Source organism: Kitasatospora sp. NPDC048194 (assembly GCF_043202455.1).
GTDB lineage: Bacteria > Actinomycetota > Actinomycetes > Streptomycetales > Streptomycetaceae > Kitasatospora.
Genome location: NZ_JBIDAK010000043.1, coordinates 1 through 54,047, shown reverse-complemented (window position 1 = coordinate 54,047; position 54,047 = coordinate 1). Strand labels below are relative to the sequence as shown.

General features: G+C 75.4%; 50 protein-coding genes. 24 read left to right on the top strand and 26 right to left on the bottom strand.

The annotated features are described in order from the left end of the window. Window positions 1-389: 389 nt before the first annotated feature. The 4 genes from ACGF07_RS32585 (at window position 390) to ACGF07_RS32570 (ending at window position 3,332) form a co-directional block, all read left to right on the top strand. Complete coding sequence (locus ACGF07_RS32585) at window positions 390-914, top strand: hypothetical protein (RefSeq protein WP_392904748.1); 525 nt, start codon at window positions 390-392, stop codon at window positions 912-914. Window positions 915-1,056: 142 nt separating this feature from the next. Next, window positions 1,057-1,833, top strand: a complete 777-nt coding sequence (locus tag ACGF07_RS32580; protein ID WP_392904746.1) for a LamB/YcsF family protein — start codon at window positions 1,057-1,059, stop codon at window positions 1,831-1,833. Continuing rightward, a complete protein-coding gene (gene pxpB, locus ACGF07_RS32575; RefSeq protein ID WP_392904743.1) occupies window positions 1,830-2,456 on the top strand; it encodes a 5-oxoprolinase subunit PxpB in 627 nt (208 codons plus the stop codon). Before ACGF07_RS32580 ends, pxpB begins: the two co-directional genes overlap by 4 nt. A gap of 12 nt (window positions 2,457-2,468) precedes the next feature. Continuing rightward, a complete protein-coding gene (locus ACGF07_RS32570) occupies window positions 2,469-3,332 on the top strand; it encodes a biotin-dependent carboxyltransferase family protein (RefSeq protein WP_392904740.1) in 864 nt (287 codons plus the stop codon). A 178-nt stretch (window positions 3,333-3,510) separates the two neighbouring features. Here the strand turns inward: ACGF07_RS32570 and ACGF07_RS32565 are convergent, their stop codons facing one another. Further along, window positions 3,511-4,281, bottom strand: coding sequence for an alpha/beta fold hydrolase (locus ACGF07_RS32565; RefSeq protein ID WP_392904737.1), 771 nt, complete (start codon window positions 4,279-4,281; stop codon window positions 3,511-3,513). Window positions 4,282-4,408: 127 nt separating this feature from the next. Here ACGF07_RS32565 and ACGF07_RS32560 point away from each other — a divergent pair, with 127 nt between their 5' ends. Together ACGF07_RS32560 and ACGF07_RS32555 are read left to right on the top strand one after the other, a co-directional pair. Continuing rightward, the gene (locus tag ACGF07_RS32560) at window positions 4,409-4,960 is read left to right on the top strand and encodes a PadR family transcriptional regulator (protein WP_350749356.1); all 552 of its coding nucleotides are present in this window, start codon (window positions 4,409-4,411) and stop codon (window positions 4,958-4,960) included. A 76-nt stretch (window positions 4,961-5,036) separates the two neighbouring features. Next, window positions 5,037-5,750, top strand: coding sequence for a class I SAM-dependent methyltransferase (locus ACGF07_RS32555; protein WP_392904735.1), 714 nt, complete (start codon window positions 5,037-5,039; stop codon window positions 5,748-5,750). Between the two features lie 236 nt (window positions 5,751-5,986). On the opposite strand, the gene ACGF07_RS32550 is transcribed toward ACGF07_RS32555, so the two are convergent. Beyond that, window positions 5,987-7,486, bottom strand: a complete 1,500-nt coding sequence (locus ACGF07_RS32550) for a HEAT repeat domain-containing protein (RefSeq protein ID WP_350749539.1) — start codon at window positions 7,484-7,486, stop codon at window positions 5,987-5,989. 288 nt (window positions 7,487-7,774) lie between these two features. Here ACGF07_RS32550 and ACGF07_RS32545 point away from each other — a divergent pair, with 288 nt between their 5' ends. Next, window positions 7,775-8,329: a PAS domain-containing protein gene (locus tag ACGF07_RS32545; protein WP_392904732.1), complete on the top strand. Its 555-nt coding sequence runs from the start codon at window positions 7,775-7,777 to the stop codon at window positions 8,327-8,329. A 170-nt stretch (window positions 8,330-8,499) separates the two neighbouring features. Here ACGF07_RS32545 and ACGF07_RS32540 read toward each other — a convergent pair whose 3' ends face one another. Continuing rightward, on the bottom strand, window positions 8,500-9,981 hold the full coding sequence (locus ACGF07_RS32540) for a hypothetical protein (RefSeq protein ID WP_392904729.1): 1,482 nt from the start codon (window positions 9,979-9,981) through the stop codon (window positions 8,500-8,502). A gap of 468 nt (window positions 9,982-10,449) precedes the next feature. Here ACGF07_RS32540 and ACGF07_RS32535 point away from each other — a divergent pair, with 468 nt between their 5' ends. Then, window positions 10,450-11,685, top strand: coding sequence for a phosphotransferase (locus ACGF07_RS32535; protein WP_392904726.1), 1,236 nt, complete (start codon window positions 10,450-10,452; stop codon window positions 11,683-11,685). 164 nt (window positions 11,686-11,849) lie between these two features. Here the strand turns inward: ACGF07_RS32535 and ACGF07_RS32530 are convergent, their stop codons facing one another. From ACGF07_RS32530 to ACGF07_RS32510, 5 genes are all read right to left on the bottom strand, one after another. Further along, window positions 11,850-12,014 (bottom strand): hypothetical protein, encoded by a 165-nt coding sequence (locus ACGF07_RS32530; RefSeq protein WP_392904724.1) that lies wholly within the window; start codon window positions 12,012-12,014, stop codon window positions 11,850-11,852. Beyond that, window positions 11,975-13,303 (bottom strand): acyl-CoA dehydrogenase family protein, encoded by a 1,329-nt coding sequence (locus tag ACGF07_RS32525; RefSeq protein WP_392904721.1) that lies wholly within the window; start codon window positions 13,301-13,303, stop codon window positions 11,975-11,977. Before ACGF07_RS32525 ends, ACGF07_RS32530 begins: the two co-directional genes overlap by 40 nt. A 169-nt stretch (window positions 13,304-13,472) precedes the next feature. Beyond that, window positions 13,473-13,556, bottom strand: a complete 84-nt coding sequence (locus ACGF07_RS32520) for a putative leader peptide (protein ID WP_350526312.1) — start codon at window positions 13,554-13,556, stop codon at window positions 13,473-13,475. A 64-nt stretch (window positions 13,557-13,620) separates the two neighbouring features. After that, complete coding sequence (locus ACGF07_RS32515) at window positions 13,621-14,115, bottom strand: hypothetical protein (RefSeq protein WP_350748909.1); 495 nt, start codon at window positions 14,113-14,115, stop codon at window positions 13,621-13,623. 758 nt (window positions 14,116-14,873) lie between these two features. Continuing rightward, on the bottom strand, window positions 14,874-15,131 hold the full coding sequence (locus tag ACGF07_RS32510) for a DUF397 domain-containing protein (RefSeq protein ID WP_350748915.1): 258 nt from the start codon (window positions 15,129-15,131) through the stop codon (window positions 14,874-14,876). A 416-nt stretch (window positions 15,132-15,547) separates the two neighbouring features. On the opposite strand from ACGF07_RS32510, the gene ACGF07_RS32505 reads away from it, so the two are divergent. After that, entirely contained in the window at window positions 15,548-16,087 is a 540-nt protein-coding gene (locus ACGF07_RS32505; protein WP_392904719.1) for a PTS-dependent dihydroxyacetone kinase phosphotransferase subunit DhaM, read from the top strand. 25 nt (window positions 16,088-16,112) lie between these two features. Here ACGF07_RS32505 and ACGF07_RS32500 read toward each other — a convergent pair whose 3' ends face one another. After that, window positions 16,113-16,601: an NUDIX domain-containing protein gene (locus tag ACGF07_RS32500; protein WP_392904716.1), complete on the bottom strand. Its 489-nt coding sequence runs from the start codon at window positions 16,599-16,601 to the stop codon at window positions 16,113-16,115. 277 nt (window positions 16,602-16,878) lie between these two features. After that, the gene (locus ACGF07_RS32495; RefSeq protein WP_350748900.1) at window positions 16,879-17,151 is read right to left on the bottom strand and encodes a hypothetical protein; all 273 of its coding nucleotides are present in this window, start codon (window positions 17,149-17,151) and stop codon (window positions 16,879-16,881) included. A gap of 588 nt (window positions 17,152-17,739) precedes the next feature. Here ACGF07_RS32495 and ACGF07_RS32490 point away from each other — a divergent pair. After that, entirely contained in the window at window positions 17,740-18,771 is a 1,032-nt protein-coding gene (locus ACGF07_RS32490) for a polysaccharide deacetylase family protein (RefSeq protein WP_350748897.1), read from the top strand. A 448-nt stretch (window positions 18,772-19,219) separates the two neighbouring features. Here ACGF07_RS32490 and ACGF07_RS32485 read toward each other — a convergent pair whose 3' ends face one another. Then, the gene (locus tag ACGF07_RS32485) at window positions 19,220-19,990 is read right to left on the bottom strand and encodes a glutamate racemase (RefSeq protein ID WP_392904713.1); all 771 of its coding nucleotides are present in this window, start codon (window positions 19,988-19,990) and stop codon (window positions 19,220-19,222) included. 57 nt (window positions 19,991-20,047) lie between these two features. Between ACGF07_RS32485 and ACGF07_RS32480 the strand changes: the two genes are divergently transcribed. Beyond that, window positions 20,048-21,196 (top strand): glycosyltransferase, encoded by a 1,149-nt coding sequence (locus tag ACGF07_RS32480; protein ID WP_392904711.1) that lies wholly within the window; start codon window positions 20,048-20,050, stop codon window positions 21,194-21,196. A 136-nt stretch (window positions 21,197-21,332) separates the two neighbouring features. Next, window positions 21,333-22,166 carry an SAM-dependent methyltransferase gene (locus tag ACGF07_RS32475; protein WP_392904708.1) on the top strand — a complete coding sequence of 278 codons (834 nt, stop codon included), beginning with the start codon at window positions 21,333-21,335 and terminating at the stop codon, window positions 22,164-22,166. An 18-nt stretch (window positions 22,167-22,184) separates the two neighbouring features. Here ACGF07_RS32475 and ACGF07_RS32470 read toward each other — a convergent pair whose 3' ends face one another. The 3 genes from ACGF07_RS32470 to ACGF07_RS32460 form a co-directional block, all read right to left on the bottom strand. After that, window positions 22,185-23,060: an alpha/beta fold hydrolase gene (locus ACGF07_RS32470; protein ID WP_392904706.1), complete on the bottom strand. Its 876-nt coding sequence runs from the start codon at window positions 23,058-23,060 to the stop codon at window positions 22,185-22,187. A gap of 103 nt (window positions 23,061-23,163) precedes the next feature. Beyond that, complete coding sequence (locus ACGF07_RS32465) at window positions 23,164-23,838, bottom strand: thiol:disulfide interchange protein DsbA/DsbL (RefSeq protein ID WP_392904703.1); 675 nt, start codon at window positions 23,836-23,838, stop codon at window positions 23,164-23,166. A gap of 103 nt (window positions 23,839-23,941) precedes the next feature. Next, window positions 23,942-25,144, bottom strand: coding sequence for a glycosyltransferase family 4 protein (locus ACGF07_RS32460; RefSeq protein ID WP_392904700.1), 1,203 nt, complete (start codon window positions 25,142-25,144; stop codon window positions 23,942-23,944). A gap of 482 nt (window positions 25,145-25,626) precedes the next feature. Here ACGF07_RS32460 and mscL point away from each other — a divergent pair, with 482 nt between their 5' ends. From mscL to ACGF07_RS32440, 4 genes are all read left to right on the top strand, one after another. Continuing rightward, window positions 25,627-26,076, top strand: coding sequence for a large conductance mechanosensitive channel protein MscL (mscL, locus tag ACGF07_RS32455; RefSeq protein ID WP_350748348.1), 450 nt, complete (start codon window positions 25,627-25,629; stop codon window positions 26,074-26,076). 341 nt (window positions 26,077-26,417) lie between these two features. Then, on the top strand, window positions 26,418-27,209 hold the full coding sequence (locus ACGF07_RS32450; RefSeq protein ID WP_392904697.1) for a DUF6643 family protein: 792 nt from the start codon (window positions 26,418-26,420) through the stop codon (window positions 27,207-27,209). Between the two features lie 356 nt (window positions 27,210-27,565). Next, the gene (locus ACGF07_RS32445) at window positions 27,566-28,444 is read left to right on the top strand and encodes an MOSC N-terminal beta barrel domain-containing protein (protein ID WP_350749946.1); all 879 of its coding nucleotides are present in this window, start codon (window positions 27,566-27,568) and stop codon (window positions 28,442-28,444) included. 318 nt (window positions 28,445-28,762) lie between these two features. Further along, window positions 28,763-31,249 (top strand): right-handed parallel beta-helix repeat-containing protein, encoded by a 2,487-nt coding sequence (locus ACGF07_RS32440; RefSeq protein ID WP_392904694.1) that lies wholly within the window; start codon window positions 28,763-28,765, stop codon window positions 31,247-31,249. A gap of 140 nt (window positions 31,250-31,389) precedes the next feature. On the opposite strand, the gene ACGF07_RS32435 is transcribed toward ACGF07_RS32440, so the two are convergent. Together ACGF07_RS32435 and ACGF07_RS32430 are read right to left on the bottom strand one after the other, a co-directional pair. Continuing rightward, entirely contained in the window at window positions 31,390-32,520 is a 1,131-nt protein-coding gene (locus ACGF07_RS32435) for a PLP-dependent cysteine synthase family protein (RefSeq protein WP_350749150.1), read from the bottom strand. A 165-nt stretch (window positions 32,521-32,685) separates the two neighbouring features. Then, on the bottom strand, window positions 32,686-33,960 hold the full coding sequence (locus ACGF07_RS32430; protein ID WP_392904691.1) for an ROK family protein: 1,275 nt from the start codon (window positions 33,958-33,960) through the stop codon (window positions 32,686-32,688). Window positions 33,961-33,977: 17 nt separating this feature from the next. Here ACGF07_RS32430 and ACGF07_RS32425 point away from each other — a divergent pair, with 17 nt between their 5' ends. Further along, window positions 33,978-35,243 carry an MFS transporter gene (locus ACGF07_RS32425; RefSeq protein ID WP_392904688.1) on the top strand — a complete coding sequence of 422 codons (1,266 nt, stop codon included), beginning with the start codon at window positions 33,978-33,980 and terminating at the stop codon, window positions 35,241-35,243. 126 nt (window positions 35,244-35,369) lie between these two features. Then, on the top strand, window positions 35,370-35,948 hold the full coding sequence (locus ACGF07_RS32420; RefSeq protein WP_392904686.1) for a HutD family protein: 579 nt from the start codon (window positions 35,370-35,372) through the stop codon (window positions 35,946-35,948). A gap of 77 nt (window positions 35,949-36,025) precedes the next feature. Here the strand turns inward: ACGF07_RS32420 and ACGF07_RS32415 are convergent, their stop codons facing one another. Further along, a complete protein-coding gene (locus tag ACGF07_RS32415; protein WP_392904685.1) occupies window positions 36,026-36,985 on the bottom strand; it encodes an esterase/lipase family protein in 960 nt (319 codons plus the stop codon). Between the two features lie 114 nt (window positions 36,986-37,099). Here ACGF07_RS32415 and ACGF07_RS32410 point away from each other — a divergent pair, with 114 nt between their 5' ends. Further along, window positions 37,100-38,419, top strand: coding sequence for a PucR family transcriptional regulator (locus ACGF07_RS32410; protein ID WP_392904683.1), 1,320 nt, complete (start codon window positions 37,100-37,102; stop codon window positions 38,417-38,419). Between the two features lie 120 nt (window positions 38,420-38,539). Here ACGF07_RS32410 and ACGF07_RS32405 read toward each other — a convergent pair whose 3' ends face one another. Continuing rightward, window positions 38,540-39,307, bottom strand: a complete 768-nt coding sequence (locus ACGF07_RS32405) for an acyltransferase (RefSeq protein ID WP_392904681.1) — start codon at window positions 39,305-39,307, stop codon at window positions 38,540-38,542. Between the two features lie 151 nt (window positions 39,308-39,458). Here ACGF07_RS32405 and ACGF07_RS32400 point away from each other — a divergent pair, with 151 nt between their 5' ends. Beyond that, entirely contained in the window at window positions 39,459-40,313 is an 855-nt protein-coding gene (locus ACGF07_RS32400; RefSeq protein WP_392904678.1) for a maleylpyruvate isomerase family mycothiol-dependent enzyme, read from the top strand. A 135-nt stretch (window positions 40,314-40,448) separates the two neighbouring features. Here ACGF07_RS32400 and ACGF07_RS32395 read toward each other — a convergent pair whose 3' ends face one another. Beyond that, entirely contained in the window at window positions 40,449-41,222 is a 774-nt protein-coding gene (locus ACGF07_RS32395) for an enoyl-CoA hydratase family protein (protein ID WP_392904675.1), read from the bottom strand. Between the two features lie 223 nt (window positions 41,223-41,445). On the opposite strand from ACGF07_RS32395, the gene ACGF07_RS32390 reads away from it, so the two are divergent. Together ACGF07_RS32390 and ACGF07_RS32385 are read left to right on the top strand one after the other, a co-directional pair. Next, window positions 41,446-42,243 (top strand): ATP-grasp domain-containing protein, encoded by a 798-nt coding sequence (locus ACGF07_RS32390; protein WP_392904673.1) that lies wholly within the window; start codon window positions 41,446-41,448, stop codon window positions 42,241-42,243. 132 nt (window positions 42,244-42,375) lie between these two features. Further along, window positions 42,376-42,780, top strand: a complete 405-nt coding sequence (locus ACGF07_RS32385; RefSeq protein WP_392904670.1) for a RidA family protein — start codon at window positions 42,376-42,378, stop codon at window positions 42,778-42,780. A 115-nt stretch (window positions 42,781-42,895) separates the two neighbouring features. On the opposite strand, the gene ACGF07_RS32380 is transcribed toward ACGF07_RS32385, so the two are convergent. Both ACGF07_RS32380 and ACGF07_RS32375 read right to left on the bottom strand, forming a co-directional pair. Next, window positions 42,896-44,278, bottom strand: a complete 1,383-nt coding sequence (locus ACGF07_RS32380; RefSeq protein ID WP_392904667.1) for an MFS transporter — start codon at window positions 44,276-44,278, stop codon at window positions 42,896-42,898. A 97-nt stretch (window positions 44,279-44,375) separates the two neighbouring features. Beyond that, window positions 44,376-45,566, bottom strand: a complete 1,191-nt coding sequence (locus tag ACGF07_RS32375; protein WP_392904665.1) for a geranylgeranyl reductase family protein — start codon at window positions 45,564-45,566, stop codon at window positions 44,376-44,378. Between the two features lie 300 nt (window positions 45,567-45,866). Here ACGF07_RS32375 and ACGF07_RS32370 point away from each other — a divergent pair, with 300 nt between their 5' ends. Continuing rightward, window positions 45,867-47,231 carry a dipeptidase gene (locus ACGF07_RS32370; RefSeq protein WP_392904663.1) on the top strand — a complete coding sequence of 455 codons (1,365 nt, stop codon included), beginning with the start codon at window positions 45,867-45,869 and terminating at the stop codon, window positions 47,229-47,231. On the opposite strand, the gene ACGF07_RS32365 is transcribed toward ACGF07_RS32370, so the two are convergent. Together ACGF07_RS32365 and ACGF07_RS32360 are read right to left on the bottom strand one after the other, a co-directional pair. Beyond that, a complete protein-coding gene (locus ACGF07_RS32365; RefSeq protein WP_392904661.1) occupies window positions 47,182-48,045 on the bottom strand; it encodes a DUF4184 family protein in 864 nt (287 codons plus the stop codon). The genes ACGF07_RS32370 and ACGF07_RS32365 overlap by 50 nt on opposite strands. Window positions 48,046-48,251: 206 nt before the next feature. Next, complete coding sequence (locus ACGF07_RS32360) at window positions 48,252-49,319, bottom strand: NUDIX domain-containing protein (RefSeq protein ID WP_392904659.1); 1,068 nt, start codon at window positions 49,317-49,319, stop codon at window positions 48,252-48,254. Window positions 49,320-49,791: 472 nt separating this feature from the next. Between ACGF07_RS32360 and ACGF07_RS32355 the strand changes: the two genes are divergently transcribed. Then, window positions 49,792-50,706 carry a PfkB family carbohydrate kinase gene (locus ACGF07_RS32355; protein ID WP_392904657.1) on the top strand — a complete coding sequence of 305 codons (915 nt, stop codon included), beginning with the start codon at window positions 49,792-49,794 and terminating at the stop codon, window positions 50,704-50,706. A gap of 133 nt (window positions 50,707-50,839) precedes the next feature. Here the strand turns inward: ACGF07_RS32355 and ACGF07_RS32350 are convergent, their stop codons facing one another. From ACGF07_RS32350 to ACGF07_RS32340, 3 genes are all read right to left on the bottom strand, one after another. Continuing rightward, window positions 50,840-51,736: a C40 family peptidase gene (locus ACGF07_RS32350; protein ID WP_350749113.1), complete on the bottom strand. Its 897-nt coding sequence runs from the start codon at window positions 51,734-51,736 to the stop codon at window positions 50,840-50,842. Window positions 51,737-52,062: 326 nt separating this feature from the next. Then, entirely contained in the window at window positions 52,063-53,487 is a 1,425-nt protein-coding gene (locus ACGF07_RS32345) for an acyl-CoA synthetase (RefSeq protein ID WP_392904654.1), read from the bottom strand. Between the two features lie 278 nt (window positions 53,488-53,765). Next, on the bottom strand, window positions 53,766-54,047 hold a 282-nt coding region (locus ACGF07_RS32340; protein ID WP_392904651.1), incomplete at its 5' end, for an electron transfer flavoprotein subunit alpha/FixB family protein.

Sequence of the window (54,047 nt, the reverse complement as noted above, 5' to 3'; positions counted from 1 at the left end):
CGCGATCTGGCACAACCGGACCACAGACCAGCCCGCGACCCGCTCACTGATCGCCTACGACCACTGACCGACTTCGGAACTACTCGTCTAGCCGGCACCCACCGACCCGGCGCCGCACCGCGGCCCGGGTGCCCGCCGGCGCACGGCCACCTGGATGCCCGCCGGCGCCCGGGCGGCGGTGGGCCGGGCCGGGCAGCGGCGGGCCGATGCCCGGCAACGGCGCGTCGCGGGCCGGGCGGCGGTGTGCCGAGGCCGGTCGAGAGGCGAGTTGAACACGTTCAAATAAGGGGTCTAGAGTCGGTTCCGCGCAGACGGGACAAGGCCCGCCTGCCCCTTCGGCACGCCTCGCCCGGCTTCCGTGCGGCGTGCCCGCCTCGGAGGTGTGCGAGATGGACGACGACCCCGCGGTCATCCTGCGGCGGGTCCGGCGGTGGCTCCGGTTCTTCCTGGTCTGCCTGGTGCTGAGCGGCCTCACCGCCTTCCCGCTGGAGACCGAGACCGGCTGGCTGGTCGACGTCGCCTCCGGCCCGGCCGCCCCGCTGGCCGACCACTTCCCGGCCGCGCTCGCCTGGTTCGAAAGGGTCCACCGGGGCGTCGCCGAGACCGACGAGCGCTACCCGTTCCTGGCGTACGGCACCGACTGGCTGGCCTTCGCCCACCTGGTGATCGCCGCCGCCTTCTGGGGTCCGCTCAAGGATCCGGTCCGCAACATCTGGGTGATCCGCTGGGCAGTGCTCGCCTGCGGCGCCGTGATCCCGCTGGCGCTGGTCTGCGGACCGCTGCGGGGGATCCCGGTGGTGTGGCGGTTCGTCGACATGTCGTTCGGAGTCTTCGGCGTCATCCCGCTGCTGATCGTGCTGCGGGCGCTGCGTCCGATGGAACGTTCCTTCCAGCAGCGCCTGGCCGCCGACTGAGTCGAGTGACCTCGGCGTCGTTCCGGGGCGCGTGGGCGGCGGTCGCGCGCCGGTGGGCCCTCCGGGGGCCCGGGTCACGGACAACGGGCGTCCTCCGCAGGCCCTACCATCTGGCTCAACAGCTGCTGGGAGGCGGACGGGCGTGGCCGATGCGGTGATCGATCTGAATGCGGACCTCGGAGAGGGGTTCGGGCGCTGGAGCCTGACCGACGACGAGGCCCTGCTGTCCGTGGTGACCAGCGCCAACGTCGCGTGCGGCTTCCACGCCGGCGACCCGTCCACGATGCGCCGGGTCTGCGCGCTCGCCGCCGAGCGCGGCGTCCGGATCGGCGCCCAGGTCTCCTACCGCGACCTGGCCGGCTTCGGCCGCCGTGCGATGGACGTCCCGCCGGACGAGCTCGCCGACGAGATCGCCTACCAGATCGGCGCCCTCCAGGTCTTCGCCCGCGCCGCCGGCTCCCGGGTCTCCTACGTCAAGCCGCACGGCGCCCTCTACAACCGGGTGGTCGCCGACTCCGAGCAGGCCGAGGCCGTGGTGGCCGGGGTGCTGCGGGCCGGCGCCGTCTGCGACGGGCCGCTGCCCGTCCTCGGACTGCCCGGCTCCCGGCTGCTGGACGTCGCCGAGGGCGTCGGCCTGCCGGTGGTCACCGAGGCCTTCGCCGACCGCGCCTACACCTGGGCCGGCACCCTCGTCCCGCGCCGCGAGCCCGACGCCGTCGTGGACGACCCCGAGTCGGTGATCACCCGCGCCGTCGGCATCGCCCGGGACGGCACCGTCGAGGCCGTCGGCGGCGAGCGGATCGGCGTCGAGGCCCGCTCGCTGTGCGTCCACGGCGACACCCCCGGTGCCGCCCAACTCGCCTGGCGGATCCGCGGCGCCCTCGCCTCCGCCGGAGTACGGGTCGAGGCCTTCACATGACGCTCCCGGTGATCCGGCGGGTCGGCGACCGGGCCCTGCTCGTCGAACTCCCGGGGACGGCCGAGGTCGCCGCACTGTACGGGTGGCTGCGCGAGCGGCAGGCGGCCGGCGAGCTCGGTGAGGTCGCGGAGGTGGTGCCCGCCGCACGCACCGTGCTGCTCGACGGCGTCGCGGACGTCCCGGCGGTGGCGGCGCTGCTGCGCACCGCCCGGCCGCGGGCGGCCACGGCGGCGAACGGGCCGCTGGTGGAGGTGCCGACCGTGTACGACGGCGCCGACCTGGCCGAGGTCGCCGCCCGCTGGGGAGTCTCCGAGGAAGCGGCGGTACGGATCCACACCGAACCGGAGTACGTGGTCGCCTTCTGCGGCTTCGCCCCCGGCTTCGGCTACCTCACCGGACTGCCCGCCAGGTACGCGGTGCCGCGCCGGGACACCCCGCGCAGTTCCGTCCCGGCCGGCTCGGTGGCCCTCGCGGGCCCGTACACCGGCGTCTACCCGAGCGCCTCGCCCGGCGGCTGGCAGCTGATCGGACGCACCCCACTGGCGCTCTGGGACCCGGGCCGCGAGCCCGCCGCGCTGCTGGCGCCCGGGGTCCGGGTCCGGTTCACGACGGAACGTGCTTAGGGACGGGCGGAGTTGAGCGAGCTGCAGGTGGTACGGCCGGGACCGCTGACCACCGTCCAGGACCTCGGGCGACGCGGCGTCGCGCACCTCGGGGTGCCCCGGGCCGGCGCACTGGACGAGCCCGCGCTGCGGGCGGCGAACCGGCTGGTCGGCAACGGACCGGAGGCCGCCGGGCTGGAGACCACCCTGGGCGGGGTCGCGCTGCGCGCCCTCGGGCCGGTGGTGGTCGCCGTCACGGGCGCGCCCGCACCGGTCAGGGTGGACGGGCGGGCCGCCGCCTGGGGCGCGCCGGTCGCGGTGCCGGCCGGGGCGGTGGTCGAGGTGGGCGCGGCGACCGCCGGGGTGCGCACGTACCTGGCGGTGGCGGGCGGGATCGCCGTCCCGCCGGTGCTGGGCAGCCGCTCGGCCGACCTGCTCTCCGGCCTCGGGCCCGCACCGCTGGCCGCGGGCGACCGGCTCCCGGTCGGCGCGCCACCGCCCTACCGGGACCGGGCCGAGCTGGTGCCGCTGCCCGCTCCCCCGGCCGAACTGGTGCTGCGGCTGCGCCTCGGGCCGCGCGCGGACTGGTTCGCGCCCGAGGCGGCGGGGCGGCTGGCCCGGGACGGCTACCGGGTCTCCCCGGCCAGCAACCGGATCGGGCTGCGCACCGAGGGGCCGGCCGTCGAGCGCGCTCGGGAGGGCGAACTGCCCAGCGAGGGGATGGTGCTGGGCGCCGTGCAGATCCCGCCGGACGGGCAGCCGGTGGTGTTCCTGGCCGACCATCCGACCACCGGCGGCTACCCGGTGATCGGCGTCGTGCCGGAGGCCGACCTGGCGGCGGCCGCCCAGGCTAGACCGGGGACGCCGGTGCGGTTCACGGTGCTGCGGGAGCGCTGAGCCCGGGGCCGGGGGCGGGCAGGGGCCGGGGGCCGGCTTCTGCCGCACCCGGCCCGGCGTCCGGGCCGCGCCGCCGTCTCGCGGTCCGGCTCCACCACCGTCCACGAGCTAGCTCGAAGCCGGGGTGTCCGGCGAGCGGTTCGGGGGCCGATGACCGCCGCGTCCGGTCCGGGCGTGGTCAGTCGGGGTTCAGGGCTTCCGCGGCGGCCGAGGCGAAGCCCTCGGGATTGTCCAGCATGACGTTGTGTCCGCAGTCGGGTACGGCCACCACCCGCACGCCCGCGGCGCGCAGCGCGTCGACGCCCTGCGGTGGCCCGTCCGCCGCCGGGTGGAGGAAGGTGCGCGGAAGGTCGAGCCGGAGCAGCAGTTCGCGCATCACCGGCTCGCTCCCGCGGGCGAGGTGCAGGGCGCTGCGGTACAGGGCCACCGGGCCGGCCAGCCGCATCGTGGACCACCAGAACGGGCCGACCCGCTCGGCGGCCTCCGCCAGCCCGCCACCGAGGAACTCCGTTTCGGTGTAGCTCGCGATCCCGCTGCTGCCGACCCTTCGGCGGCCCAGTGCGATCGCGTCCAGGTTGGCGTCCACCAGGAGCAGTCGCGACACCAGTGCGGGGTGCCGGTGTGCCAGGACGATCGCGACCGCGCCGCCCATGCTGTGGCCGACCACCTCGACCCGGTCCGGCCCGGCTGCCCGGACCGCCGCGGCGACGGCGTCGGCGTGGGCCTCCAGGGTGTAGCCGAAGTCGGTGGGCCGGTCGCTGATGCCGAAGCCGAGCAGGTCGAGCAGGAGCGAGCGGCGGCCGGCGAGCAGCGGGTGGGCGGCGGCCGCGGCGAAGTAGACCGGTGAGCTGGCGCCCAGCCCGTGCAGGTAGAGCCGGGCGGGTTCGGCGCCGGGCAGTTCGACCCAGCGGATCCGGTCGCCGCTGGGGGTGACGGTGGCTTCGCGCACGCGCGCACGCTCCTGGTTCGAGTGGTCCGGGCGAATCACCGGAAGGATACCTCGATATCGAGGTATGGCGAAGGCGATGTACCTCGCTGCACCCGCTCGTCGACCGACCGTCTGAGAGAGTGGCCCCATGCTGAAGCTCGCGATCCTCGGGTTCCTGTACGACCGGCCGCTGCACGGCTACGAGCTGCGCCGCCACCTCGCGGGGCTCGCCGGCCACATCCGCCCGATCAGCGACGGCTCCCTCTACCCGGCGATCAAGCGCCTGGAGGCCGACGGCCTGCTCGTCCGCGAGACCGAGCCCGGCAGCGCCGCCGCGCCCCGGCACACCCTGCACCTGACCGAGGCCGGCCGCGCCGCGCTGCTCGGCGCCCTGCGCGATCCGGAGCCGCTGGACATCAGCGACGGCAACCGCTGGACCACCGTGCTCTCCTTCCTGCGCCACCTCGACGACCCGGCCGCCCAGGCCGCCGTGCTCCGCCGCCGGCTGGCCTTCCTGTCCGAGCCGGCCAGCTTCTACTACGAGGGCGACCGTCCGCGCAGCGCCGAGGAGTTCACCGATCCGTTCCGGCGCGGCCTGCTGCTGACCGCCCGGGCCACGACCGAGGCCGAACTCTCCTGGCTGCGCGCCACCCTTGCCGAGCTGGCGGACGCGGCGCCGCAGGACGGGGCCGCAAACTGACGGACCGGCCGAAAGCCGCCGAACCACCCTCCCCCTTCCCTTCCCACCCCGCCCCTCCCGTGTTCCGATGGCCTCCATGGGCGACGACACACGCGCGAACGACGCACGGCGGCAGGGCTACGACGGCACGGGCGCGGGTGCGATCACCCCCGACGGCTGCGCCGTCGAGGTGTGGTCCCGCCTGCCGGCGGGCGACGCACCGGACGTGATCGCCGCCGCCGTGCCGCCCGGCGCGAGCCTGCTCGAACTGGGTTGCGGCGTCGGCCGGATGACCCACCCGCTGGTCGACCGGGGCTTCGCCGTGACGGCCGTGGACGAGTCCGCCGAGATGCTGGCCCGGGTGCGGCCCGGCGTCCGCACCGTCCGCAGCCCGATCGAGCGGCTGGACCTGGGCGAGCGCTTCGACGTCGTCCTGCTCGCCTCCTTCCTGGTGCACGCCGGCGACGCGGCGGTGCGCCAGGGCCTGCTGGAGACCTGCCGCCGCCACGTCGCCGAGGACGGCTGCGTGCTGGTGCAGCGCGAGGGCGAGGACTGGCACCGGAACGTGCCGCGGGAGAGCCCGATCGGGACGGACGGGGTCGTCCGGATCCTCTCCGCGACACCGGTCGGTGACGGCGTGAACTCCGTCCACGCGCAGTACGAGTTCCCGAACGGCACCTGGACCCAGACCTTCCTCTCCCGCCCGCTCACCAGAGTGGCCTTCGAACAGGCGCTGGCGGACGCCGGTCTGCGGGTCGAGACGTACCTGACGGAGGACCGCACCTGGGTCCGGGCCCGGCCGCTCGGCTGAGCGGCGGCAGGGCGGAAAGGCGTACGACCGCTCAGGGCCGCCCGGGGCATCGCGCGGCGCCGGTGGCGGGCCGGTGCCGGGCGCTTCCCGCCCGGGCGGCATGACAAGGCGGGGCCCGCCCGGTAGAACGCCGTTCCACCGGGGCGCCCGAGAGCACCCGCACCCCGGGGGTCAGCCGCGACAGCAGTGGGCCGGGACACCCCGAGGGGTGCCCCGGCCCGCTGGACGTCGAGGACCTAACGGCCGAACTCCCGGGCGGCGGTCAGTCGGCCGCGGACGGCGGCGTGGACCTCGGCCTCCTCGGCCGGGTCGGCGGCGAGCCTTCGCAGCCGCTCCAGCACGCGCGCGTCGCCCGTGGTGGCGACATGGCGCGCGGCGAGCTCGCGCGTGGACTCCTCGCAGTCCCACAGGCACTCGACGGCGGGGCCCTCGGGGAAGTGCACGTCGGTGGCGGCGAGCGCCCGGGCGGCGCGACCGCGCAGTTCGGAGGAGGCGGCCTCGCCGTAGATGTGGCGCAGGACGGGCACGGCGTCGGCGGCGGCCAGCCGCCCCGCACCGTCGACCAGCGAGCCGAGCCCGGCGCCGCCGACCCCGTGCACGGACATCCAGCGGCGCAGCCCGGCGACCACCAGCGGGGCGTCGGCCGGCTCCCCGGCATCGGCGAGCAGTCGGACGGCGGCCTCGCCGAGAGCGCTGTCGGCGCCCCCGCTGGCCGGGTCGGCCCAGCGGCGGGCCTGCGCCAGCACCTCGGGGCCGCGCATCCGGCCGAACAGCTCCAACGCAGCCCGTACGATCCGCTCGTCCACGTCAGCTGCGGCAGCCTCGATCAGCTCGAGGGCGGCCGGGTCCCGCTGGTCGACCAGGTAGCGCAGGGCGGCCCGCCGGGCGCCGGGCAGGCCGTCGGCGGCCGCCTCCAGCAGGACGGGACGGTCCTCGGGCCGGACCACGGCGGTCAGGCAGCGGGCGGCCGCGGCGGCGCGGCGGTCCACCGCATCGGGCGCGGACGGGTCGTCCTCGGTCCGCGCGGGCTCCGGGCGGGTCAGGAAGGCGCCGGCACCGAGGGCGCCCAGCTCGCCCTGGTCGGCCCAGGCCAGCACGTCGGCGGTGGACCAGCCCGGGGTCACCCCGCTGCGGTTCAGCTGCCGCTGCCACAGGTCGAAGGGCGACTGCTCGCTCGCCGCGGCGACTCTCGGGTGGTAGGCGGCCCACAGCCGCCAGGGCCGGGGCTCGTACGCGTTGCGGATGAACTCACGCAGTTCGGCGTCGCCCTCGGGGCCCGGCGGGAAGCGGTCCAGGACGGCGGTGCCGAGCAGCAGCAGGCCCCGGTCGTCGTCGCGCAGGGCGAGCTCGTCCAGGGCCCAGGCCCAGTTGGCACCCGTGGCGGCGTACTCGCGCAGCATCAGCAGCGCGTCGCGCCGGCCGTAGGCGGCGAGGTGGCCGAGGACGGACAGGGCGAGACCGGTGCGGCCCTCATCGTCGCTGACGAGGTCCTCGGCGGAGTGCAGGTGGTCCTCGATCCCGTCGAGGGGAGCCTCCAGCTCCATGTAGAGGCGGGCGTAGTAGAGGGAGCGGCTCTCGACCTGCCAGTCGGCCCGCGGATCCCTGGTGACGCACTCCTCCAGCGCGGCGATGGCCTCGGCACGGTCGGCGGCCAGCGCATGGAGCTGCCCGTCACCGCGGCCTCGCTGCAGGAGGCCGAGGAGGCTGGCACTGGGTGCTATCACTGGCTCGAACATGAGGTCAGCATCCGTTGCGGCGGTCGTAGTGGCAACGGGATTTCCGTCGCCGGGAGTCTCTGGTCGGTACTGCGGTGGGCGCCCGGGCGCCGGAATCACCGAAGGTTACCGCCTCGCGCCATCATCCGCACACAGGGCGACGAAGGCGGCTGCCACAGTGGCATATGCCAGGGGAATTTTGCCTGCGTTATGTCCAAATCGCCCCCGGGCCCGAGGACGCTGTGCGACAGTCGTGTCACCACCCGAGCGACCCGCATCCGGCGGGCCACACCGAACGAGGGGCCGGTCATGAACATGCCCTTGGGCGTCGCCCGCGCGTCGGACACCGCCACGGTGGACGGCGCCCCGGCGGGCGCGGACGGCCCCGGTTCGCCGGGCAGCCGCGGCCGCGCCCACGACGAGGCGGACGCCGGCGGCGACAGCGGAACGGAGGGCAGAGTGGACGGCACGGCGCGGGAGCCGTCCGGCTCCTCCCTCGACAGCGGAAGCCACGGGAGCGACGGCCGCGACGGCGACCACGGCCTCGGCTCGGCCGAGTGGGACCTGCTCACCGACGGCGTCCACTGGAACGCCGAGACCTACCTCCTCCTCGGCTGCGACCCGGCACACGGCCCGCTCAGCCTCGACCGACTGCCCGACCGCCTCCCCGAGGCGGACCGGCCACTGCTGCGCCGGATGATGACCGACGCCCTGGTGCACGGCCGTCCGGCCGCCGGCACGCTGCGGATCCGCCGGGCCGACGGGCGGCACGACAGCGTCGAGTGCGCGGGCGAACCCGTGCTCGGCGCGGACGGCACCGTCACCGCCCTGCGCATGCTGCTCCGGCCGGCCCCGCCGGTCTGAGCCACCGCGGGCGGGGACCCCTCCCCCGGTCAGCCCGCACGGCCGTGCGCCTCGCGACACCCGCAACGCCGTTCTCGGAGTCGGCCCCGCGCACCTCACGCACCCGCAACCACGTTCCCGGCGCCCGCCCTGCGCGCCTCAGGACGACCCCGACGCCGACCCCGCGCGCCTCACGACAGCCTCGGCCGGTTCTTGGTGTCCGCCGCCCGCAGCTCCCGCCCGAGCTCCGCCCGCAGCTCGTCCACCACCGGCAGCCCCCGGTACCGCGCGGTCAGCCGGTACATCTCCCGCAGCCGGTCCCACGTCCGGTGCGAGGAGTTCTGACCGATCAGGTTCATCACCATCTTGGCCTGGAACTCCGCCTCGTCCGGCTCCCCGGTGATCCAGTGCACCGAGGCCAGGGTGATCCGGTCGAACAGCGCCGACCGCAGCTGCCCGGTGCCCTCCCGCAGGGCGATCACCCGCTCCGCGTGCCGCCGGGCCTGGGCGGCGGCCGACGGATCGTGCTCGGACAGCGTGCGCAGCACCAGGGCCTGCATGCCGCGCAACTCCGCCTCGTCGAAGACCTGCATCCAGTTCGGCGGCGGCTCCGGCGCGTCGTCCGCGAACAGTTCCTCCGCCTCGCCGAGGAGCCGGTAGGTGTCCTGGGAGTGGCCGATCGACGCGTGCGCCCAGGCCTCGACGGTGTTGAACATCGCGCGCGTTCTGGGGAGCAGCCGGCCGGCCGAGGCCTTCGCCGCCGACATCAGGTCGATCGCGTCGTCGGCCCGCCCCAGGTGCACCATCTGCCGCGCGGCCCGGGAGATCGCCTCGCCGGCCCGCGGCCGGTCACCGGCCTCCTTGGCCGCCTCGGCCGCGATCATGAAGTACCGCTGGGCGGTGGGCTCCAGCCCGACGTCGTGCGACATCCACCCCGCGAGCACCGCGAGGTTGGCCGCGACCAGCCACAACCGCCGCTCCACCGCCGGGCTGTGGCGGTGCGTCAACAGGCCGCCGACCTCGTTGAGTTGGCCGACCACCGCCTTGCGCTGGAGCCCGCCGCCACGCGCCGCGTCCCAGGCCCGGAAGACCTGCACCGAGCGCTCCAGCGACTCCACCTCGTCGAGCCCGACCGGGCCCGCGTCGTACACGTCCACCACCGGACGCACGCCGCCCCCGGTGACCACCTGGCGCGGCCCGGGGACGGAGGCCGCGTAGGCGACCGCGTCCCCGCCCAGCCAGCCCTTCAGCGAGTCGGCGATGACCGCCCCGGCCGTGAGCGCCGCTCCCGCGCCCACCAATCCACGTCGGTTCAGCATGAGGTCCATTCCCGTGAACTCGGTGAGGACCGCGGCTGTTCGACCCGGCGACCATGGCACTGCTGCGGACGGATCCGCTCCGGACCTGGTGGGCCGGTGTCGTTCCAGACCGAGGTCCTCAGTGGTGACGACACGGCCGAGCCGCTCCGTGAACACGGCTGCCAGCACCCTCGGCACCGGATCGCGCGGGATCTCCCCCTGCTCGATCCAACGCCGTACCCTCGACGTGTCGGTGGACAGCTGCTGCTGCCCCATCGCGGCACCCCGGCGGTTGACCAGCCGCGCCAGTTCGCCCTTGGACCATCCGGTCAGGACGAAGAGATCGGCGAGTCGGGTGTTGGGTCCCCTGCTCAATGAAGCCCCCAGGTTCCTCGGCTGCTTCAGGCTAGAGGCTCCGGCAAGTGCCAGGCGAGCATTCGCCACCGTTCGCCAGGGCCCGCCAGACTACTAAGCCAGTGCCCGACGGGTGTGTTGTAGGAGTGCGCCACCTCGACCACCGGGTCGGGCGGCGTCCCACCTGGTTCGGGGCAGTCCCCCGACCGTGGCACGGGACGCTCCCGGTCCTCACCCGAGGGGGTGGCGCGGCCGGGTGGCGCGGGGGCGCCGGGCACGGCCACGGCGATCCGGCCGACCGCATTCCCCAGGGTGCGGACGGCCGGAACTGCCGAACAGGGGTTCCGACCCCGCGTCCGTGCCCGGCGCCCGCGCACCACCCACCGACCGAAGCAGGGCCGCCGTCGCACCAGGAAGCACACGGCACCGGCCCTCCCCCGCCCCGCGGGGAGCACCCGCCGACGGACCGGAAGGGACCACCCCCAGCCCATGTACTCCTCAGCGACGACCCCCACGCCGACCGCGACCCGCACCGCGCTGCGCCCCCCCACCGCAGCCGCCGGCCGTCCCGGCCCCAAGCAGGTGCCGCCGACGAGCCGTCCGGTGGCTCCGCGCGGCACCGAGGGCCGGTCCACGGACGCCCGGGTCCCGGCCGGCCGTACGGCGCTGGGACTGCGCGGCCTCGACGCCGCCCCGCCGGCCGGGCCGTCCGTCGGCCCGTCGGCCGGCCACCGCGTCCCGCTCGCCCGCCAGGCGGACGGCCAGGTGCTGCGCGCCCGCCGGCCCGGCCAGCCGGCCGGGGCCGAGCGGATCGACCCGTCCGCGCTGCAGACCCCCGCGGTACGGGCCGCGCTGGCGAGCGTCGCGCGGATATGTCCGGCGTTCACCCCGCGCCAGGTCCTGCGCGAGGGCAGCCGCCACATCCTGGTGGCGGGCACCATCGGGCGGGCGCCCGTGGTCGCCAAGTGCCTGGCGCCGCAGGCGGTGCGGAGTGAGTACTTCGAGCAGCTGGTGGCCGACTTCCACCACGAGGTCGCGGTCTACCGGGCGTTCGTCCGGCACCGCCCGCCGGTGCGGCTGCCCCGGCTGGTCGCGGCGGACCACGACCGTTGCGTGCTCGTCATGGAGCGCGTTCCCGGGCGGCCGGCCGCCCGGGAACGCCACCCGGTCAACGCGCCCACCCCGGGGGAGGTGCGGGCCCTGCTCGGCGCGGTCCGGACGCTGAACCTGTGGCGGCCGCCGAGCGAGGTGTTCCAGCCGCGGCTGGACTACCAGATGGAGATCGCCCGCTACCACTCGGTGGGGCAGCTCACCGACCGGGACGCCGGCGACCTGCGCGGGCTGCTGCACGGCCTCGGCCACACCCCGCTGCAGCTGTGCCACGGCGACGCCCTGCTCAGCAACATGCTGCTGGCGCCGTCCGGCCCGGTGCTGGTCGACTGGGAGCAGGCCGGCTGGTACCTGCCGGGCTACGACCTGGCGGTGCTGTGGAGCGTGCTGTCCGGCGACACCGCCGCCCGCCGGCAGATCAGCCAACTCGCCCAGAGCGGCGGCACGCTGGCCCGGGACGCGTTCCTGGTCAACCTGGTCCTGGTGCTGATGCGGGAGATCCGGCTGTACGACGTACCGGGCGCCGGCGAGGAGCAGCGGATCATGATCCGCCGGCTCTACGACGACGCGGCACTGGCCCGCCGGGCCGTGCGGGCGGCGGTCGGGACGCGCTGAGTCCGGGGGTCCCGCCCGGGCGGCTCGGGCCGCCCGGGCTTCCGGCTCCGCGGGCTCCGGGGTTCAGGAAGGGCTTCCGACGGGTTCTCCGTCGGTTGCCCCGGCGGTTGCCCCGTCGGTCGACCGACGGCTTCCCGGCGGTTCACCGAAGGTTCAGCAGGGCCTCACGGCCGGGCGCCGCGATCCAGGGCGGCCCGGCCCACGGCCTCCAGCACGGCTTCCTCAGCAGCCAGGTGCACCCGGCTGCTGAGCACGTCCCGCAGGTAGCGCTCGAGCGGGTGACGCCGGCTCAGCCCCGGGTTGCCGGTGAGCGCGACGGCCTGCTGCACGGCCGCCGTGGCGGCCCGGGTGGCCAGCACCTGGGCCGGGCCCGTCCGGGCACCGCGTCCGGCTCGCCCCGGTCCACCCGGGGGGCCAGGCCCTCGACCAGTTCCTCGGCCCCGATCAGCTGGGCCTCGATCTCGCCGAGGGCGCAGCGGTAGCGGGGCAGGGTGCCGAGCGGTTCGGTCAGATTGGCGGGCGTGCGCTGGCTGAGGAAGCGGACCAGCCAGGATTCGGCGGCCCGCGCCACGCCGATCGCCACGGCGGCGAGGGCCAGGTCCTGCCAGGCGCGGGCGAGTTCGGCCTCCGCGTGGTCCTGCGATCCGGGGGCGCCGAGGCCGAGCGCGAGTTCGGCCGGCACCCGCACCCGGTCGAGGACGACGTCGTGGCTGGCGCTGGCCCGCAGGCCGAGCTGGTCCCAGGTCGGGTCGATCTCCAGGCCCTCGCTCTCGCCGCGGACCAGGAAGGTGCCGACCCTCGGTTCGGGCTCGTCGGTCCGCGCGGTCACCGCCATCCAGGCCAGCGCCTCGGCGCCGGTGCAGTAGGTCTTCCGGCCGGTCAGCAGCCAGCCGTCGCCGTCCCGTCGGGCCACCGTCGCGGGCAGTCCGTCGGCTCCGGCCGCTCCGGCCGTTCCGGCCGTTCCGCCGCCGGGCTCCGCCCGGAGCGTGGTGACCAGGGCGGGCCCGCGCCGGGATTCGCTGAGCAGTCGCCGGTACCCGGCCGTCGGCCAGCCGGCGCTGCGGGCCTGCTCGGCGTGCCGGAGCAGGGTGAAGGCGGTGACCACGGCCACCGAGGCGTCGCCGCGCCCGAGTTGGGCCAGCACCCGGACGGTGTCGGCGAGCGTTCCGCCCGGACCGCCGTAACGCGGCGAGACGGTGAGGGTGAGCAGCCCGGCCTCGTGCACCGCCTCGATGCCCTGGTACGGGAAGGTCGCGTCGCGGTCGTGCTCCTCGGCGCGTGCGGCCAGCAGGTCGACGACCCGGGGCAGCCCGGCCAGGGCGGCCTCGATCGCGCTGCGGTCCGGTTCGGGCGCGTTCGTGCGGCCGGGATCAGGATGGCCGGAACTCGGACGGCCGGGAGCCCGGCGCCCCCGATCCGGGCGGCCGGAGTCCGGGCGGCCGGGTGCCGACTGACCGGGCGCCGACTGGCCCGAAGTCGACGCCGAGTGGCCAGATTTCGACCGGCCGGACGCGGCGTCGCCCGTCGCGGCGCGGCCGGAAGCCGAGTGGCCGGAATCCGATCCTTCGATCGGGGAACGGTCGTTCGAGGGGCGATCGGTGGTGGCGGGGGTCGTCATGATGCTGGTGCCTCCGGACGGCAGCGTGGGCTCGGCGAATGCGGGCGGCACGCCGCACGGGCGCGCGGAACCGGCTGGCGGCCCCGGAGGTCGAAGCGCGACCCGCCCCCAGGATTCGGCACCGGCCCGGTCGGGGCCGGCTGCCCACCGCCACGGGGGTGGATCCCCCTCAGCGGCCCGGACACGCCGCGCTGGCGGTCCGCCGCAGATCGAGGTGCCTGCGACGGGTCAGCAGCGGGAGACGGCACGGCATGTCCGCGACTGTACGAACCGTTGATCGAAACCGTCAAGGAGACGGGCCCCGGGCGGGCGCCCGGTCAGCCCTGCTGGAACATGTCGGCCGGAAGCGGCTTCAGCAGCTGGTACAGGTCGTCCGAAATCGGTCGGTCCCAGGACGCGATGGTGACCAGAACGCCGTCGCTGCGGCCGAACTGGGCGCAGAACACGCGCTCCTCGCTGACCTTGACCTTCTTCACGATCAGCAGGTCGTCCCCGAGCATGACCGGAAAGTCCTCGGCCGAGACGAAGTCGACCGGCTCGTCGTTCTCCAGCGCCGCGAGCAGCTGGCGCACCTCGAAGGGCACGCCGTCGCCGGTCTCCCGGGCGGGCGAGCCCTCGGGGAGGTTGCCGATGAACATCGCCGGGCCGCGGCCGCCGAACAGGTCGTAGCGCAGGAAGATCCCCTGGCAGGAGCCGTCCGGGCCGGTCATCATGGCCGCACCGAAGTCGCCGGGCCAGTCGCCCGGGTCCATCGCGAGCACGTCGAAGTCCGGGCCGGCGGGCTGTCCGGAGCGACGGCGGAGAAAAGACATGGGAACATCGTACGTGCCCGGCACACCGCGCTCGCGGGGTGGGTGGGGCACCGTCCCGGGACCGGCGGGAGATCGACGCTCAGAGACCAATGTTGACTCTGAGCAACCGTCCGGGCTACGTTCGGTTCAGCACGACAGCCGTTCTGGGTTTCACCCTTCGGGGGGACGGCATGTCGCAACGCGGCCCTACACGCGTATCCCTCACTGTGCACTTGTCGTGCCGAAAAGCCGAGCGCCCAGCTTCGTCATCGCACACAGCACAACACACAAGCCAACAGTTCCATGCAGTTCCGTGCAGTTGATGCAACAAGAGCCAGATCCGCGGGGCCCCGGCCCGTCGCTCCCGCGGATCTGCTCGGGACGCCGCCGCGTGGGGGCGTGCGGGTCCCGAGCAAAGGTGCCGTCATCCGAGTCGCTCTCGGCTTCGGCGCCAGCCTCCCGGCGACTGCCGGCCCTTCGTGGGCCGGGACCGGCCGACGCACCCCGGTGCGCAGGGGATGACTGGGAGGAGGCCTGGCAGTACTGCCGGGCCGCACAGCAGGCGCCGTGTCTGGCCGCGTGGGGGCGGTGGGCACGGCGTCTGCCTGTGCTCATACTCTGAGCTGCGTTTGTCTAACAGTCAACAGAAATTCTGACGGGGCACACTCAAGCGATCACCGGTTCTGCTGTCCGGTACGGGGATCACCTGCCGAACCGCCCGCGGAGCGGACCCGTCCACCGGGCACGTCCGTGCCGGGCGGGTCCGCTCCTTCGGCACCTCAGGTGAGGTCGAACTCGCCGTCCCGGGCGCCGAGCACGAAGGCCCGCCACTCGGCCGGGGTGAACACCAGCACGGGGCCGTCCTCCTGGCGGCCGTCCCGCATCCCGATGTACCCGTCCACGAAGGCGATCTGGACGTCCCCGACACCCTGGCTGCTGCACAGCCACTCGGCCCCGGTGAAATCCACCTTCGGCTTCCCGTTCGGCGCCAGCTCCGGCTGGGCGCCGGGCGCCCCCGTGTCCGTCCCGCTGTCCACTGCCACTGACCGCTCTCCTCCCGACGACGTTCCGGGGCCAGCCTAGCCACACCGGCCGGGCCCGGTCAGCGGGTTGACGGGGACTCGATCGGACGGGGGCGGCGCTCCCGAGGCGGGACCCCGGCAGGACCCCGGCAGGACCCCGGCGGGACCCCGGCAGGACTCCGGCAGGGTCGGCGCAGGGACCGCCGCCGGACCGTCCGGGAACAGCCGTACGACCGCCGAACAACCGCTCCACGACCGCCGGGGCACCGGCCTGGTCGGGCCCCCGGGCCCCTGCGGGCTCCGCCGGCACGTCCGGGCCCACCGGCGCGTGTCCCGAGCGGCTGCGGCCGCGGGCAGCTGCCAGAGTGCTGCCAGGGCGCGTACGGCCCCGAACCCACCTCCAGCCCTCGACCCCGCCCAGGGAGCAGCCGATGAGCCGCCGGGACGGCACCCGCGCCGATGTCATCCCCATCTCCGACGCCCCCTCGGCCCACCCCCCGGCGCCCCGGACCCCGCCCGTGCCCACCCCGCTGCCCCGGCCCACCCCGGCGCGGCCGTCCGCGCACGGCCGGGTCGGGGTCGTCCTGGTCTCGCACAGCCAGGAACTGGCCACCGCCGTCCGCCAGCTGGCGCTCGTTCTGACCGGATCCGACTCCCCCGCGCCGGTCGCCGCGACCGGCGGCGATCCAACCGACGGCGCGGGGATCAGCGCGGTGCTGGTGGCCGCCGCCACCCGGCGGGTCGACCAGGGGCACGGCGTGGTGGTGCTCGCCGACCTCGGCGGAGCGGTCACCACCGTCCGGGCCCTGCTGTCGGAGGCCGACGAGCACGGCCTGCCGTTCCCGGTCCGCTTCGCGAACGCGCCGTTCGTGGAGGGCGCGGTGGCCGCCACCGCGACGGCCACCGCGGGCGGGGACCTGGCGGCGGTGCTGGACGCGGCGGAGGAGGCCTACCGGCAGGGCAAGACCTGACGGACCCGGACCGGTCCGCCGGCGGTCAGGGGTACTCCCGGCCGTCCCAGTTGAAGGTCGCCGGACCCCGGCACTCCAGGGCGTGGCGCAGCCGCTCGTGCTCGGAGTCGATCATCGGCGGCAGCTCGTCCAGTCCGAACCAGCCCACCTCCAGCGACTCGTCGTCGTTGACCCGCGCCTCGCCGCCGACCACTCGGCAGCGGAAGGTCAGCACCAGGTACTGGGTCAGGTCGCCGTTCGGGTAGGTCACCTGCGGGGAGACCGTGACCGAGGCGAGCAGCTCGGGCACGACCAGCACCCCGGTCTCCTCCAGGCACTCCCGCACCACGCCGTCGGCGGGCTGCTCGCCCGGGTCGAGGATGCCGCCGACCGTCGCCCACCGCCCGTCGTCGGCCCGCCGGGCGAGCAGCACCCGGCCCTGGTCGTCCACCGCGACGGCGACGACGGCGCTCAGCCAGAGCGGGTGGGTCCCGACGAGGGAGCGGAGTTCGGCGAGGAAGGGGGGTATGGCCATGCGGCGCAGCCTACCGAGCCGTCGGCCGGCCGGACGGGCTGCCGCACCCGCCGTCGAACGCGGCAACGGGGCGAGGGTGTGAACCGATCCCTTGAACGCATTCACAGTAAGGGCAGGTTGAACTCATTGTCGGGAAATGGTGAAAGAAGAGCACAGGGAGATTGTGGGACTGGATGAAATTTGGTCGATCTGACCAATTTCACGCGTTCTGTTGACCGATCCCCTGACGGTTAGGACCGAGTTCTCCGCAGCGCTCTCGCGCGCCGCCGGACTCCCGCTAGAGCGCGGCTCGCCGCCGGTCGCGGAGCACGCCGAAGGCGATCCGGCCGAGCAGCAGGACGCCCGCCGCCAGACAGCCGGCCACCGCCATCGCCCAGGCCGGACCGTCACTGTCCGGAACGGCCACGGCCACGACGATGCCCAGCACCAGGCACGCCACACCGACCACTGCCAGCGGAATCTGGTGGGTGACCAGCGCTCCGCCGCTGCACGCGCGAGCCATCCGGGTCGCGCCGTGGCGGTGAAAGGGATCACGGTCCGCATCTGCCATGAGCCCAAGGTACCCCGGGCCCGCCCGGGCGGCAGCCCGCGCGGAGTGAGCGGCCCGACACCCAGGGCGACCGGTCCGCGCGGGCGATGCCCGTCGCCGATACGTGTTCGCACTCCACAATCAGTCCACGAAAAATCCTCGTCCCCCCGGTACAACCATCCCGCCCGGGCAGCGGTCTCAATGGCATCGAGTGATCCAGGAGCCGTTCGCGGGACGGGTGAGAACCCCCCACCGAGAACCGGAATACCCAGGAGGCGGAGCCGCCGCCTCCTGGAGTCGGAGGCCGGGCTCCGTCCTCCGGCGGGACCGCCACGCCGCTAGGCGATCGAGGGGGAACCGTTGCCGCAAACCCAGTCCACCACACCGATCTCCATCGCCCGTGCCAGGCCCGTGGCCGGCATGCGGGCACTGCCGCCACCCACCGCGTGCGCGGCCGACCGCCGCGGGGCCGATCGTCACGGGGGCGATCACCACGCGGCCGATCACCACGGGGTCGATCGTCACGGGGGCGATCACCACGCGGTCGATCGGCAGGGTTCCGGCCGACACGACGCCGGCCACCACGGCACCGACCGGCGGCGGTCGTCCATGGCCGCAGGACGCGTCGCGACGGGATACGCCGAGGCCGGGCGCGCCCGGGCGGGGCATCCCGAGCCGGAGCGCTCGGAACCGGGACGCCCGGAGCCGGGGCACCCCGGGCCGGGACAGCAGGACGCGCGGGGCGAATGGCTGCGGTTCGCCCCCGTACAACCGCTGTTCCGGGCCAGGGCCGCCCAGCGGCTCGCCGTCCTCGCCTACCACGGGGTGACCGACCACCGCTCCTTCGGCGCCCAGCTCGACCGGCTGCGGAGACTGGCCACCCCGGTCTCCCTCCAAGCCGTGCTCGAGGCCGTCGCCGAACGGCGGCCGCTGCCGCCGCGCAGCGTCCTGGTCACCTTCGACGACGCCGACCGGAGCGTGCTCACCCACGCCCTGCCGGCCCTCGACGCCCGCGGCATCCCCGCGACCGCCTTCGTCATCTCCGAGCTCATCGGCACCGAACGCCCCTTCTGGTGGCACGAGGCCGACTTCCTCGCCCGCCACGGCGGCCGCGCCCGCTCACTCGACTGCGGCCACCCGTCCCAGCTGCTCCCCCGCCTCAAGGCCATGCCGGACCCGGACCGGCGCCGCAGCCTGCACGAACTGCGCGTCAGTGCCGACCGGCGGCCACCCCGCCAGGAACAGCTCACCCCGGCCGACCTCCTCGCCCTCCGGGACGGCGGCGTCGCCATCGGCAACCACACCCAGGGGCACCCGTGCCTCGGCCGCTGCGACGACGCCACCGTGCGCGCCGAGATCACCGGGGCCCACGAGGCCCTCACCCACTGGCTCGGCGAACCACCGATCGCCTTCGCCTACCCGGACGGCGGGCACGACCCGCGCGCCGAAGCCGTGCTCCAGGAGCTGGGCTACCGCCTCGGCTTCCTCTCCGACCACCGTCTCGGCCCCCGGCTCCCCAGCCATCCCCTCCAGATCAGCCGCCTCCAGGTCGACTCCACCACCAGCACCCGCCGGTTCGACACCATCCTCTCCGGCCTCGAACCCGCCTACCGCCGCTGGCGCCGCCAGGCAGTGGCCTGATCGAACACGCCCGCCGCCCGCCTCCCGAGGGGGGCGGGCGGCGGGCGGCTCAGCCAGTGGAGGGGTCGGCACGCGGTACCGCCCGGGGCGCCGTTCCCGGCCGGCCGCGGTGGACGCAGGCGACCGGCGGGTGACGCGCACCGTGCCGCATTGGCACGACGCTTGCCCGAACGGCACCGCTCGGCGCCCGGCTCCCGTCAGTGGGCAGCCCCGCCGGTCGGGGGGATCAGAGGCTCGCGGGCGTCACGGCGGCGACGGCCACCGGGCCGCCTCCCAGGCGTCCCGGCTGCCCCCCCATACCGCTCACCGGCTCCTGACGTGAGAAGTCGGTCCGGCCGACTTCCCACGCGAAGCGCGCGCCGATCCGGGCACCTGCCCGGCACCTCGTCGCGGCGGGCGGCAACGGCGGGAAGACCCCCGATCCGCACCCGCGCAGCCGCCGCGGGGCTCAGGAGATCAGGGTGGCGAGGGCGAGGCCCTGGGGGTACAGGGTGGCGGCGGCCGGAAGGGTCGCCGGGATGCCGGCGTGCAGGACGGTGAGGGTGCCGTTGCCGGTGGCGGTCGGGTCGGCGACGCGGCGGAGGGCCTGGGCGGCGACGGCGTCGGCGGAGCCGAGCAGGGTGAGGGACGGCGAGGCGGTCGCGGCGACGGCGTCGCGGATGCGCTCCTCGACCAGTTCGTAGTGGGTGCAGCCGAGCACGATCGCGTCGGTGCCGGCCGGGGTGCGGGCGGCCGCGTCGGCGATGGCGGCGGTGACGGCGTCGTCGTCCCCGTGCTCGACCGCGTCGGCGAGACCCGGGCAGGCGACCTCGGTGACCTCGGCGGTGCCGCCGAAGTCGCGGATCAGCCCGCGCTGGTAGGCGCTGCCGGTGGTGGCCGGCGTGGCCCAGATGGCGACCCGGCCGCCGAGCGCGGCGGCGGGCTTGATCGCCGGGACGGTGCCGATGACGGGCAGTCCGGGCTCCAGTTCGGCGCGCAGGGTGGCCAGGGCGTGGACCGAGGCCGTGTTGCAGGCGACCACCAGGGCGTCCGGCTCGTACTCGGCGGCGGCCCGGCAGCAGCCGAGGGCCAGCTCGGTGACCTCTTCGGGCGTGCGCGGCCCCCAGGGCATCGAGGCGGGGTTGGAGGAGAGCACCAGATCGGCGTCGGGGCGCAGCTTCCGAAGGGCGGCAGCGGCGGCGAGCAGGCCGATCCCGGAGTCCATCAGTGCGATCTTCACGGGGCAAGACTTTAGTCGATCCGCCCGGCGGAGCCCGTTCTGCGGCAGACTGCCGGGGTGACCGTCCTGCTGTGGATCGCCGCGTTGTCCCTGCTGGTCTGGCTCTGGCTGGCGTGTTGCCACGGTTCGTTCTGGCGCACCGACGTCCGGCTGCCGCCGCCCCGCCCGCCGGCGCGGTGGCCGCAGGTGGCGGTGGTGGTGCCGGCCCGGGACGAGGCACCGGTGCTGCCGGTGAGCCTGCCGACGCTGCTGGCGCAGGAGTACCCGGGGCGGGCGCGGGTGATCGTGGTGGACGACCACAGCTCGGACGGAACCGGTGCGGTGGCCGCGGAACTGCGGACGATGGGCGGGTTGGAGCTGACCGTGACCACCCCTCCCCCGCTGCCCCCGGGCTGGACGGGCAAGCTGTGGGCGCTGCGGCACGGGGTGGAGCTGGCCGGCCCGGACGCGGAGTACCTGCTGCTGACGGACGCCGACATCGCGCACGGCCCGGATTCGCTGGCCTCGCTGGTGGCCGCGGCCGAGGGGCACGGCCTCGATCTGGTGTCGCAGATGGCCCGGCTGCGGGTCGAGACCGGCTGGGAGCGGCTGATCGTGCCGGCCTTCGTCTACTTCTTCACCCAGCTGTACCCGTTCCGCTGGAGCAACCGCCCCGGCTCCCGGACGGCGGCCGCGGCGGGCGGCTGTTCGCTGGTGCGGCGGGCGGCGCTGGAGCGTGCGGGCGGGGTGGCGGCGATCCGGGGCGCGGTGATCGACGACGTGTCGCTGGCCCGGGCGGTGAAGTCCTCGGGCGGGCGCACCTGGCTCGGCCTGGCCGACGCGGTGGACAGCGTCCGCCCGTACCCGCGGCTGGAGCAGTTGTGGCGGATGGTGTCGCGCAGCGCGTACGCCCAGTTGAGGCACTCGCCGTTGCTGCTGCTCGGCACGGTGCTGGGGCTGGCGCTGGTGTACCTGGTGCCGCCGGTGGCGACGGTGGCCGGGCTGGTGGCGGGGGACCCGGCGGTGGCGGCGGTCGGCGGGGCGGCCTGGGCCCTGATGGCGGCCACCTACCTGCCGATGGTCCGGTACTACGGGCAGCCGGCTCCGGCCGTGCTGCTGCTGCCGTTCACGGCCTCGCTGTACCTGCTGATGACGGTGGACTCGGCAGTGCAGCACTGGCGCGGCCGGGGCAGCGCCTGGAAGGGCCGGACGTACGCGCGGACGTGAGAGCGGGGCGGAGAGCAGTCGAAAGGCCGGGCGCGGGGTCGGGAAGCGGGGACGGGACGCGCGGGCGGGGAGCCGGGACGGCGGGCGGGGCGGGAAAAGCCCGGCGCTGCGGGCCGGACGGATCCATACTGCTCGGATGGACCGACAGCAGATCTCCCGCCTCGCCCATGCCCACCACCCGATCGCGGCGCCGCTCGCGGACGAGTCGGTGGCCCGTCTGCTGGACCGAGCGCTGGCCGGGCGGGAGTCCGGTCGGATGCTGGACCTCGGCTGCGGCGAGGGCGCCTGGCTGCTGCGGGCGCTGGCCGCCCGTCCGCAGTGGCGGGCGATCGGGGTGGACCTGGACGCGGAGGCGCTGACCCGGGCCCGGGAGTCGGCCACCGCGCTCGGCGTGGTGCGCCGGATCGGCCTGCACCACCTGGACGCCCGGGAGTTCACCGCCCGGGAGTCCGCCGCTCGACAGTCCGCCGCCCGGGAGTCCGCAGCTCGGTCGTCAGTCGACCAGGGATCCAGCTGGGGCTCCGCCTCCCGCGAGCAGTTCGACCTGGTGCTGTGCGTGGGCGCCACCCACGCCTTCGACGGGCTGCTGCCCACGTTGGCGGCCGCCCGTGAACTGCTGGCCCCCGGCGGCCGGTTGCTGGTCGGCGAGGGCTTCTGGGAGCGCGAGCCGTCCCAGGCCGCGCTGGACGGGCTGGGCGCGGCCCGGGGGGACTTCGCGGACCTGGCGACCACCACGGACCGGGTGGTCGCGGACGGCTGGACCCCGGTCTACGGGCACGTCAGCACGGCACAGGAGTGGGACGACTACGAGTTCTCCTGGACGGGTTCGCTGGCCGAGTGGGTGCTGGACCACCCGGACCACCCCGGCGCGGCGGCCGCCCGCGAGGCCGCGGACCGCCACCGCGCCGAGTGGCTCCGCGGCTACCGGGGGACGTTGGGTTTCGTCACCTACCTGCTGCGCCGCGACTGAACCCCCGCGGGCGGCGGGTTACTTCTGGCTGCGGGTGAGGAAGTCGTCTATCAGCGGGGCGATTTCGGGCAGCTTCTCCTCCAGGGCGAAGTGCCCGGTGTCGAAGAGGTGCAGTTCCGCCTCGGGCAGGTCGCGCAGGTAGGCGCGGGCGCCGGCCTCGGTGAAGAACGGGTCGCGGGTTCCCCAGACCACCAGGGTGGGCGGCTGGTTGGCGCGCAGCCACTGCTGCCAGACGGGGTAGAGCTCGACGTTGGTGAAGTAGTCGAGGGCCAGGTGGACCTGGATGTCCTTGCGGCCGGGCAGGTCGAGGAAGTGCTGGTCGAGCGTCCAGCCGTCCGGGGCGACCAGGGTCGGATCGCCGGCACCGCCCTCGTACTGGCTGCGGGTGACGTCCAGTGTGAGGATCGAGCGGGCGGCGTCCTCGGCGCCCGGGACGCCCCGCTTGTTCGCGATGAACTCCCGCGCCTGGTCGGAGAGCCCCTCCTCGTAGGCGTTGCCGTTCTGCACCACCAGACCGGTGATCCACTCCGGTCGGCGGGTGGCCAGGCGCAGACCGACGGGTGCGCCGAAGTCGAAGACGTACAGCGCGAAGCGGTCCAGGCCGAGGGCGAGGCAGAAGCGCTCGACCACGTCGGCGAGGGTGTCGAAGCGGTACGGGAAGGTGTCCGGCGCGGGGCTGTCGCTGTGGCCGAAGCCGGGGTAGTCGGGGGCTATCAGCCGGTGGCGGGTGCCGAGCGCGTCGAGCAGCCGGGCGTACTGGTGCGAGGCGGAGGGGAAGCCGTGCAGCAGCAGGAGGACGGGGGCGTCGGCCGGGCCGGTTTCCCGGTAGAAGACGCGCAGGCCGTCGAGGTCGACGTGGCGGTGGTGGACGTGCGGGATCGTCAGCTCGCTCATGCTAACCATTAAATAGCATTTGACTGGTTAGCAGGAGGGCGACGACCCGTCAGCCGACCGGGCCTCACCCTCCTCGATCCACCTCAATCCACCTCAATCCGCTTCAGTGCTTGTGCAGTTGCTCCTGCTGCACCAGGTAGTCCAGCACCTCGGGCATCCCCTCGACGCCGTCGGCCTTGCTCGGCGAGGTGCGGTACTCGCCCTGGACGACCACCGTGGGCAGCTCGTCGATGCCGTAGCGGACGAACGCGGCGGCCGCGTCGTCCACCGACCGGCCCACCTCGGCGGAACGGTAGGTGCGGCCGAACAGCTGGGCGTCGAGGCCGTGGCGCACCGCCCAGTCGGTGGCGGCCGCCTCCGTGGTGAGATCGGCGTGGTCACTGTGGATCGAGCGGAAGGCGGCGGTCTGCAGGCGCTCGACCAGGCCGAGGCGCTCCAGCGTGTAGTACAGCCGGGCGTGGGCGCGCTGGGTGCCCTCCCCCTGGCCGCCGGGCCAGATCGCCGGGACGCGTCGCAGTGCGACGTCCGCGCGGTGCCTCTCGGCCCAGGCCTGCAGTGGCTGCTCGAGCTGCTGGGAGTGGCTGCAGTCGTACCAGAAGAACTCGACCGCCTCTGTGCGGGCGCTCTCGCGCACCGGCTGCGGATGGTCGAGCTTGACGAACTGGACGCCCTCGGCGGGCGGTTGACGGCTCACCGCGCCGGCCTGGACGGGGGATGCGGCGATCCCGGCGGCGACGGCGAACAGGAGGGTGGACCGCAGCAGCGACTTCGAGTTCACACCGGGAAGTGTGCTGACGGCGGCCGGTTACCGGCGAGTCGCCGGAGGGCGCCGGGCCCGGATTCGCCCGAACGGCTCACCCGGGGCGGGTGCGGGCCGCCCGTCAGTGCGAGGAGGGATCGCCGGTCCACACCTCGCCGACCAACCGCTGCCAGGCGTCCACCACCGCGCCCAGTTCGAAGTGCGCCAGCGCGTGCGCCCGGGCGGCCGCGCCGAGTCCCGCGCGGTTGCAGGCGAGCACCTTGGCGAGCGCCTCGGCCAGGGCGAGCGGGTCCCCGGGGGCGACCAGCGCACCGGTGGCGCCGTCCCGGACGACCTCGCGCACCCAGCCCACGTCGGTGGCGACGGCGGGCACCCCGGCCAGCGCCGCCTCGATCAGTGCACCGGGCACACCCTCGTTGTCGCTGGTGAGCAGCAGCGCGTCGGCGGCCCGGTAGAGCGGGACGGGATCGGGCAGGGCACCGAGGAAGTGGGCCCGGGCGGCGGCCGGGTGCCGGGCCAGGGACTCGCGCAGCGGGCCGTCCCCGGCGACGGCGAGCCGGACGTCGGGCAGCCGGTCGAGCACGTCGAGGGCGAGGTCGAGTCGCTTCTCCGGCGCTATCGCGCCGATCCAGGCGACCAGCAGGACGTCCGCCGGCAGGCCGAGGGCGTGCCGGGCCGCGCGCCGCTCGGCCCGTCCGTCGGCGGGCGGATAGCTCTCGGCGGCACGGGAGTTGGGGATCACCCGGACCTTCCCCGCCGGGAGCCGGAACTGCTCCTCCAGCACCTGGCGCGCCTCGTCGGTGAGCGTGGTGACGGCGGCGGCGCGGTGCATCAGGGCGGCGCCGCGCAGTCTGCGCAGCCGGTTGGCCGTCCAGTAGCGGGGGTGGCCGACGGAGACGTAGACGAAGGGGGTGCCGGTCCCGGCGAGGGCGAGGGCGCAGGCGGCCAGGGTGTCCGAGCCGTGGGCGAGCACCACGTCGGCGGCCCGGGCGGCGGAGCGCAGTGCCCGGAGGGTGGCCGGACGCAGTCGGCCGGGGCCGAGGACGGTGACGCGCGGCCCGGCGGGGTCGGGGCACGGCTGTCCGCAGGCGTCGGGGGCCGTTCCGCCGACGGTGCACGGCCCGGACCTCGCCGCAGCCGGGCGGGGAGCCGGCACGGCCGGGCGCGGGGCGAGGGCGCACAGCGCGGAGGCCTGGCCCCGACGGCGCAGTTCCCGGTGGAGGTCACGGGCGAGGTTCTGGGCACCGGCCCGGCGCGGGTCGCTGATCAGATGCAGGACGCGCGGGCGGTCTCCGGCCGAATCGGCCGCCGTATGGTCGGGCATGGACAGACCTTGGCACAGCGCCACGCCCGGTACACCCCCTTCGCGCAACCCGGTGGTGGCCCGTGCGCCCGCGCCCGTACACCCGATGTGCGCGGAAGATCCGCCGTCGTGCGCCGGACGGGACCGGTGTGCGCCCCGCCTCGCCCCCGGCCGCTCCGTTCGGCCACCCTCCGCTCCTCCGCACGCCGTGCCGAGCAGCCGCCCCGTCGTCGGCCCGGGCGCGCCCCGGCCACCGCCCCCTCCCCAGGGCCACCGATCACCGAACCCCGGCCCGGCCACCAGCCTTCGCCGATAGGCCGGTACGCGGAGCACCCGCACGCCGCCCGGCGCGGGCGGGTACGGCCGGACACCGCCGCAGCGCCGGTTACGCGGATCGGGTGAACGCGGTTGGACCCCGGCCCCGGCCGGTCGGCAGGATGTCCGGCCGGGGCGGCCGCGCCGCCCTCATCTCCCCCTCTCCCCTTCGGATTTGGAGTCACCCGGTGTTCAAGGGATTCCGCAGCTTCCTGCTGCGCGGAAACGTGGTGGACCTCGCGGTCGGCATCGTGATCGGCGCGGCCTTCACCGCCGTCGTCACCGGGTTCGTCAGCGCCTTCCTCACCCCGCTGGTCGGCGTCGCCACCGGCGCGGTCGGCGACTTCACCCAGAAGACCTTCGAGGTGGGCGGCACCAAGTTCCCCTACGGCCTGTTCGTCAACGCGCTGATCGGCTTCGTGCTGATCAGCGCGGTGATCTACTTCGCCGTGGTGGTACCGGTGGGCAAGCTGCAGGCGCGGTTCGAGTCGGCCGAGCCCGCGCCGGCCGCCAAGGTGGACTGCCCGGAGTGCCTGAGCCGGATCCCGGCCGCCGCGACCCGCTGCTCCTTCTGCACCTCCGAGGTCGCCGCCCGGCCCGGCCTGCCCGCCCAGGGGCAGGCGCTGCAGTCGCACTGACGGTCCGCAGGCGCTGACGGGACACTTATCCCCCAAACATTCACGAGCCCCCGCCCCATCGCCGGCGGGGGCTCGAATGCGCCGGCGCACGCCCCGTTCGCAAAAGTTTCTCCGCAGGGCCCGCAGGCGTCCACGGGCCGGTCACCGCACGGTCGCACAGCGGCCGCGTCCGGGTGCTGTTCGATCGCTGACGGGTCGCCAGGGTTGTCCGGAAGTGGATGCCGGTTTGTCCGTTCTTCCTACTTTCGAAACCTTTGCGCGAGCGAAGACTGTGTAAACACTCGAACTGCTCCCCCTCCCGCTCTCCTCAGCAGGCGCATTGTGGGCTTACCGTATGCCCCATGACCTCGCCCCGCTCCTACGACGGAGTCGGCTACCCCTCTCCGTCCTTCTCCTCCGGCACGCCGATTTACGACAGCCTCGTGGCTGAGCGCGGCGTCCCCCAGATCGCACCCATCAACGTGCCGGCCGCCCTGCCGCCGGCGCTGTCGTCCGGATACGGATCAGGCCTCGGCCAGTCCTACGAGAACCGGTACGGCAACGGGTACGAGAGCGCCGGCAGCAACCTCCCCGCGCTGCCGCCCGCCCGCCTCGCCCTGGGCCCCGGCCCGAGCAGCGGCCCCTCCGCCGGACCCGCCACGGCGTACATCCCTGCGCAGCCGGCGCCGGCGTACGCCTCCGCCCCGCAGCCGTCCCTCCCCGGCTACGGTGCCCCCCAGTCCTACCAGCGGCCGCAGCCCGGCGCACCGGCGTTCGCCCAGACCGCCAGCGGCGGCTACCAGCCGACCGGCGGCCAGAGCTTCGGCGGCCAGAACACCTTCATCGGCCAGGGTGGCGGCCCGCAGAACTTCGGCGCGCAACCGACCGGCGGACCGGCCGGTTTCGGCCAGCCCGGTGGTCAGCCGCAGGGCGGCCCGCAGAGCTTCGGCGGCCAGCAGTCCTTCGGCGGCCCCAACCCGGCCGGCCCCGGCTTCCAGGGCCAGGGCGGCGACCCGGGCTTCGGCGGCGCCCAGCTCCGCCCGGCCATGGCACCGGTCGCGCCGGTCCGCCCGATGCAGCCGCAGCGCCCGGGCCAGTACGGTGAACCCGGCGCCTACCAGGGCGGCTACCAGCCGCAGGGCCAGGGCTACTGAGCCCTGCCACCCCTGGGCCGTCCCCCACCCGGCCCGAACCCGCACCACCTGAGCACCACCCGGCGACCCCTGAACGCCGGGCGAACGGAGAAACGGGTCATCCACGGACCGCCCGGAACGCCCCCCACGGCGTCCCGGGCGGTCCGTGCGCGTAGGGGCGGGCACGGGCGGGGCGCGTACGGGGCTTACGGGCGCCCCGCCGGCCGGCTCGCCCAGCCTTCCTCCCGGCCGGCTCGCCCAGCCTTCCTCCCGTCCGGCTCGCCCAACCTTCCTCCCGTCCGGCTCGCCCAGCCGTCCCTCCCGGCCGGAGCCGGGGGTCCTGCGGACGCCTGCACCACGGCTGGCAGGATGGAGGGATGCAGCTCACCGGACTCCACGTCTATCCCGTCAAGTCGATGTACCGCCTGAGCCCGGACACCGCCGCGGTCCAGCCCTGGGGACTGGCCGGTGACCGCCGCTGGATGCTCGCCGACGCCACCGGACGCTTCGTCAGCCAGCGCGAGAACGCCGCCCTCGGCCAGATCCGGGTCGGCCTGCTGCCCGGTGGTGCGCTGTCGCTGACCGCCCCCGACGGCTCCCGGATCGAGGTCACCGCCCCCTCCGTCGCGTCCGGCGACCCGCTCGCCGAGGTCGAGGTCTGGGGCACCCGCTTCCGCGCCGCCGAGGCTGCCAAGGACGCCCACGAGTGGATCGCCGAGCGCCTCGGCGACTACCGGCTGGTGCACCTGGACGACCCGCGCGTCGCCCGGCCCGTCGACCCCGAGTACGCCGGGCCCGGCGACACCGTCTCGATGGCCGACGGCTTCCCGCTGCTGCTCACCACCACCGCCTCGCTGGACCGGCTCAACGAACTGATCGCCGCCGAGCACCCGGACGGCCACGAGACCCTGCCGATGGAACGCTTCCGGCCCAACGTGGTGGTCAGCGGCACCGAGGCCTGGGCGGAGGACGGCTGGCGCCGGATCCGGATCGGTTCGCTCACCTTCAAGGTGGTCAAGCCGTGCGGACGTTGCGTGGTGACCACCACCGACCAGGAGAGCGGCGAGCGGCGCGGCCCCGAGCCGCTGCGCACCCTGGCCCGGCACCACCGGCTGCTGCGCAAGGCCGCGTTCGGGCAGAACCTGATCCCCGAACGGCCGGACGGCGTCGACGGCGACGAACTCGGCACGCTGCGGCTCGGCGACGACGTCGAGGTGCTGGAGGACGGGGCGCACTGGCCGGCCGACGGGCGCTGAGCGCTCCTCCGCGCCCCGGCGGGGCGGCCGCTGCCGGCCCGTCCGGGGGCGCTCCGCCGCGCGGTGGGACCCCCGGCCCGCGGCCCGCGTCCCGGGCACGGCCCGCGTCCGGGGCGCCGGTACGGAACCCCGGCTGTGCGCGCTCGTTGAACAAGTGGTCGGAACCTGTGGCCGCGTTGAGCGCTGCCGGTGTCCGCGCGGCCGAGGGCGGCCGGAGCACCCGTACGGGCGCGCTACGGTGGGGCGGACGGCCCGCGCACCCCGCGCCCACGGCCCGTTGATCGCCGGCACGACGAAGGTGGGGGCAGACAGACCGTCATGGCTGAGCACAGGGTCCGGGTCACCCAGGACAGCGCATCCCGCTGGCGTCGCCGCGCGGGCGACTACGACACGCTCGCCGAAGCCCTGGCCGCCGCCGAACCCGGCGACACCGTGGCCGTCCGCCCGGGGACCTTCCGGGAGAACGTCCTGCTGGACAAGCCGGTGACGATCGTCCCGGCCATGGGCCCGGGCACCGTCCGGATCGAGCCGCCCTCCGGCGTGGCGCTCACCGTCACCGCCGCCGCGACCGTGCGCGACCTGGTGATCGAGGGCGGCGACAGCTCCGCGCCGGCCGTCCTGATCACCGGCCCGGAGGCAACCCCCTCGCTCAGCGGGTGCCGGGTCGAGACGCGCTCCGCCACCGGCGTCGAGGTCACCGGCGGCGCCCGGCCGACCCTGCGCGGCTGCATGGTCGCCAACCCTGGCGGGCTCGGGCTGCGCCTGCGCGGCGAGGGCACCGCCGCCGCCTTCGAGGACTGCGAGGTCGCCGCCGCCGGCCAGGCCGGGCTCGCCGTCCTCGGCGGCGCGACCGCCGCCCTCGACCGCTGCCGCGTCCACCACGCCTCCGGCGCCGGGGTGCTGCTCTCCGACCCGGGCAGCGCTGCCGAACTGACCGGCTGCGAGATCTACGAGATCCGCGGCAGCGGCGTGCAGGCCGAGGCCCAGGCGGGCGGACGGCTGGTCGACTGCGAGATCCACCGGGTCACCGGCAACGGCCTGACCCTGGACGGCGAGGCCGAACTCGTGCTCACCGGCTGCCGGGTGCACGACCTGCCCGAGAACGGCGCCGATCTGCGCGGGCGTTCCCGGCTCAGCCTCACCCACTGCACCGTGCGGGACTTCGGGCGCGGGGCGCTGTCCGTCTGGGACCAGGGCACCGAGGCCGTCGCCGACGCCTGCCAACTGCACGGCTCCACCGGCGAGTACCCGGCCCTGTGGGTCAGCGACGGTGCCCGGCTCACCCTCACCGACTGCTCGCTGCACGACCTGCCCGACGCGCTGTTCGTCCTCGACCGGGACTCCGCGGCCGTCGCCGAGGGCTGCTCGTTCAGCCGGATCCGCAGCTCGGCGGTCTCGGTCAGCGGCGGCGCCACGGTCGCGCTGGCCGGGTGCCGCGTCCAGGAGGCCGGCACCGGGCTGTGGTTCCGCGACCACGGCAGCGGCGGTCTGCTCACCGGCTGCGAGATCTCGGACGTGGCCACCGGAGTGATCGTCACCAAGGGCGCGGACCCGGTGCTGCGCGACTGCACCGTGCGGGCCAGCACCGACGCCGGGGTGTACGTCTCGGCGCAGGGCCGCGGCACCTTCGAGGACTGCCGGGTCTCGCACGGCAAGGGTTTCGGGTTCCACATCATCGACGGGTGCCGTACCCAGCTGACCCGGTGCCGGGCCGAGCAGAACGAGCGGGCCGGGTTCGAGTTCTCCGAGCCGGGGCCGGTCACCGAGGGGTGCGTCTCGGACGACGTCCCGCCGGCCGCCCCGGCCGGCGGCGCCCGCTCGACCCGCTCGACCGGCACGGCGGGGGCGGTCGGCTCGGTCGGCCCGGCTGCCGAGGTGCCGTCCCCCAGGGCGGCCCAGCCGGTCTCCGCAGCGCCGGTGGCGGTGGACCGGGCGGGCGCACCGGCCGCCCCCTCGGCCGGCTCCCCGATCGCGCCGATCCCGGACTGCCGGCCGGCCGACGAGGCGCTCGCCGAACTGGACTCGCTGGTCGGGCTGGCGACGGTGAAGCAGGAGGTCCGCACGCTGATCGACCTGATCTCGGTCGGCCGACGCCGCCGCCAGGCCGGGCTGAAGGCGCCCTCGCTGCGCCGGCACCTGGTCTTCACCGGCGCCCCCGGGACCGGCAAGACCACCGTCGCCCGCCTCTACGGCGAGATCCTCGCCTCGCTCGGTGTGCTCCAGCGCGGCCACCTGGTCGAGGTGGCCCGGGTCGACCTGGTCGGCGAGCACATCGGCTCCACCGCGATCCGCACCGCCGCCGCCTTCGACCGGGCGCGCGGCGGCGTCCTGTTCATCGACGAGGCGTACACGCTGGCCCCCGAGGACGGCGCGCGGGACTTCGGACGCGAGGCGATCGACACCCTGGTCAAGCTGATGGAGGACCACCGGGACGAGGTGGTCGTCATCGTGGCGGGCTACACGGCCGAGATGGAGCGCTTCCTCTCCGCCAACCCGGGGGTTTCGTCGCGGTTCTCACGCACCATCACCTTCCCCGACTACACGGCGGACGAGCTGCTGGAGATCGCCCGCTCCCAGTGCGAGGAGCACGAGTACGCCCTCTCCGAGGCCGCCGAGGGCGCGCTGCTGGAGCACTTCGGGCGCCTGGAGCGCGGCCCGAACTTCGGCAACGGACGCACGGCGCGGCAGATCTTCGAAACGATGGTCGAGCGCCATGCGGTCCGGGTCGCGGCCCTCGCCGACCCGTCCACGGAGGAACTCCAGCTCCTCGTCCCGGCCGATCTGCCGACGGTGCCCCTGCCGTAGCGGGCGGCGCCGCTCGGGCTGCCGGGAGCGGCACCGCGCCGGATGCCGGGCGACCAGAACCCGAGGACGGCCGGCAGGCCACAGGCGCCGGACGGCGGCCGCCGGACGGTGGAGTCCGCCGGCCGCCGTCCGGCCGGTGATCAGGCCGCCCACTCCCCGCCCGCCAGGAACGACTCCAGCGCGGCCCGGTACGGGGCGATGTCGATGCGCTCGCCGGCCAGCCAGTCGTCCGAGTAGTACTTGTCCAGGTAGCGGTCGCCCGGGTCGCAGATCAGGGTGACCACGCTGCCCGTGCGCCCGGCCGCCCGCATCTCGGCGACGATCCGCAGCGCGCTCCACAGCCCCGTCCCGCTGGAGGCGCCCGCCTTCTTGCCGAGCACCCGCTCCAGCACCCGGACCGCGGCGATGGAGGCGGCGTCCGGCACCTTCATCATCCGGTCGACCGCCCCCGGCACGAAGCTCGGCTCCATCCGGGGCCGTCCGATGCCCTCGATCCGCGAGCCGCTGTCACACAGGGCGCCGGGGTCGTGGTTCACCCAGCCGTCGAAGAAGCAGGAGTTCTCCGGGTCGGCGACGCAGATCCGGGTGTCGTACTGCATGTAGCGCACGTACCGGGCGATGGTCGCCGAGGTGCCGCCGGTGCCGGCCGTGGCGACGATCCAGGCCGGTTCGGGGTGCGGCTCCAGGCGGAGTTGGGCGAAGACCGACTCGGCGATGTTGTTGTTGCCGCGCCAGTCGGTGGCCCGCTCGGCGTAGGTGAACTGGTCCATGTAGTGCCCCCCGGTCTCCTCGGCGAGCCGGGCGGAGGCCTCGTACACCGCGTCCGAGCGCTCGACCAGGTGGCACTCGCCGCCGTGGAACTCGATCAGGTCGATCTTGGCCTGGCTGGTGCTCTTGGCCATGACGGCGATGAACGGCACCCCGATCAACTGGGCGAAGTAGGCCTCGGAGACGGCGGTGGAGCCGCTGGAGGCCTCGATCACCGGCTTGCCCGGGCGGATCCAGCCGTTGCAGAGCCCGTAGAGGAAGAGGGAGCGGGCGAGGCGGTGCTTGAGCGAGCCGGTCGGGTGGGTGGACTCGTCCTTGAGGTAGAGGTCGATCCCCCACTCGGCCGGCAGCGGGAAGCGCAGCAGGTGGGTGTCGGCGGAGCGGTTGGCGTCGGCCTGGACCTTGCGCACCGCCTCCTTGAGCCAGGCGCGGTACTGGGGGTCCGAACGGTCGACGTCGGCGGTCGGCTCGAGGCCGGGGATCCCACCGGGCTGGGTGCTCATCGGTCACTACTCCTCGTTGCGGCCCCCCGCTGCTCACTACGAGTGTACGAGGGTCACGATAAGTGACCGTTTCCGGAAATCCAGCTTCCCCTTATCCCGGGCGCTCCCGGCTCACGCCGGCCGGCCGGTCTGACGGTCCGCCCGGCCGGCCGACGCTGCCGCCCGCTAGACCGGCACCGACTGCGGATCCGCCAGGTACGGCCCCCAGCCCAGCTCGGCCGCGCCCGCGAGCGCGCCGTGCGCCAGGTCCGCGCCGACGATCGGCACCCGTCCGCTGCGCCCCCACAGGCAGCGCTCGGCGACCACCGCGCGCAGCCGGTCGGGGGCGGCCTCCAGCAGGTCCAGGTGGAGGCCGCTGAGCACCACCCGGTCGGGGTTGAGGATGTTGGCGACCCCGGCCAGCCCGAGGCCGAGCCGGTCGATGACGTGCTCCACCGCCGCGCGGGCCCGCTCGTCGGTCGCGGCCGCCCAGCACAGTTCGCGGGCCTGGTCGAGCAGCGGGCGCCCGGGCTCCGGGGTGAGTCCGGCGGCGGCGAACAGCGCGTCGGGGTCGGTCTCCGAGTTGAGGCAGCCCCGGTTGCCGCACACGCAGGGCCGGCCCTGGGGGTCGACGGTGAGATGGCCGACTTCCAGCGCGAGCCCGGCGCTGCCGGTGTGCAGGTGACCGTCGATCACCAGCGCGCCGCCGACGCCGCTGTGGCCGGAGGTGACCAGCAGGAGGTGGCGGGCGCCGCGCCCGGCGCCGTGGCGGTACTCGGCGAGTGCGGCGAGGTTGGCGTCGTTGCCGACGAAGGTGGGCAGCGGGCGCAGGGCGGCGGGGCCGTGGTCGGCGCGGCCGACCTCGACGTCGTACAGGTCCGCGACCGGGGTGCCGCTGGGCCAGGCGAAGTGCAGTGCCGCCAGGGCGGTGCCGTCCGGCTCGGTGACGGGGTTGGGCAGCGCGAGCGAGGCGGCCAGGCAGCGGCGCTCGGTGGAGCGGGCCAGTTCGGCGCCCGCCTGGGCGACGGCGCGCAGCATCCGGACCGGGTCGGTGGCGGCGGGCAGCGGCAGGTGGACGGGCGGCTCGAGCAGCCCGCCGAGGCCGGCCAGGGTCACGCTCAGCTGGTCGGCGTGGATCTGGCCGGCGACCACCACCGGGCCGTGGGGGTCGATCGCCAGCCGGTGCGAGGGCCGGCCCCGGCCGCCACCGGCCGGGCGCGAGTCGACGGTGATCAGTCCGAGCGCCTCGAGTTCGGCCGTGACCGCGCCGGCCGTGGCCCGGGTGACGTCCAGGGCGCGGGTGAGCGCGGAGCGCGTGGGCGTCTGGCCGGTGTGGATGAGCGAGAGCGCGGGACCGAGCAGCGTCCGACCGCGGTCGGGGGCCGCGCGCCGGTGGGCGTCGCGCGGTGCGTCGGGATCCGCTCCGGAGCGGGGCCTCGGGCTTGAAGGTGAGAGCTGCACGACCCTATTGTGACTTTGTGCCGCTTCGAAACAAAATCCGTTCCCGCCCGCGTCCCGCCGACTCCTCGCCCCAGTCTCGCAGCACGACCCCCGCCACCGACAGTCCCTGGGGCCCCGCACGGATCGCCCTCACCGCCTTCTTCGCCGTCGACGGCTTCCTCTTCGCCGCCTGGGTCGTCCGCATCCCCGACGTGCGCAGCCAGATCAGCGCCACCCACAGCGCCCTCGGCCTGGCGCTGCTCTGCCTGTCCGCCGGAGCCGTCCTCACCATGCCGGTGGTCGGACGGCTCTGCGTGCGGTACGGCTCCCGGCCGGTCACCGTCGGGTCGCTCGCCCTGCTCAGCCTCGCCGTACCGCTGCCCGCGCACGCCCACTCGGTGCTCTCGCTCGGCGGCGTGCTGCTGCTCTTCGGAGCCGGGTACGGGGGCGCCAACGTCGCCATGAACAGCGCCGCCGTCGACCTGGTCGCCCAACTGCGGCGGCCGGTCATGCCCAGCTTCCACGCCGGATACAGCCTCGGCGGGCTGCTCGGTGCGGGCCTCGGCGGCCTGCTCGCCGACCGGCTCACCACCACCTGGGCCCTCGCGCTCGGCGGACTGCTGGGCCTGGCCGTCACCGCCGGCGCGGGCGTCGTGCTGCTGCGCAGCCCGGCGGCGGGAGTGGCGCCGGGGGCGACGCCCGCGCGCCCGGTGGAGGGCGCAGCCGACGGGCCGCCCGAGGGCACCGCGGGCCGACCCGCCCGCGGTCACGCCCGACTGCTGGTGCTGATGCTCGGTCTCACCGCGCTGTGCACCGCGTACGGCGAGGGTGCGGTGGCCGACTGGGCGACCCTGCACCTGACGGACGACGTCCACGCCGGCGCCGGGACGGCCGCCGCCGGCTACGCCGCGTACGCCTTCGCGATGACCAGCGGGCGGGTGGGCGGCACCTGGCTGAGCATCAGGCTCGGCCAGACGCGGCTGATGCTGTGCGGCGGACTGGCGGCGGCGGTCGGCATGCTGGTCGCGGCGGCGGCCCCGGCCGTTCCGGTGGCGATCGGCGGCTTCGTGCTGGTCGGCCTCGGGCTGGCCAACCTCTTCCCGCTCGCCATCGCCCGGGCCGGCGCGACGGGCGGGCCGCAGGGCGTCGCGCTCGCCTCGACGCTGGGGTACGGGGGGATGCTGGTCGGGCCGGTGGTGATCGGCTTCCTCGCCGACGCGGCCGGACTGCCGCTGGCCCTCACCACGGTGGCCCTCACCGCGACGGCGGCGGCGCTCCTGCCGCTGGCGGTGGGACGGCGCTGACGGTGGCCACGGCGCCGACCGTGGGACGGCGCCGACGGGCCGCAGGTGAGAGGTGGCGGGGGCCGGGGGGGCAGGGGGCGGCAGGCAGGTGGCAGGCGCAGGTGTCAGGTGGCAGGATGCACCCCCATGACGACCAGCGGACGCATCCAGCTCCTGCGCGCCGACGAGCGCCCCGCCACGCCGTGGCTCAACGGCGGCGGGGTGACCAGGGAGGTCGCCGGCTTCCCGGCCGGGGCCGCGCTGGACGGCTTCGACTGGCGGGTCAGCCTCGCCGACGTCGCCTCCGCCGGACCGTTCTCGCGGTTCCCCGGCATCGACCGCGTGATCACCCTGGTCGAGGGCGCGGGCATGGCGCTGACCGTGGACGGCGGCGAGCAGGTGATCGACGCCCCCTTCCGCCCGTTCGCCTTCGCCGGCGACGCCGCGACGGACTGCCGCCTGCTCGGCGGCCCGGTGGTGGACTTCAACGTGATGACCCGTCGTGGCCGGGTCGAGGCGACCGTGGACCTGCTCGGCGCGCCCGGCCCGCTGGCCGTGCCGCCCGCGGCGACCGTCCTGCTGGTCTGCGTCGCCGGTTCGGCGACCCTGGACGGCACCGAACTGGCCCGCTTCGACGCCGCCCTGCTGGCCGCCCCCGGTCCGTACCGGTTGCTGCCGTCCGACGGCGGCGTCTGCGCCGCCGTCACCTTCCACCCCGCTCGCTGACCGCTCGCCCGCCTGACGGCGCGCCGCCCGTGCCCCCGGGGCGGCCGGGAACACGGGCGGTCGCGGGCGGATCCGGCTCAGCCGCAGAGCACCGGCGTGGCGTGCGCCGGGTCCAGGGCGTTGGCCACCAGGTGCAGCGCCGTCGGCGAGAACGCGATCGCCACGTGCTCGGCGAGCGTGAGCGGGCAGTGGTCCTGCAGGACCTGGTTGTCGACGTCCGGCCCGTTCAGGAACTGGGTCCGCCACGGGGTGACGACCTCGTCGTACACGGTCGAGATCACCGTGTACCGCACGCCCGGCACCGTGTCCGGCCGGGAGGCCATCGTCGCGTTGAAGTCGGAGCCCACCGCCTGGTCACGGCAGGCCTGGCAGACCGTGTAGATCAGGTCGGTGACGCCCGGGAAGTACGGCGCGAGGTTGGTGATCCCGTCGAGCGTCGTGCCGTGGTTGGACGGCGCCAGGCCGACCAGCGTGTCGACCTTCGACGCCCCGCCGAGGAACTTGAGGTAGTAGTTCGGCATCATGCCGCCCTGCGAGTGCCCGACGATGTCGACCTTCGCTGCGCCGGTCGCGCTCCGCACCAGGTCGACGAAGTGCGCCAGTTGGGCCGCCGAGTCGGAGACGGCCCCGAGCCCGCCGATCGGCAGCAGCAGGCCGCTGCCGGTGGAGGTGATGCCGGGAACGGTGCCGTAGTCGAGCGCGAAGACGCAGTACCCGAGGTCCTTCAGCAGCGGGGAGAGCGCCAGCCAGTTCTCGTAGCGGTTGGCGAAGGTGCCGTGGACCAGGACCACCGGGTGGGGGTGTGCGGCGGTCGGTCGGCAGTTCCAGTCGTTGGCGCCGGGCGGCGAGGCCACCGAGTCGCCGTCGGGCGGGAGTTGGGCGGTGCCGGCGGCCGGGGCCGCGGCGGTCGACGGCGCGGCCGAGGCCGGCGTGGCCGCCCCCGCCAGCAGCGCGCCCGCCAGCAGGATCGCGCCGAGGATCCCGCCGAGCGGGCGGCGCAGGGAAGTCGGGGAGAAGCGGAGAAGTGGGGTTCTCAACTGTTGCCTCCACGGCGGAAGTTTGTTACCAACAGGTAACCCGAGTGGCTCAATGATGCGGTCGCCCCTCCGGCCCGGCCCTTGGGCGTTCCCCAGACCTGGACGGTGTTCTCTGTGACCGGTCACAACGCACCCCACTGCACGCCCCTGGACACCCCCGGAACCACGCCGACCTGGCAGGTTCCGGTGATCGGCGGCCGACCGGCCGACCAGCTGCTCCTCAACGGAGTCCGCGAGTTGGCCGAGCGCGTGGTCGCCGCCCTGCTCGAGCGCGTGCCGGTCTACCGCCGCCTCCCGCGCGAGCAGCTCACCGGCGAGCTCACCCGGGACACCGAACGGCGCATCCGCGCACTCGCCCACACGGTGCGCACCGGACTCCCCGCCCCCGCCGAGGAGTTCGCCGCCGTACGGGAGTCCGCCGCGCGCCGGGCCGAGGAGGGCCTGCCGCTGGACGCCGTGCTGCTCGCCCACCACCTCGGCCTGGAGGTCTGCTGGGACTCGGTCACCCGGGACGCCCACGCCGGTGACGCCGCCGATCTGCTGGTGCTCAACCGGCTGCTGCTCGACCAGCTGGGCCGAGCCGTCACCGCGGCCGGCGCCGGCTACCTGGACGGCCGGCGCCCGGCCGGCGACCGGCACCACACCGCCCGGCAGTCCCTGCTCAGCGCACTGCTCGCCGGCACCCCCGCCGAGGAGGCCGCCACCCGCGCCGGCATCCGGCTGCCGGCCGGTTACGCGGTGCTCTGCCTGGCCATCGCCGAGCACCCGGACGAACGCTCCCCCGGCGTCGACCCGGGCATCGCCGCGCACCGGAAGCTCCGCCGCTTCGCCGCCGAACTCGACCACCGCACCCGGCAGTCGGCCCTCACCGCGCTCACCCCGGTCGGCGGCCTCGTGCTGCTGCCGCTCGATCCGGAGCCCGAGTCCGAGCCCACCGACGCGGCCGCCGGCGAGGCGCCCTGGCCGCAGCTCGCCGCCGCACTGACCGCCGCGGCCCGCGCAGCCGGGGCGCCGGTGCTGGCCGGAGCGGCCGCCGCCACCCCCGGCGAGGTGCCGGGCGCGGCCGCGCTGGCGTACGAAGTCCTGGACGTGGCCCGGGCGTTCGGCCGCCCGCCCGGTCTGCACCGGCTGGACGACGTGCTGCTGGAGTACCAGCTGACCCGCCCCAGCCGGGCCCGCGCCCGGCTCGCCGCGCTACTCGAACCACTGGCCGACGGCGGGGAGTTGCTCACCACACTGCGCACCCACCTGGCCGGCGGCCTCAATCGCCGCCACACCGCGAGCGCCCTGCACCTGCACCCCAACACCGTGGACTACCGGCTGCGCCGGATCGCCGTGCTCACCGGTCTGGACCCGTCCCGCCCGGCCGACGCCCTGCGGATCACCGCGGCGATCGCCGCGCGCGCCGCCGAACAGTCCTGTACCGCTCGGTAGTCGCACCGCGCCGCGCCCGTGCCGCCGTTCCCGACGGCGCGGGCGGCGCGAGTGGGGCGGGTCGGGCGGGCGGCGCGAGTGGGGTGGGTCGGGCGGTGGCGCGAGTGGGGCGGGCGGCGCTCAGTCCTGCTGCTGCTCCTGCTCCCCCGGCAGCCTCAGGTCCCAGCCGACCAGGGCGCGCAGTTGCTCCGCCGTCACGCCGTCCGGCACCGGCCGGGGCGGCTCGTGGCGCAGCGGCGGCTGCCAGCCCTCCTCCTCGGTCCAGCGGCGCACCACCTTGGCGGGCGCCCCCGCGACCACGGAGTGCGAGGGCACCTCCCCGCGCACCACCGCCCCGGCGGCGACCACCACGTTGCGCCCGATCCGCGCCCCGGGCATGATCACCGCGCCGGTGCCGATCCAACTGCCCGAGCCGATCTCCACCGGCTCGTTGCGCGGCCACTGCTTGCCGATCGGCAGCTCGGTGTCCCGGTACTCGTGCGCCTGGTCGCTGACGTACACGCCGGGCCCCGTCCAGACGTCGTCCCCGATGACGATCGACTGGTGGCCGACGATGTGGCTGTCCCGTCCGATCACGCAGCCGCCGCCGATCCGCACGATCGGCTCCGGTCCGAGGTCGAGCCCGGGCAGGAAACCGGCGCTGATGGTGACCCGCTCACCGATGATCGAGAACGGCCCGATAGTGATCCACCGCTCGTTGAACACCGCCCCGAGCGGAAAGGCGAGGGACGTGCCGTCCCCCAGCTCGCCGAACCGGTACGGGCCGGGGTTGCGGTTGGTGACCGCACCGGTCCGCTGCACCCAGCGCCAGCCCCGGTGGACGAGGTGCCCGGCGGCCCGGCGGCCACCGGTCCGGACGGCGGACAGAAGGGAACGGGTTATCGGCATGCGCTCACGTTACCGGCCCGTAGCATCGGCCCGGCCGCCGGGAGGCCGACATCACACCAGGCCATCCGGCAGCACCGGCACCACCGGCACCGGACTTCCGACCGTCCGAAAACCGCCACTGTGTTCGAGCGCGGATGGGAGACTCGCCCCCATGGAGATCCCCGACCACATCGAAGGGCTGCGCCGCGAGGGCACCCTGCTCGCCGAGGCCGCCGCCCGCACCGACCTCGCCGCCCCCGTACCGACCTGCCCGGACTGGCGGCTGGGCGACCTGGTGCGACACGTCGGCCGCGTGCACCGCTGGGCCGCCGCCCACCCGGCGAAGGGCCTGCGGGCGCCGATGGAGGAGGCGGCCCTGAAGGAGCTGATCGGGCCGGACCCGTCGGACGCCGCGCTGCTCGACTGGTTCCGCGATGGCCACGCCGCGCTGGTGACGGTGCTCAGCGAGGCCCCCGCCGACGTCGACTGCTGGAGCTTCCTGCCCTCGACCAGCCCGCTGGCCTTCTGGGCCCGGCGCCAGGCGCACGAGACCGCCGTGCACCGCTTCGACGCCGATGCGGCGGCCGGCTCGCCGGGCCCGGCCGTGGACACCGCGCTCGCCCTGGACGGCATCGACGAGTTGCTGCGCGGCTTCCTGGTCGGCGGCCGGTCGACGGTGCGCAGCGAGCGCCCGCGCACCGTCCGGGTCCGGACGACCGACGGCCCCGGGTGCTGGCGCCTGACCATCACCGACGAGCCGCTGTCCGTCACGACCGAGGAGAGCCCGGAAGCGGCCGACCTGACGCTCACCGGCCCGGCGCACGAGCTCTACCTGCTGCTCTGGAACCGCCTGACGGTCGACCGGCCGGCGCCCGCCGGCCAGAGCAGCCCGACCGACCGGCGGGACCCCGCCGACCGGAACGCAACGGCGGAGCCGGCGGGGCACCTGCGGCCTGCCGAACGGGTCGAGGTCAGTGGCGACCGGGACCTGCTCGGTCTCTGGCGGGACGGCGCGGCCATCCGCTGATTCCGAGCCCGTCCGAGCCACGCCGAGCCGAGCCGGCCCCCTGGCCCCCGCGAGGGCAGGTTCGGCGACGGCGGGTTCGCAACGGCGCGTGGGGCGACGGCACGTTCGGAGCCGGCACCTTCGGCGCTGCCGGCCTCAGCGCACCCAGGCAGCCGGCCGCTTCTCCAGGAAGGCCCGCATCCCCTCCTGCGCCTCCGCGGAGCCGAACAGCCGCGCCGACAGCTGCACCAGCTCGTCGGCGTCCCGCTGGAACGAGCGCGCCACCTCGGCGTTGGCCAGCCGCTTGGACTCGGCCAGTCCCTGCGGCGAGCCCTGGCGCAGCGCGTCCAGCAGCCCCTTCAGCACCACCGCGGTGTCCTCGGTGGACTCGGCGGCCCGGGTCAGCAGGCCGATCCGGGCCGCCTCGGCGGCGTCGAAGACCTCGCCGGTGAGGTAGTAGCGAGAGCCGGCGCGCGGGTCCAGCTTCGGACGCAGCGGCAGCGAGATGACGGCGGGCGCGAGGCCGAGCCGGACCTCGGTGAAGGCGAAGGTCGCGGCCGGTCCGGCGATCGCCAGGTCCGCCGCACCGATCAGGCCGAGGCCGCCGGCCCGGGCGTGTCCGTCCACCACGGCGATGACCGGCTTGACGCAGTCCACGATCGCCTTCTGCAACTCGACCAGGCCGCGTGGGCCGACCGTCGGGTCCGCGCCGGTCGCCTCGGAGAGGTCCGCGCCCGCGCAGAACACCTTGCCGGTGTGGGTGAGCACCACGGCGCGGACGTCCGGGTCGGCCGCCGCGACGGCCAGTCCGGCGTGCAGCTCCGCCATCAGCCGCGAGGAGAGCGCGTTGCGGTTGTGCGGCGAGTCGAGGGTGAGCGTGGTGACGGCATCGGCGGTGCTGACGCGAACGAGGGGCTCTGCGCTGGTCATCGGCGTGGGCCTGCCTTCCGGCTGAGGGTGGGTCGGACTGCGGGCGCGGGCCGGGGTGTCCGGACCGCGCCCGGACGACTCTGGCACGCCCACCCGCCCCTCGGCCAGAGCAGCCGGCCGATCGCGGCCCGGGCCGCGCCCGCCACCCGGACGGCCCGGGGACGACGCGACCGGACGGAAAACCACTGGTGGTCCGGGTCACGGTCCCGACAGCATGAACGGCATGACCACCGACTCGCCCGTCCTGCTGCTCGCGCCGCGCGTCAACGAGACCAGCCGGCGGCTGCGCACCGCCGCCGGGCTGCGCGGTCTGCGGGCCCGCACCGCGACGGGCTGGCAGGCGCCGCGCGAGCTGCTCGGCGCGCCGGTCCACGTGTACGGCGGGCCGCTGTTCGGCGACGCGGTCGGTCGGGAGCTCGGCCTGGCCCTGCTGGAGCCGGCCGAGGACTGGCTCGTCCGGCTGCCGTTGACGCTGACCGGCCGGCGCGTGGCCGCCACGACCCTGGCCGAGGCCCGCGGGCTGCGCGGACCGGCCTTCGTGAAGCCCCCGGCGGACAAGACGTTCGCCGCCCGGGTCTACCCGGACGGCGGTGCGTTGCCCGGGCCCGAACTGCTGGACGGCGACACGCCGGTGCTGGTGAGCGAGGTGGTGCGCTTCCGTGCGGAGTACCGGCTGTTCGTCCTGGACGGCGCGGTGCGGGCGGGCTCGCGCTACGCGGAGGAGGCCGAACTGTCCGTCGCGCCGCTCGGGCGGGACGGCTCCGAGGTGCTGGCCTTCGCCCGCGACGTACTGGCCGCCTCGGCCGCGCAGGCCCCGCTGCCGAGCGCGGTCGTGGTGGACGTGGGGCGCACCGACGGCGGCTGGGCGGTGGTGGAGGCCAACGCCGCCTGGGCGAGCGGCGGTTACGCCGCCGAATCGGACGCCGTGCTGGACGTGGTGCTGCGCTCGGCCGGCCCGCTCGCCCAACTGCCCGTCGCCGACCTTCCGTTCCGGCGCGAACTGCCCGAAGTCGTGCGCTGAGGGGCCGGTCGGCGGGCCCCGGCCCCGGCCGGCCGGTTCAGGCCCCGACCGGTGGGCCTGGCCGGTGGGCCCGGCCGGCAGCCGGAGTTACCCCTTGCGGCCGGGACGCGCGATGACGCAGGATCCTGCGCCGTGACCACCACCCATCTCACGCACATCACCGAGCCGCCCGGCGTCGCGCCCGGAACGGGCTACACCCAGGTCGTCACCGGCACCGGCCGGCTGGTCCACGTCTCCGGCCAGGTGGCCTTCGACGAGCACCGGAACCTGGTCGGCGAGGGCGACCCCAGGGCGCAGGCGCGGCAGGTCTTCGAGAACCTGCGCCGCTGCCTGGCCGCCGCCGGGGCCGACTTCTCCGACGTCGTGAAGTTCACCTTCTTCATGACCGACATCTCCTACCTCGCGGCCGTCCGGGAGGCCCGCGACGAGTACCTGGACGGCCTGCCGCTGCCGGCGGCCTCGGCGATGCAGGTCGCCGCGCTGTTCCGGCCGGACGTGCTGATCGAGATCGAGGCGACGGCGATCGTCCAGGAGTAGCGCGGGAGCAGCGCCGAGCGGCGCGGGAGCAGCCCGGGAGCAGCCCGGGAGCAGCCCCGAGCGGCGCGGGAGCAGCACGGAAGCAGCCCGGGAGCAGCGCGAGGCCGCACGGGTCTCAGACCGCCCGCGCCCGCAGCTCCCGCCGTCCGGCCCACCGGACGGCGGGGCCCATCGCCACGCCGGCCCCCGCCAGCACCGCGCCCAGCACGGCCCATCCCGCCGGGCCGTAGCCGATCACGGCCGTACCGACCACCGCCGGGCCGGCCGTCATCGCGGCCGCCGTGCCCGCGTTGAACACGCCCTGGTAGGCCCCGTGGTGGTGTTCACCCGCGAGGTCGTAGCTGAGCGCCCAGCTCCCGGCCTGGCCGAGCACCTCGGCGAGCGACTGCAGCGCGATGCCGGCGAGCACCACCACGGCGGCGAGGATGCCGGGCAGTCCGTGGGCGAGGTCGATGACCAGGCAGGAGGCGGCGAGCACCAGGCCGGCCCGGCGGCATGCCCGGGCGGCCGCGCTCCGCTCCTCGGTGCCGTTGGTGGCCCGCACCTGGAGGGCGATCACCACCAGGGTGTTGAGGACCAGGGCGCCGGCGACGACGATCCTCGGCGCCTCGGTCCGCTGGACGATCCACAGCGGAACGCCCACCTCCAGGACGGCGAACTGCAGCGCGAGCACGGAGCACAGCACGGTCACGACCAGGAACGGGCCGTCCCGCAGCGCCGGGTTGCGCCGACGGCCCCGCTCCACGTCCCGTTCCGAGGGGCCGGCGGGTCTCGCCGTGCCGGTGCCGGACATGCCTCCCGTGCCGTGCCCGGTCCCGGCGTCGGCCTCGGCCGTCGACGGCCCGGCCGGGGCGCGCGGCAGGCGGTGGAACAGCACGGCGACGGCCGCGAAGGAGCAGGCGTCGGCCAGGATCGCCGTCAGGTAGACCGGCCGGGTGTCCAGTTGCAGCGCGACCGCGCCGAGGGCCGTCCCCCCGCAGATGCCGACGTTGGTCACCACCCGGAGGTAGGCCCGCCCCGCCACTCGCCGCTCGGGGGGCAGCACCTCGGCGTAGAGCGCGTTCCGCACCGCCGCGGCCCCCCGGTCGACGGCCGCGACCGCGCACGCCACGGCGACGAAGGCGGGATAGCTGTGCACCAGCGTGTACCCGGCGGTGCCGACCGCCTCCACCCCGACCAGCGCCACCAGGACCCGCCGGGCGCCCCAGCGGTCGGCGGCCCGGCCGGCCGGCACGCTGGCGGCGACCCCGCACAGCCCGGCGGCGGTCATCCCGACGCCCAACTGTGCCGCGCCGAGGCCGAGCACGCGGGTGAAGAACAGCACCGCGACGGACAGCGAGAGGCCGTCCCCCACGGTGTTGACGAGCGTGGTCCCGGCCAGCCTGCGGACCGTCGGATCCGGGTGCAGACGGCGGCGCACAGCCGCGGGCAGGCGGCCGCCCGCCCCGGGCCCGGGTGTCGCGCGGGACGGTGCGGAGGACTCCGGTGCGTCGGTCATGCCTTGATCACACCGCCGGGCGGGCCACCGCCGCCATTGCTTTTCCGCTCCGCCCGTCACCACGCCGTGTCAGGCCGGCCCGGAGGCACCGGAACCGCTACCTCGACGCCATCGCCGTCAGCCGTCGCGCCGCCCGGTACTGCCGCAGCACCTGGGCGAAGGTCGTGTGCCCCTGGGTGGCCCGGGCGAAGGCCCGCCAGGCGGCCGGCACCAGGCACACCGCGGCGTGGAACAGGTACGGCCGCCGCTCGAAGGCGCCGAGCAGCTGCTTGCCCGCGCGCATCTCCACGCCCAGTCCGGCCTTGACGGCGAAGGCGTAGTTCAGCGCCTCGCGCCGCACCGCGGCCGCGTCGCCCGCCTCCGCGACGCGCACCGCCCACTCGCCGGCCAGTCGGCCCGAGCGCAGCGCGTAGGAGATGCCCTCGCGGGTCCACGGCTCCAGCAGCCCGGCCGCGTCCCCCGCGACCAGCACCCGGCCGCGGGAGAGCGGCGAGTCCTCGGCGCGGCAGCGGGTCAGGTGCCCGGACTCGACCCGCGGGGTGAAGCCGGAGAGGCCCAACCGCCGGATGTAGTCGGCGAGGTACTGCTTGGTCCGCTCGCCGTCGCCGCGCGCCGAGATGACGCCCACGGTCAGCGTCCCGGACCGGGTCTTCGGGAACACCCAGCCGTAACTGCCCGGCAGCGGGCCCCAGTCGAGGTGGATCCGGCCCGACCAGTCCGCGGCGACCTCCGGCGGGACGGGGATCTCCGCCTCCAGACCCAGGTCGATCTGGTCGAAGGTGACGCCCACGTGCCGGGCGATCCGGCTCGCGCTGCCGTCGGCACCGACCACCGCGCGGGCCTCGAAGGTGCGCCCGTCGGCCGCCGTGACCAGCGCCGTCCGGTGCTCGCCGCCGCGCTGCTCGACCCCGGTGACGGTCACCCCGGTGACCAGCACCGCGCCCGCCTGCTTGGCCGCCTGCACCAGGCGCAGGTCGAACTCGTCCCGGTTGACCAGGCCGAACAGCATCCGCTCGGAGCGGCGCGTACGGGTGTACCGGCCGTCGTACGCGAAGGTGACGGCGTGCACCCGGTCCTGGAGCGGCAGTTCGAAGTCCGGCGGCAGGCTGTCGCGGGAGGGGCCGATGATGCCGCCGCCGCAGGTCTTGTACCGGGGGTGCTCGGCCTTGTCCAGCAGCAGCACCCGGCGGCCCTGCGCGGCGGCGGCGTGCGCGGCGGAGGCCCCGGCCGGCCCGGCGCCGACCACCACGACGTCCCAGACGCCGTCGAGCTGTTCCGTCGACGCCACCGACTCCGCCGCCGGCTCCGTGGACGCCTCCCGGGATGTCTCCGCGGACGCCTTCCGGGACGCCGTTGACACCTGTGCGGACGCCTCACTGCCGACGGGCGCGGTCGTCGCGGTCGTACGGTCGAGCGGGCTACGGGAATCGGAGCTTCCGGAGTCAGTCACGTCGAGCAATCCTATGCGTCCGCACGGCCCCCCGGGCTCAGCACCACCCGGCGAACACCGCCGCCTATGATCGGCGGTACCCCGACCGATCCCTCCGCCCGCACCACCCCGTGGGCGGCCCGCCCCCTCGGAGCCCCGATGTCACAGCCCCTGGCCGACGCCGTCCGGTCCCTGATGGACCGTGCCCGCACCGACCTCGCCGAACTGGTCGCCTTCCCGTCGGTCGCCGACCCGCGCCAGTTCCCGGTCGAGGTGTGCGAGAAGGCCGCGCGCTGGGTCGCCGACGCCTTCGCCGCCGAGGGCCTGACCGGCATCCGGCTGCTGGACACCCCGGACGGCACCCAGTCCGTGTACGGCGAGCTGCCCGGCCCCGAGGGCGCCCCGACCGTCCTGCTGTACTCGCACTACGACGTGCAGCCCCCGCTCGACGAGGCCGGCTGGACCAGCCCGCCGTTCGAGCTGATCGAGCGTGACGGCCGCTGGTACGGACGCGGCGCCGCCGACTGCAAGGGCAACATCCTGATGCACCTGACCGCCCTGCGGGCGCTGCGCCAGGTGTACGGGGACGCCTACCCGGTCGGCCTGAAGATCATCGTGGAGGGCTCGGAGGAGCAGGGCACCGGCGGCCTGGAGCGCTACGCCGAGGCCCACCCCGAGCTGCTGGCCGCCGACGCCATCATCATCGGCGACACCGGCAACTTCGCCCCCGGCCTGCCCACCGTGACGGCGTCGCTGCGCGGCATGACGGTGGTCGAGGCCTCGGTCACCACCCTCGGCGGCAACCTGCACTCCGGCGCCTTCGGCGGCGCGGCCCCGGACGCGCTGCAGTGCCTGGTCCGGGTGCTCGCCTCGCTGCACGACGAGAACGGCGACGTCGCGGTCGCCGGGCTGACCGCCGACCAGACCTGGGAGGGCGTGCAGTACCCGGAGGAGCAGTTCCGCGCCGACGCCAAGGTGCTCGACGGCGTCGCCCTGACCGGCACCGGCACCATCGCCGACCGGCTGTGGGCGCGCCCGTCCGTCACCGTCCTCGGGATCGACGCCCCGCCGGTGATCGGCGCCACCTCCTCCGTCCAGGCCGCCGCGAAGGCGCTGATCAGCCTGCGCGTCCCGCCGGGCACGAGCGCGGACGCCGCCCAGGACGCGCTGGTCGCCCACCTGGAGGCGCAGATGCCGCTCGGCGCCCGGCTGACCGTCCGGCGCCAGGGCAACGGCGCCCCGTTCCGCGCCGACATCACCGGCCCGGCGTACGAGGCGATGGGCGAGGCGATGGCCGAGGCCTTCGGCACCCCGATGGTCGCCTCCGGCGAGGGCGGCTCGATCCCGCTCTGCAACACCCTGCGCACGCTCTACCCGAAGGCCGAGATCGTGCTGATCGGCGTCGAGGAGCCGACCACTCAGATCCACGCGGTCAACGAGAGCGTCGACCCGCAGGAGCTGGAGCGGATGGCCCTCACCGAGGCCCTGTTCCTGCGCCGCTACGCGGAACTGCGCTCCGCCTGACGGCCGTCGGGACGGTACGGGCCCCCGGGTCCGCCGCCGGCCGCCCGCCCCGCCACCGGCGGGCGGCCGCCACCGCCGCGGCGTAGCCGACGGCGCCCACCGCCAGTCCCGCCCCGGCCCCGAAGCAGACCTCCGGGACCAGGTTCCGCCGCAGCGGGCTCAGCCGGTGCAGCACCCCGGCCGCCGTCGCCGCGCCCAGCGCCGCGACGGCCACCCGCCGGGTCCGGGCACCCGGGCGCACGGCGGGGCGGACCGGCTCGGCCACCCGCACCGCACGCGCCGCCCAGCCCGCGATCGCGGCCAGCCCGAGCACCGAAGTCCCGTACTGCATCGCCTCGTAGAGAGGCGTCCCGGCCACCCGCCGCTCCAGGACCGGCAGCAGCCGCACGCCCAGCCGGTCACCGTGGGTGAACGCGTCCCAAGCGACGTGGGTGGCCGCCCCGACCGCCGCCGAGCCGAGGAACCAGGCGGCGTCCACGGCCCGGACGCCGCCCTCCCCGGCCCGGCGGGCCGTCAGCGCCTCGGCGCCGCCCGCCCAGCGCTCGGGCAGCAGCCCCACCAGCGGCGCCCGCAGCAGTCCGTGCCACCCCGCCACCAGTGCGGCGGCGACCGCGACGTCCACCGTCGGCACCGCCCACCACCGGTGCAGCAGCCCTCCGTGCCGGTACACCCCGGGCAGCAGCGACTCGACGAAGAACGGCACGTCGGGCGCCATCGACCCGGCGACCAGCGCGGAGGCCACCAGCGGGCCGCGCGCCCCGGCGGCGCGCAGCAGGGGCAGGACGGCGGCGGGGTGACTGAACGTGAACGGCATGCCCCCATCCTGACGCCCGCTCCGGCCGCCGGGCGAACCGGGTGGGCCGCGTCGCGGGCCGCCGCCCGGAAGCCCCGCCGCGCCACAGCCCCGGCGCCGCGCCACAGCCCGGGAGCCTCGCCGCCGCCTCGAATCCCCGCCGCCGCCCCGAAGCCGAAGCCCCGCCGCCTACGGCGCACACCGGACGGCGGACTCGCGGCGCTTCGTCAGGCCGCGTCCGCCGCGCTCTCCAGCCCCAGCGCCACCCGGCACCCCGCTTCCAGGTACCGCAGCTCCCCGCTCCGCCGCGCCTCCAGCGCGGCGGCCAGCCGCCGGTAGCGGCTGGGCGGCAGCAGGTCGGCCGCCTCCTCCAGGGTGACGAACCGCCAGCCGCGCAGTTCCTCCTGCTGGAGCAGCAGGTTCTGCCGGCCCGCGTCGTCCAGCAATCCGCCGTCGTACACCAGGCGCAGGCCGCCGCGGCGCGGGCCGGTGCGGGGCTCCCAGTCGACGGCGATCAGCCGCAGCGTGGCGGGGTCGAGCCGCAGGCCCAGCTCCTCGGCGGTCTCGCGCAGGGCCGCGTCGGTCGGGGCCTCACCGCGTTCGACCACGCCGCCGGGGAAGTCCCAGTCGGGCTTGTAGACCGGGTCGACGAGCAGCACCCGGTCCTGCTCGTCGAAGAACAGCACGGCGGAGGCCACGGTGTCGCCGGTCGGATCGGGGGCCTGGACGATCGGGCAGCGGGCGGCGCCGACCCGGACGAGCTCGGCGATGCGGTGCGCGGTCTCACGGGGAGTGAGGTCGCTGCTGTCGATCAGCCGGGCGTCGCCGACCAGCCAGCGGCGGGCGGCCCGGTAGCGGGGCAGGTGTTCCAGGCACCAGTCGCGGACCCGCTCGCTGCCCGCCGGATCGCCGGGGCACTCCTCGCGATGCGCGATCCGGTCACGCAGGATCGTTTCTTCGGGATCCAGGACGAAGTGGTGCACCGCGATCCCGTGGGCGGCGAGGCCGCCGAAGATCTCGTCCCGGTAGTCCTCTCTGAGCAGGGTCATCGGCACCACCAGCGGGCCGCCGACCTCGTCGAGCAGCGCGGCCGCCGTCTCGGGGACGAGCCGGCGCCAGGCCGCCAGGTCCTGGAAGTCGGACACCGCGGCCAGCCGGTCCGCCGGAAGCATCCGGCGCAGACCGAAACCCACCAGCTCGGGATCGAAGAGCACGCTCCCGGGCAGCAGTTCCACCAGCTCGCGGCAGGCACTCGTCTTGCCCGCCCCGAATGTGCCATTGACCCAGACGATCACAACGTCCCCTGCCCTCGACTTGCCCCGATGCCGTTCGCACCGGGCAGCGCCCCCGTCGGCCGAACCAGCGCCACCCGTGGTGGTACCCGCACCACGCCGCTCCCCATGCCTGCCCGGCGCGCCCGCCCGCGCGCCCCCTTGTCAGGGGCATGTGCCCAGGCCAGGGGGCCGGACCGGGACGCATGCGGACCGTTCGGCCGCGGAGCCGCCTTCCGACCGGACGCCGTTCGCACAGGAGGTCGGACCGGCCGACTTCCGGTGCGCGCCCCACCCGTACGCCGCGCGCGCCGCCCCTGCGCCCGCCCGCTCCCCGGTGCTCCCGCTCCCCTCCTCCCGCCGTTCGGCCCGGGCGGCCCGGGCCTCGGACCGCGCAACGGACCGCGCAACGGACCGAGCCGCCGGAGCACCCAGCCGCCCCCGGCACCGCGGGTGCCTCTTGCGCCGCCCGAGCCCCGCCGCGTACAGAGGAACGATGAAGCTGCTTCCCGCCGGCCGCGTCGTCGTCATCGGCTCGGTCAACACCGACCGGATCCTCCGCTGCCCCGTGCTCCCCTCGCCCGGCGAGACCGTCCTGACCACCTCCGCCGACCGGGGCTTCGGCGGCAAGGGCGCCAACCAGGCGGTGGCGGCGGCCCGGCTGGGCGCGGCGACCCACCTGGTCGCCAAGATCGGCCGGGACGACGACGGCGAGGCGGCGCTCGCCGACCTGCACGGCGCGGAGGTGCGGACGGACGCCGTGCTCACGCACCCCGAGGCGCCGACCGGTCAGGCGATCGTGATGGTCGATCCGTCCGGCGAGAACAGCATCGTGGTCGTCCCGGGAGCCAATGCCGAGCTGACGCCCGAGGAGGTCACCGCCGCGCTGGACCGGCTCCACCTGCTGCCCGTGGACGTCGTCCTCACCAGCAACGAGGTCCCCGCGGCGTGCATCCGCGCCGCGGCGGCCGCGCTCCCCGCCGCCGGTCCGAACGGCGGCACCCGCTGGCTGCACAACACCGCCCCGGCCGGCGCGCTGCCCGACGCCGGCCCCACCGGCCGGCGGCCGCTGGTGGTCGCCAACGCCGTCGAGGCGCGCCAGCTGACCGGGGCCACGACCGCCGCCGAGGCCGCCCGGGCACTCGCCCGCACGGCCGAGGGAGCGGTGGTCACCCTCGGCGGGGAGGGCGCGCTGGTCGCCACCGGGTCGGACGTCGCCCTGCTGCCCGCGCCCGCCGTCCAGGTGGTCGACACCACCGGCGCCGGCGACGTCTTCTGCGGCGCCCTGGCCGCCGGGCTGGCCCGCGGGGCCACGCTCACCGACGCGGCCGCCACCGCCGTGGCCGCCGGGGCCTTCGCCGTCACGGCGCTCGGCGCCCGCGGCGCGCTGCCCCGGAGGGCCGATCTCTGACGCCGCGTCCGGCCGGCGCTGCCGGCGGGGCGGCTGGGCGTGCCCCGGCCGGGGGCACGGGTGCCGTCGGCGGGGTCACGTCGGGAGCGCCGGGTCCAACACCGGCGCCCCCGACGTGCTCACTGGCGGACCGTCACGGCCGCCCCATGTAGGCCGGATAGTAGCCCTTGCTGATGGTCGAGATCCGGATCTTCGTCCCGGGCCGCGCGGCCTCGACGTACTGGTTGTTGCCCAGGTAGATCGCCACGTGCTGGATGCCGCGCCGGGTGCCGTCCGGCGACCAGAACAGCAGGTCGCCGCGGCGCAGCTGGCTCGCACTGATCGGCGTGGTCGCCTCGTACTGGTCGTTGGCGACCCGGGGCAGGCTGATGCCGCCGCGCCGGAAGGACTGCTGCACCAGGCCCGAGCAGTCGTACCCGTCCGGCCCGTTGCCCGCCGTCTTGAACGGCTTGCCCAGTTGGGCGAGCGCGAACTCCACGGCGGTCTCGACGTCCCGGTCGACCGCCACCGAGCCCTGGGAGGAGCCCGAGGAGCCGGACGAACCGGAGGAGCCCGAGGACGAGCCCCCGCCGGTCCGCTCCAGGTAGATGTCGTAGTGGGTGGTCCAGCGCCACTCGCCCCTGCTGTTCCTGAACCAGTAGCGCGAGCCGTCCCAGCCCTGTCTGATCCCCCCGCCCGACGTCGCCGAGGACTTCGACGAGGAGCCCGACGAGCTCTTGGCGCCGCCGGTCCGCGCCACGTAGACGCTGTAGTGGGTGGTCCAGCGCCACTGCCCCTGGCTGTTCTTGAACCAGTACCGCGAGCCGTCCCATCCGGCGTGCGCCGGCGCCCGCTCCGCGGCGGCGGGGCTCACTCCGGTGCCGAGGCCGATCACCCCGGTGCCGACCGCGATCACGGCCGCCATCGCTATCCCCCGACGGATCCGCGCGGCCCGCGCGGGACGGACGGGACGTCCGGAACGGTCGGCGGTGGCGTGCTGCTCGATCGGTTCGTCGGCGGCATCCGGCGAGCCGGTGTTGACGGTGGTCATCCTGCTGACTTCCTTCACTGCTGCGAACGCACTGGTGCGAACGGCCGCCCGACGGGCGGCTGCGGAAACTGCTGCGGACACGCGGTACGCCCCGGCTCTCGCCGGTTCGTCCGCTCGGCAGATCCCGTCCGACATGCCACGGCCACCGGTCCTGCGACCGGAGGTCGCGGCATGTCACCAGGATTCAGTTCTGCCTGCGTGTCACGTTAAGCACGCGTCCGCTCACGGCGCGCAGCGGAGTGCGCCAAAGGAAGGGTTCACGGGCGGTGAGCACCGACGGGGCATCAGGGTGAGACCGCGTCACCGCGCGCCCAGCCGACGGCCCCTCACCTCTGGCCTCCGGCCTCCGCGAGGAGCTGCTTCTTCAGCACCTTTCCCAGTGCGTTCCTGGGCAGTTCGGGCACCAGCACGACCCGGCGCGGGCGCTTGTGCACCGAGAGCCGCTCGGCCACGAAGGCCGTCAGCTGTTCCCCCGTCACGGAGCCGTCCGGAATCACATAGGCGACGATCGCCTGTCCGAGGTCCTCGTCGGGCGCGCCGACCACCGCCGCGTCGGCGACCGCCGGGTGGTCGCGCAGGGCGGCCTCGACCTCGCCCGCACCGATCCGGTAGCCGCCGCTCTTGATCAGGTCCACCGAGGCCCGGCCGACGATCCGGTGGAAACCGTCCGCTCCGATCACCGCCACGTCCCCGGTGCGGAACCAGCCGTCCTCCGTCCAGGCCTCGGCGTCGGCGTCCGGCCGGTTCAGGTAGCCGCTGAACAGCGTGGGGCCGGAGACCTGCAGTTCGCCGACGCTCTCCCCGTCGTACGGCACCGGTTCGCCGTCCTCGCCGACCAGCCGGGTGCGCACCCCCTCCAGCGGCAGCCCGACGCTGCCCGGGCGCCGCTCGCCGTCCGCCCGGGTGCTGACGGTGATCAGCGACTCGGTCATCCCGTAGCGCTCGATCGGGGCGTGCCCGGTGAGCGCCGCCAGCTTCTCGAACACCGGTACGGGCAGCGGCGCGCTGCCGGAGACCAGCAGCCGGGCCGGGGCCAGGCGGGCGGCCGACGCCGGGTCGGCGGCCAGCCGGGACCAGACCGTCGGGACACCGAAGTAGAGGCTGCCGCCGGCCGTCGCGTACCCCTGCGGGGTGGGCCGTCCGGTGTGCACCAGTCGGCTGCCGGTGCGCAGCGCGCCGAGCACTCCGAGCAGCAGGCCGTGCACGTGGAACAGCGGCAGGCCGTGGACGAGGGTGTCCTCGGCGGTCCACTGCCAGGCGGCGGCGAGGGCGTCCAGGTCGGCGGCGATCGCCGTCCGGCTGATCACCGCTCCCTTGGGCGCGCCGGTGGTGCCCGAGGTGTAGAGCACGAAACCGGTCGCGTCGGCGGCCGGCTCGGCGTACCCGGTGGCGGAGCGCTCGGCGGTGTCGACGGGCAGGGCCTCCACCGGGAGGTCGTCCGGCAGTGCCTGCCCGGCGGCGTGCGCGAGCAGTGCCGCGCCGGAGTCGCGCAGGATGTGTGCGCGCTCCTTCGGCCCCGAGTCGGGTGGCAGCGGAACCACGGGGACGCCGGCCAGCAGCCCGCCGACCACGGCGGTGACCGTCTCGACGGTGGGAGCGGCGAGCACGGCGAGCGCCGGCGCCCCGGCCACCCGGTCGGCCACGGCGGTCGCCGCACCCAGCAGGTCCGCCCGGGAGAGCGCCCGGCCGTCGATCCGCAGCGCGTCCGCCGCGTCGCCGTGGTCGCCCTGAAGTGCCGTCAGCAGTGCCATGCTTCCGTCCTCGCCCTCGTCTCGCCCTGGTCGCACCCAACCCGGCCGGACCGTCGAAGTCGGTCCGGTGCCGTCGGGCCGACTCTACGGGCCGCCGCTCCCGCGCCCGCCGACGGGGCGAACGGCGGGGAGAACGACCGGGCGAACGGCCTGGCGGAACGGCCTGACGGAACGCTCTGGCAGAACGCTCTGGCGAACCTCTCTGGCGAACGACGGGAGGGCGTGGCGCCCGGTACCGGGGTACCGAGTGCCACGCCCTCCGTGGTCCGTCCGAGGGGTCAGGCCTTGCGGGCCTTCACCTCGGCGGTGAGCTGCGGCAGGACCTGGAAGAGGTCGCCGACGACGCCGTAGTCGACCAGCTCGAAGATCGGGGCCTCGGGGTCCTTGTTGACGGCCACGATGGTCTTCGAGGTCTGCATGCCGGCCCGGTGCTGGATGGCACCGGAGATGCCCGCCGCGATGTAGAGCTGCGGGGAGACCTGCTTGCCGGTCTGGCCGACCTGGTTGCTGTGCGGGTACCAGCCGGCGTCGACGGCCGCGCGCGAGGCGCCGACGGCCGC

Bases quoted from the DNA above. Each gene is read 5' to 3' on its own strand.
- ACGF07_RS32585 (WP_392904748.1), top strand. From the start codon at position 390: ATGGACGACGACCCCGCGGTCATCCTGCGGCGGGTCCGGCGGTGGCTC.
- pxpB (WP_392904743.1), top strand. From the start codon at position 1,830: ATGACGCTCCCGGTGATCCGGCGGGTCGGCGACCGGGCCCTGCTCGTC.
- ACGF07_RS32560 (WP_350749356.1), top strand. From the start codon at position 4,409: ATGCTGAAGCTCGCGATCCTCGGGTTCCTGTACGACCGGCCGCTGCAC.
- ACGF07_RS32555 (WP_392904735.1), top strand. From the start codon at position 5,037: ATGGGCGACGACACACGCGCGAACGACGCACGGCGGCAGGGCTACGAC.
- ACGF07_RS32550 (WP_350749539.1), bottom strand. From the start codon at position 7,486: ATGTTCGAGCCAGTGATAGCACCCAGTGCCAGCCTCCTCGGCCTCCTG.
- ACGF07_RS32545 (WP_392904732.1), top strand. From the start codon at position 7,775: ATGAACATGCCCTTGGGCGTCGCCCGCGCGTCGGACACCGCCACGGTG.
- ACGF07_RS32535 (WP_392904726.1), top strand. From the start codon at position 10,450: ATGTACTCCTCAGCGACGACCCCCACGCCGACCGCGACCCGCACCGCG.
- ACGF07_RS32525 (WP_392904721.1), bottom strand. From the start codon at position 13,303: ATGACGACCCCCGCCACCACCGATCGCCCCTCGAACGACCGTTCCCCG.
- ACGF07_RS32520 (WP_350526312.1), bottom strand. From the start codon at position 13,556: ATGCCGTGCCGTCTCCCGCTGCTGACCCGTCGCAGGCACCTCGATCTG.
- ACGF07_RS32515 (WP_350748909.1), bottom strand. From the start codon at position 14,115: ATGTCTTTTCTCCGCCGTCGCTCCGGACAGCCCGCCGGCCCGGACTTC.
- ACGF07_RS32505 (WP_392904719.1), top strand. From the start codon at position 15,548: ATGAGCCGCCGGGACGGCACCCGCGCCGATGTCATCCCCATCTCCGAC.
- ACGF07_RS32500 (WP_392904716.1), bottom strand. From the start codon at position 16,601: ATGGCCATACCCCCCTTCCTCGCCGAACTCCGCTCCCTCGTCGGGACC.
- ACGF07_RS32495 (WP_350748900.1), bottom strand. From the start codon at position 17,151: ATGGCAGATGCGGACCGTGATCCCTTTCACCGCCACGGCGCGACCCGG.
- ACGF07_RS32490 (WP_350748897.1), top strand. From the start codon at position 17,740: ATGGCCGCAGGACGCGTCGCGACGGGATACGCCGAGGCCGGGCGCGCC.
- ACGF07_RS32475 (WP_392904708.1), top strand. From the start codon at position 21,333: ATGGACCGACAGCAGATCTCCCGCCTCGCCCATGCCCACCACCCGATC.
- ACGF07_RS32470 (WP_392904706.1), bottom strand. From the start codon at position 23,060: ATGAGCGAGCTGACGATCCCGCACGTCCACCACCGCCACGTCGACCTC.
- ACGF07_RS32460 (WP_392904700.1), bottom strand. From the start codon at position 25,144: ATGCCCGACCATACGGCGGCCGATTCGGCCGGAGACCGCCCGCGCGTC.
- ACGF07_RS32450 (WP_392904697.1), top strand. From the start codon at position 26,418: ATGACCTCGCCCCGCTCCTACGACGGAGTCGGCTACCCCTCTCCGTCC.
- ACGF07_RS32445 (WP_350749946.1), top strand. From the start codon at position 27,566: ATGCAGCTCACCGGACTCCACGTCTATCCCGTCAAGTCGATGTACCGC.
- ACGF07_RS32440 (WP_392904694.1), top strand. From the start codon at position 28,763: ATGGCTGAGCACAGGGTCCGGGTCACCCAGGACAGCGCATCCCGCTGG.
- ACGF07_RS32435 (WP_350749150.1), bottom strand. From the start codon at position 32,520: ATGAGCACCCAGCCCGGTGGGATCCCCGGCCTCGAGCCGACCGCCGAC.
- ACGF07_RS32420 (WP_392904686.1), top strand. From the start codon at position 35,370: ATGACGACCAGCGGACGCATCCAGCTCCTGCGCGCCGACGAGCGCCCC.
- ACGF07_RS32405 (WP_392904681.1), bottom strand. From the start codon at position 39,307: ATGCCGATAACCCGTTCCCTTCTGTCCGCCGTCCGGACCGGTGGCCGC.
- ACGF07_RS32400 (WP_392904678.1), top strand. From the start codon at position 39,459: ATGGAGATCCCCGACCACATCGAAGGGCTGCGCCGCGAGGGCACCCTG.
- ACGF07_RS32395 (WP_392904675.1), bottom strand. From the start codon at position 41,222: ATGACCAGCGCAGAGCCCCTCGTTCGCGTCAGCACCGCCGATGCCGTC.
- ACGF07_RS32390 (WP_392904673.1), top strand. From the start codon at position 41,446: ATGACCACCGACTCGCCCGTCCTGCTGCTCGCGCCGCGCGTCAACGAG.
- ACGF07_RS32380 (WP_392904667.1), bottom strand. From the start codon at position 44,278: ATGACCGACGCACCGGAGTCCTCCGCACCGTCCCGCGCGACACCCGGG.
- ACGF07_RS32370 (WP_392904663.1), top strand. From the start codon at position 45,867: ATGTCACAGCCCCTGGCCGACGCCGTCCGGTCCCTGATGGACCGTGCC.
- ACGF07_RS32365 (WP_392904661.1), bottom strand. From the start codon at position 48,045: ATGCCGTTCACGTTCAGTCACCCCGCCGCCGTCCTGCCCCTGCTGCGC.
- ACGF07_RS32355 (WP_392904657.1), top strand. From the start codon at position 49,792: ATGAAGCTGCTTCCCGCCGGCCGCGTCGTCGTCATCGGCTCGGTCAAC.
- ACGF07_RS32350 (WP_350749113.1), bottom strand. From the start codon at position 51,736: ATGACCACCGTCAACACCGGCTCGCCGGATGCCGCCGACGAACCGATC.
- ACGF07_RS32345 (WP_392904654.1), bottom strand. From the start codon at position 53,487: ATGGCACTGCTGACGGCACTTCAGGGCGACCACGGCGACGCGGCGGAC.